Source organism: Catellatospora vulcania, from assembly GCF_009720385.1.
In the GTDB taxonomy this organism is placed as follows: Bacteria; Actinomycetota; Actinomycetes; order Mycobacteriales; family Micromonosporaceae; genus Catellatospora; species Catellatospora vulcania.
The window spans coordinates 1-57,671 of sequence record NZ_WARX01000035.1 but is presented as its reverse complement, the minus strand read 5'-3'; the positions used below and the strand labels follow the sequence as shown (position 1 = coordinate 57,671).

Sequence of the window (57,671 nt, the reverse complement as noted above, 5' to 3'; positions counted from 1 at the left end):
CCCGGCCGGGCCGTTCCCGCCGGTGCCGCCGCTGGCCAAGGAGAACAAGGTGCTCGGCCTGGGCCGCAACGACTCCGGCCAGCTCAGCCTCAACAACACCGCCAACGAGTGGCTGACTCCGATGAGGGCGCTCGGCCTGCCCGCCATCCGCAGGGTGTCCGCCGGCCCGCTTCACGTCGTCGGCCTGGACGGCGGCGGCAACCTGTGGGCCTGGGGCCACAACGTCGACGGCCGGCTCGGCGACGGCACCACCACCGACCGGCTGGCCTCGGTGCGCATTCACGGCCTAGGCAACGTCACCCAGGTCGCCACCGGCGACTATCACACCCTCGCCCTGCGCGCCGACGGCACCGTCTGGGCCTGGGGCAGCAACGCACAGGGCATGCTCGGCGACGGCACCCTCACCGGACGGTCCACGCCGGCCCAGATCGCCGGCATCACCGGCGCGACCGCCGTCGCGGCCGGCACCGGCCACAGCGTCGTGCTGCTGGCCGACGGCACCGTGCTGGCCTGGGGCGACAACACCTACGCGCAGCTCGGCGACGGCACCCTCACCAGCCGGCTCACCCCGGCTCCGGTGCCCGGCCTCACCGGCATCACCCAGCTCGCCGCGGGGGAGCGCAACAGCGCGGCCCTGCGCGCCGACGGCCGGATGCACCTGTGGGGCTTCAACGGATACGGCGCGCTGGCCATGGGCAGCACGCAGACCTACCTGGTGCCGGTCCTGCCCGGCGGGCTCACCGGTGTCACCGGGTTCGCCGTCGGACGCGGCCACATGCTCGCGCTCAAGGCCGACGGCACCCTGTGGGCCTGGGGGCTCAACAGCAGCCGGCAGGTCGGCGACGGCACCACCACCTGGCGGTACGCCCCCGTGCGGGTGGCCGGCGCACCGTCCGGCGTGACCCACCTCGCCGCGGGTGGCACCGGCAGCCTCGCCCTCACCAGCTCAGGCCAGGTGTGGCACTGGGGCCTGCTCGGCTGGTCGATATCGTCGAGCGTCCCCACGGTCGTGCCCGGGATCTCCGGCGCGCTCCACGCCTGCGTCGGCACGATGTTCCTGGAGGCCGTCGTCGAGGTCCCACTGGTGTTCGAACCGGCGTGACGACCCGCGGCCCGTGCTCAGCTCGCAGGCGAGGGTCAGCCGGCAGGCGAGGGTCAGATCGGCGGCCACGGGATGGCGTGGCGGTCCTCCGGCGGCCGGGGCAGCCGCCCCTCGGCGACCAACTGCTTGATCCGGGTGCCCACCGCGTCGACCTCCGCCGTGGTCAGCAGGTCGTCCAGCACACCCGGGTCGAACGCGCGCAGCGCCGCGGCGATCTCCGGCGGCACCGCGCGTCCCGCGAACCCCCACAGCACCGTGCGCAGCTTGTCCTCGGTGTGAAAGCAGATCCCGTGGTCGACGCCGTACAGCCGCTGATCCGGGGTGGCCAGCACGTGGCCGCCCTTGCGGTCCGCGTTGTTGATCACAGCGTCGAACGCGGCCAGCCGGGCCAGCCGGGGATCGTCGGCGTGCGCCAGCAGGTACGGCCGCCCGTCCTCGTCCTCGGCGGCGGCGATCGGCAGCCACCCCTGCGGCAGCTCGTCGGCGGGCACGAAGTCCACCGGCGGCTCCACCGTCTCGTCCAGCCACAGCTGGCACGATCCCGGCCCGAGCGGCCCGTCGCGCATGACCGTCGGCGGCACCAGGTCCCACCCCAGCGACTCGCTCACCGCGTACGCCGCGACCTCGCGGGCGGCCAGCGTGCCGTGCGGGAAGTCCCACAGCGGCCGCTCGCCGCGCACCGGCTTGTACACGGCCCGCACCGAGCGCCCGCCGCCGGACAGGATCACCCGCAGCGTCGTGTTGGAAGCCTCGACCAGCCGGCCCTCGATCTCCATCTCGGCCTCGCGCAGCAGCGGCCACAGCTCGGAGCGGCCCTGTTCGGGCACCCTGCCGGACCCGTCGCGGGCGCCGGAGGCGGGGCGCGTCAGCTCCGCGCCGCCCGGCAGGCGGGGGTCACCGGCGCTGCCGGTGTGCGTCTGGTCGCCGGTGGGAGGGATGGCGGACCTCACCTTCGGATCTGGCTGCGTGCTATCCGGGTGACGCTACTCCGCCACCGACGTTCTCACCTGCGGTGATAGCCGTTGTGCCGGGGGCACAGGTGCCCGGCCGGGTCCAGCGGCTGCCCGCACAGCGGGCACGGCGGCCGGCCCGCGTTCACGACACGCTTGGCGCGGTCGATGAATTGCCGCACCTCCGCCGGGGTCAGCCGCACCCGCAGCCGGTCGAGATCATCGGAGATCTCGGGCGTCGCGTCCTCGTCCTCGTCGTCGTCCTCAGCCGTCTCGGTCTCGGTCTCGGCGTCGAACTCGACCTCCTCGGCCGCGATCGCCTCGATGATGACCGTGCTGGTTTCGACGTCGAAGGCCAGGCCCAACGTACCGACGCGGAACTCCTCGTCCACGGGGGTGTCCAGCGGCTCGTTGTCGGCCGGCCCCTCGGCCGTCGCGGGCAGCTCCGCCCCGAACCGCTGATGCGCCTCGGCGAGCAGCTCCTCGAGCTTCTCCGCCAGCAGCGCGACCTGCATCTTCTCCAGCGCCACGCTGACCAGGCGGCCGCCGCCGCGAGCCTGCAGATAGAAAGTGCGCTCGCCCGGCGGACCCACCGTACCTGCGACGAACCGCTCCGGCGGCTCGAATGCGTACACCTGATGGGTCATGCCCTCGACCCTAGCGTCACGCCCGCGCAAGCGGGTAACCGCGCCAGGGGAGATCCGCTCTCGGCAGAAAGCTGGTTAGGCTGGCGCCATGGAAACGTGGTCCGGTCTTGACGTCCCGCGCCTGCCTGGCGCCGGCCAGCCGCTGGCTCTGTTCGACTCCGCACGCCAGGGCGCCTTCGCGAGCCGCCCGGTGGGCGGGCACGCGACGATGTACGTCTGCGGCATCACGCCGTACGACGCGACACATCTGGGCCACGCGGCGACCATGATCACATTTGACCTGGTGAACCGGATGTGGCGTGACGCCGGGCACGACGTCGTCTACGTCCAGAACGTCACCGACATCGACGACCCGCTGCTGGAGCGGGCCGCCCGCGACGGCGAGGACTGGAAGGTCCTGGCCATGCGCGAGACCGCCCTGTTCCGCGAGGACATGGAGGCACTGCGGATCATCCCGCCGAGCCACTACGTCGGCGCGGTCGAATCGATCCCCGTGATCGCCGAGCGGGTCGTCGACCTGCTCGACCGCGGTGCGGCGTACCGGCTCGAGGACGGCACCGGCGACGTCTACTTCGACATCGCCTCGGCGCCCCGGTTCGGGTACGAGTCGAACCTGTCCCGCGAGCAGATGCTGGCCTTCTTCGCCGAGCGCGGCGGCGACCCCGCGCGCGCCGGCAAACGCGACGCGCTCGACCCGCTGCTGTGGCGCGGCCGCCGCGACGGCGAGCCGTCCTGGCCCGGCGGCGCGCTCGGCGCGGGCCGCCCCGGCTGGCACATCGAGTGCGCCGTCATCGCCCTGGAACTGCTCGGCGAGACCATCGACGTGCAGGGCGGCGGCAACGACCTGCTGTTCCCGCACCACGAATGCTCCGCCGCACACGCCGAGGTGCTCACCGGCAAGGCCCCGTTCGCGGCGCACTACGTGCACGCCGGCATGATCGGCCTGGACGGCGAGAAGATGAGCAAGTCCCGCGGCAACCTGGTCTTCGTGTCCCGCCTGCGCTCGGACAGGGTCGACCCGATGGCCGTGCGCCTGGCCCTGCTCGGCGACCACTACCGTGCCGACCGCCAGTGGACCGATGAGGTCTTCGAGGCCGCCGCGCAGCGACTGGGCCGCTGGCGCCGGGCCGCCAGGTCCGCCGCCGGCCCGTCCGGAGCCGAACTGCTCGCCGGCGTACGCGCCAAACTCGCCGAGGACCTCGACACCCCCGGCGCCCTGGCCCTCATCGACGCCTGGGCCGACGACACCCTCGCCGGCGTGGGCACCGACCCGCAGGCCCCCACCCTGCTGACCGAGACCCTCGACGCGCTCCTGGGCATCAAGCTCTGACCGCTCGCCGCGGTGCGGTGACGGTCAGGCGCGCGGGCGGGGCTGGGGGCGGGGGCGTACGGCGGCCATGCGGGCCGGGCGCTGTGGCGGGGCCTGGCGGGGGCGGGCCGGGCGCGACGGTTCCGCGGCCTGGCGGCGCAGCGTCAGCGCCACGTGGCCCAGCCGTCCGGCCAGGGCGAACACGCCCAGGCACAGTGCGCCGAGCAGCAGCACTCCCGTGCTGGGGACGCCGTCGGCGATGCCGACGACCAGCACGCCGAGCAGGGCGAGTCCGATCACGAGCACGACGAGCGCGCCGAGCAGGGCCACGAGCGCCTGCGGGGAGTGGGCAACCGTGCCGTTGGGCCGGTTCTCGGCACCTCGCTGTGCTCCGTCGGAGGATCGGCGAAGGGTCATGGAACCATCCTTGCGGCGAACGCGCGGGTGCGCAGGCGAAAAGGTGTCGGGCACCCGACATTCCGCAGATTAGCCCAGGACAAGGCCAGGATCGGGATCTCCGTCCAGGTCGGCGTCCGGGCGTGGCGTGGGCACCCGGTACTCCTCCGTCAGTGTCGTCATCGGTCCCGGCCACGTCGCCTGCGCGACCTCGATCACCTTGTGCTCCCCGTCGTACGCGACGTGCAGCAGGTGCAGCACCGGCGTGTCCGGCCGGATCTGCAGCGTCTCGGCCTCCTCGCGGGTGGGCAGCCGGGCGGTGATGGTGTCGGTGGCGGTGACGTAGCGGCGGCCGGTGACCTCCTCGACCTCCTGGTACAGCGGGCGGCCGAAGGACTCCAGGCGCTCCAGCGAGGTGCCCGCGGTGTCCTGCGGCCGCAGCCAGGCCGCGCCCACCTCGACCACGGCGTCCTGGGTGCGCACCAGGTGCCGCCGCACCACCAGCAGGGCCGAGTCCGGCACCCCGAACGCGTCGGCCACCTCGGCCGGCGGGGTCGTTCGGGTGACCTCGGTGAGCTGTTGGCGATAGCGTTCGGCGAGGTCGGCGTGGTAGCCCCGGTGCGCGCCGTAGCGGCCGCGCGACAGCCGGTTGAGCCGCCGCCGGGTGCCGCGCACGTACGTGCCGGAGCCCGGCTTGGTGATCAGCAGCCCCTCGACCCGCAACTGGTCGATGGTGCGCTGCACGGTCTGCTTCGCCACGCCGAACAGCTGCGCCAGCGCCGGAATCGAGGGCAGTTGCTCCCCGGCGGCCCAGTCGCCTCTTCTGATCTTGGCGCGCAGCTGGGCGGCGATCTGCCGGTGCGGATGCTCCGCCGCGCCCGGATTGATCCCGCCGATGCCCGTCTCGGTCATGAGGCGATCATGCCGCACAAATGTCCGAATACCTAGCGACCTAGGACGCCTCTACGCGGCGTGTCGCCCGCCCCACGCCGCGGGCGCGTCCCACCCGCAGTCCGCAACTCTTGACACCTGCGGACTGCGGGCACACCGAAAGGCGCAACTCCTGAAGAGTTGCGCCTGGTGGCGGTCGGGGTCGGCGGTGGCGCGGCGGGTCGGTTACCAGGTGCCGTGGGTGGGGCCGGGGGAGCCGCCGCGGCGGCGGAGGTACTTCTCGAACTCGACGGCGATCTCGTCGCCGGACAGCGGCTTGGCGACGTCGCCGGCGCGCTCCTCCAGGTCGCGGAGATACTCGGCGAGCTCGGCGTCCTGGGCGGCGGCGGCGCGGACCCGGTCCTCCCACTCGGCCGACTCCTCGGCCAGATCCAGCATCGGCACCGGCAGGTCGAGGACCTCCTCGATCCGGTGCAGCAGGGCCAGCGTCGCCTTCGGGCACGGCGGGTTGTTCGCATAGTGCGGCACGTGCACCCAGAACGACATCGCGTCGATCTCGGCGCGGGACGCGCTGTCCTGGAGCACCCCGACGATGCCGGTCGGGCCCTCGTACCGGGTGGGGGTGAGCTGGATCTTCTCCTCACCCGCGTGCTTGCCGGTCACCGTGCCGCTGATCGGCAGCGGCCGGCTGTAGGGCACATCGGCCAGCAGGGCGCCCAGCAGCACGATCTTCTCGATGCCCAGGCTGTGGCAGATCTCCAGGATCTCGTTGCAGAACGTACGCCAGCGCAGGCTCGGCTCGATGCCGCGGATCAGGACCACGTCGTGCTGCGCCCCGGGCGGCGAGGCGACCATGAACTTGGTGCTCGGCCACTCGATCCGCCGCGTGTCGTCGACCAGGGTGATCAGCGGCCGGTTCACCTGGAAGTCGTAGAACTCCTCCGGGTCCACCGACGCCACCTCGCGCGCGTCCCACACCTGCTCCAGGTGCTCGACCACGGCAGTGGACGCGTCAGCGGCGTCGTTCCACCCCTCGAAGGCGGCGATGGCGACGGGGGAACGCAGGACAGGAAGGCCGTCGAACTCGGTCACGCCTGTCAGCCTACGGCGCTGCGCCGGATCGTCCAGGCGGGTCGGGTCCGCAAGCGTGTCGCAACAGGTGATACGCAGGGCGGTGATCGCGAGCTATGGCGGGGGACACGCATCATGCACGCCAGAAGCAGCCGACCCCCGCTAGCGACGGTCGACGGAGTGGGGAGGCACTGGATGCCTGAAGACCTGGTGATCGAGTATGGGCACTGGGAAGTGGCCCGGTGGGCCGCGGCACGACCGCCGCGACGGCGCTGATGTGGCTGATCCTGCCCGACTTGCTGCTGGTGCTGGCGGTGAGGGGCGCGCGTGACCTCGGTCCGGCCTGGCGGGCGCATCAGGGGCCCGGCACGTCAGGGGTGTTCAAGGGTGTCAGCTGCCCGGAGAAGGGCGGCTGCCCCGTCGGGACCTGGACCTCCGAGGACGGCCGCCGGAATTGTCCGACGTGCACCTGTACGACGGCACGGCGGAGAGATCTCGCACGGCGATGTGTTCCGGTGCCCCTGGACAGCGGCGACCAGCGCGTCCTGGCCAGCGGCCCGACGTCTCACCCGAGCCGTCCGCGAGGTCGTCGCCCTGGCCGCGTCATCTCAGCCCGCCGGAAGTTGAGGCTCCGGCGGATCACACACTCTCAGCCCGGACCAAGAGATCATTCGTTCGTGTGGTGGATACCGTCGTGGGGCTCGCCTCGAAACCATTCAGGGGTGAGTGCCCGACTGGTACGACTGCAACAGGTGCTTCGCTACGCCCAGGGCGCCAGCCAAACTGATCCTGAGCTGGACGGGTACCCTAACTACCACTTCCTAACCACCCCCACCGGCAATGCCGACCAGCGGAAGTTAATGCTCGAGAAGGGCATCAACGCGGCTGCGACTGTCGTGGCCGGCGGACAGGCCCGGCGGCCGGTCATAGGTATCCGGTCGAGCCCATGGAAGGCGGGGCACGAGACAAATCCATGGCACGACGAGTTCAACCTCGAGCGTGGCCATGTCCGCTACTACGGCGACCATAAATCGACGACGGGCGGCATGCCTGGTGCCACCGTAGGCAACCGTGCGCTGCTTGAGGCGTGGGTCATGCACCAGGCCACGACCGTTGAAGAGCGCAGACTAGCCCCACCGCTGCTTCTGTACTGCTCGGAAACCGTGAACCGCGGCGGAGAAACCGTCGTCAAGGGTCACATCTCGTTCTGCGGCGTCGCGGTGATCGAGCGGCTCGAACAGGTCACGCAGGAAGATGCCAAAACTGGCGTCAAATTCCCCAACCTTGCGCTTGACCTCGTCGTCCTCGACCTCGCCGACACCGGTGACGCCCTCGACATGCGGTGGATCGACGACCGCCGTGACGCCTCACTTCAGATCGAACTGACCGAACGGCATGCCCCCACAGCTTGGAAGACCTGGGTAAGGGAAGGCAGAGGCGCGATTCCGCGGCTGCGGCGTCACGTTGCGCCGTCAGAGGTCGGCATAGGTGTTCGAGAACCTTCGATGGGTTCTCTGCTGGAGCGCACACTTCAGGAGCGCCTGAATCCGGCAGGCCTTTTCGACGCGATCGAGCGGCTGCACGTGCAGGAGACCGCGGGCAATTCCACCAGCTACCAGCCGCTGACCTTGTTGTGGGCGATCGGCCGACTTGCTGCCGCGCAGCCCCGCATGGTCGGGTGGCGGGACTTTCAGGCTGCTGTCGCCCCACTCCTGCGGGAACACGGCAAACCAGAGTCGCAGGTCAGTCCGCAACACCCGTTCTGGAACCTACGCAGCGGCACGCTGTGGGAAGTCGCTGAAATGGGCGCTCCGGTCGCCGATCCTGCCCAGGCAGCCCGGCTCGATCGAGTGAATCCGGTCGCCGGCCTCACCGTGCAAACGGCGATGCTGCTCGAAGACCCATCGGTCCGTGGGCGTGTGGTGCGCACATTGCTGACTCGTCACCTGCCTGACGTCAACCACGCCCGCCTCTTAGTCGATGTCGGCCTAGAAGGTTACGACTCGGCTGCGGGGGCATCCTCCTTTGATCTCCAGGCGACGTTGGCGGAAGGATCCGCGGGAGTGACAGCCCGGCGGGCTGTCACTACGTACCAGCTCATTCGTGACTCGCAGGTTGCCAAGGACGTGAAGAAGCTGTACGACCATCACTGCCAGGTTTGTGGGCTGCGCCTACAGACCGGTCGCGGCGGCTACAGCGAGGCGGCGCACATCCGCGGCCTGGGAGCTCCGCACCATGGCCCTGATCACGTGTCGAACCTGCTGTGCCTGTGCCCCAACCACCACGTGCTGTTCGACACGTTCACTATCTACATCGACCGTGACGGCATGGTGCGGGCTGCCGCCGACCAGTCCGAGATCGGCAGGCTCCGCGACCACCCAAGCCACGAGATCAGCCTTGAACACATCAGCTATCACCGACAGCTATGCGGCCACGACGCGTGACGGTGACGGCACTCATGCGAAGTATCAGGGCGAGCCTGAGCGAGTCCGAGCACCCTTGTGAGAACCGCGGCGACACTTGAGCCTGACGCCAGGCCGCGGTTTTAGCACCCGGGCGACGCCATCGGGGAGCACCTGCCGGCATACGCCAGACCGGGGTGACCTGATCATCTCGGACTTTGCGGCGCTGTTTGGGGCACCTGGCCCGCGACATCGTGGCGTTCGCACGTTACCCACGACTTGGCTGGATGACCTGCCTGCACGGCGCGCCGGAAGTCGATGCGACTCGCGGCGCGCCCTGGTGTCGACTGGCCCGTGCTGGTCAGCCGGCTGCGTGTTGGCCTGCTACAAGTCGTCGGACTCGGGAACGATGCCCTCCGCCTGCTCGAACTCGATGGTGCCGCCCAGCGACTCGAACCGCCGGCGGGCGAGATGTTCGAGCCGACGCGTCTGTGTCAATAGCGTGCGTCGCAGCCCCTTGGAGACCTTCCGCTCACTGATGTTCTTCGCCAGGAGCGCGACTGTCTGCGCACGTCTCGCGATGCGAACGTCGGGGTGGCTGCGCTCTCTGAAGATTTCGTCGGGCACGATCGCGACAACAAGCGGTTCGAAAACGTCTACGGGCTGGCAGGGCAGGATCTCGCCCTCGTTCAGCACGGCTTTGAACGTGCTGTCGGCGAGGAGCCTCTGGTACACCGTGTACTCATACGGATCGAGGGCGGCTTTGCGCTGGTTAGCGGGCATGTCCCCGATATGCGGGAGGGACCAGAGCGCAACCTGATAAACCTCGAAGGGGTCCAGGACGTACTTGGCTACCGCATCCGACCGCTGCCCGGTCAGGTGACGACCAAGGCGCACGCCGAAGCCCTCGGCGGTCTGGCCGACATAGATGGGCTCGCCGTCGTAGTCATAGAACGCGTAGACGCCGGCCTTCGCGTTGCCGATCGTCTGCTCAGGGCGCTGGGGGTCGGGGTGCCGAAGGGCGCTGGAGATGGCGTCCCGGATTAATTGCACTTCTCGGGACAGTTGGGTGGTAGCCAGGTCGATGCCGGGCAGAGTCCGCACAAGGCCTCCGTAGAAATCGCCATGAAAGACCGGAGACTACCGTCGCGCCTACTTCAGCGGTGCCCATGGTCGCCACTCTCGGTGGTGAGTGACTATCCCGTGGTGATGAGCTGTTGATTCACTTCCGGGTTGCCGTGGGGCGTGTCACGATGACCAGGCACCGGCGACGGCCGCCCGGTCGACTAACATCATCCAAGCGAACGCCTGTACTATGAGAGTGGTCAGATGAGCCTGGTTGCCGAAAGTGTCGAGGAGCGCTCTGCGCCTGTACCGGCAGCGCAGGACCCGACCCCGAGCGGCACTGGCCTCAAGCCCACCGTCGCCGAATTCTTCGCCGGCATCGGCCTTGTACGGATGGGCCTCGAGCGGGCTGACCTACGTGTGGTCTGGGCAAACGACATCGAGCCGTTCAAGAAGCAGATGTACGCAGCCCACTTTCAGGACACCGAGGACAAGGCGTTTAAGCTGGGCGATGTCGCGGACGTGCGCGGTGAGGCAATGCCAGCAGACCTCTCGCTCGCTTGGGCCTCCTTTCCTTGCACCGACCTGTCTCTCGCCGGTGGCCGTAGCGGCCTAGCGGGGAAGCACTCTGGCACGTTCTGGCATTTCACGCGGATCCTCAAGGAAATGGGCGACGCGGCGCCGTCGGTCGTTGCGCTGGAGAACGTCACCGGCCTGATCACCAGCCACGGCGGTGCCGACCTGATAGCCGCAATTCAAAGCCTCAACGACCTTGGCTATTCGGTCGACGTGTTGACGATCGACGCGCGGCGTTTCGTCGCGCAGTCTCGTCCGCGCCTGTTCATCGTCGGCTTGCAAAAGCCACCAGCCGAGAAGCAGGAAGACAATGTCGAGCTTCGACCAGCGCAGCTCGACCGCTTCTTCAACAACCCGGACCTCGAAATGCATCGGGCGGCGCTTCCCAAGCCGCCTGCCCTCCGCGACTCGGGCCTGACTGAAGAAGTCGCAGAAGATCTGCCCGATTCCGATGAGCGTTGGTGGGACGACGCGCGGACCGCCAAATTTTTCGCCGAGTTGTCCGATCTTAATCAAAAACGGCTAGAGCAGCGCAAACGGGCCAGTTCCGTCGCCTATCGCACTGCCTATCGGCGGACTCGTAACGGAAAGCCGGCTTGGGAGATCCGCGCCGACGACATCGCCGGTTGTCTACGCACAGCCCGCGGCGGCTCCTCGAAGCAGGCCATGGTGCGTGCTGGAGCGGGCGAATTCAAAGTCCGCTGGATGACGTCGCTGGAGTACGCCCGGCTGATGGGGGCTGGCGACTACACCATGAGCGTCGATCTCCCTACCAGCCAGGCGGTCGGCGGGTTTGGTGACGCGGTGTGCGTTCCTGTGGTCGAATGGCTCGCTCGACACTACCTAGCGCGAATGATCAAGGATGCTACTGAAAAGTGAAGGTCTGTCGGTGCCGTGACTGGGTGCCGTACGTGTGCGATCGGGCCTCCGTAAGCTGTGGGTGTGTCCAGCAGCAAGCCGTCTTGGGCTACGAGTGAGGCGACTCGCGCCAGTATGCGTGCCAATCGCAGCCGCGATACCAAGCCAGAACTCGCCCTGCGCCGGGCGACACACGCCCTCGGGCTGCGATATCGAGTAGCGGCACGGCCCATACCGGCGGTCCGTCGCACCGCTGATATGGTCTTCCCTCGCCAGAAGGTGGCTGTGTTTCTTGACGGCTGCTTCTGGCACGGCTGCCCGAGCCACCATCGTGCCCCGACAGCTAACAGCGACTACTGGTCAGCGAAAGTGCTCCGCAACCGAACTCGTGATCAGAGCACAGACGCCCTCCTGGCCGATGCCGGATGGCTGACCATACGGGTGTGGGAACACGAGGATCCAGCTGAAGCTTCAACACGGATCGCGTCCACGGTGCGCGAAAGATCAGCTTTTAAGCGCCCTGCGGCCTAGCGATTTCGACATGGCGGGAATCGCCAGAGACGCAGGGCTACGCCAAGGCATGAGGTCCGATGAGCGATGTCGTGCGCGCAGCGTGTCCGCTTCGGTGTCGCCATCTAAGCACCATGCGCTGTTCGTGACGGCAACGAGGAAATCGAAAGTGGTTAGGGGTGTCAACGCGACCGAATGCCTATTGACAGGGCAACAGATGGCTTACGCAAGGTGCGGGAACCTGCGGGTGGTCCTCCGATGGGACGGCTCGCCTCGGCCGTTCGTGTCTGATCAACAGCAAGGGTGCGTGCGGGCCCGGCAGTTATGGCACGATGACCCGGCGTTGCCAGGTGGGTGGCGTTGAAATTCCTTGGATAGGGAGTGACGCATGTCGGTATGGGCAGATCAGGTGCCGACGGCAGGCGTGATTGAACTTCCGCCAGACGTGCGTTCGCTAGATTCAATCGGGCGCAATCACTCTTTGGAGTCGGCGCTGGCGGATATCGTCGACAACTCCATCGACGCAGGCGCGACTGAAGTGCTGGTCCGACTGGTCACCTCTGCGGGGGCTCTACGTGCCCTCTGCGTGGTCGACAACGGCAAAGGCATGTCTCCTGAGATCATCGATACGGCGATGACGCTAGGCGGGCGGCGCGATTATGGTCATCAAGACCTCGGTCGCTTCGGGCTGGGCCTGAAAGCGGCGTCATTCAGCCAGGCGGGTTGTCTGACCGTTCTATCCAAGGCTGAAGGCGCGTCGGCCGTCGGCCGTAGGTGGCATCAATCTGCCGACCGGCACACGTTCGCCTGCGACATCGTTGACGAGTCGTTTGCCGATCGACAGCTGAGGCGGGACTGGCGGATTTCAGAGTCGGCTGGCACGGGGACGGTTGTCAGATGGGATGACGTCCATGCCTTCCCCACAAATCCCGATCTTGCTGATGAGGTCATCTCGCGTACTGTCTCCTCGCTGCAAGCCCACCTAGGACTGATGTTTCATCGTCTGTTGACCGATGGCCGCGCCAAGGTCATGATCGATGTTGAGGACGGGGACACCGGCATGGCCGGTCCACGTACCGTCCTACAGCCAATCGATCCCTTCGCCTATCCTGTCTCGGGTCGTCCAGAGTGGCCTAAAGACTTGATCGCCGAGATCAATGGCACCAAGGTGACCTTGCAGTGTCACATCTGGCCCGGCCGTTCGACGGACCGGCGGTTCCGGCTACCTGGCGGCGCAGAGTCGTGGCAAGGGCTGTACTTCTACCGCAACGGCAGGCTGTTACACGCCGGAGGATGGGAAGGTGTCCATGCCCCCGATCGCAGGTTACAGCTGGCCCGTGTCGCCATAGATATCACCGGTGACGTCGCCGGTCTTTTCACCATGAACGCGGAAAAGACGCGGGTCGGCGTCGGTCCCGACTTCGCCCATGCCGTAGCTGCCGCCAGATCTGCCGACGGCGTAGCCATCGCTGACTACTTGCAGGCCGCGCAGGATGCTTACACGCGCTCGCAGCAGCGGACACGTTCGCGGGCGAAGGTCATGCCCCCTGGTCGTGGCATCGATCCGAAAGTTCGCCGTGAGATCGAAGAAGAACTCCCGCTACTACATGAGGATGAGCTCCAGATCCGCTGGATGCAGTTCGCCGGCGATGACTTCTTCGACATCGACCGAGATGCGGGCACTATCTGGCTCAACCAGGCATACCGCAAAGCGGTAAACGGCGGCCGACGCGGTGGTCTAAACGACGCGCCGCTGATCAAGTCTTTACTGTTCCTGCTCGCTGAGCAGATTTTCCACGGTGCGCACCTCGGGCCGCGCGACAAGGACAACCTCGAGATGTGGCAGGCCATCCTTACCGCGGCAGCCCAGGTGGAGAAGAGCAACCGCGAGGAACGCTCGTGAACGGTTCAGGCCGGCATCTGGGTCTGGACGGGTTCACCGATTACCTCACAGCCGGTGTGCCGATCGAGCACCTCGTGCCAGGCGAGCCGCGTATCACGCTGTTCGTCGACCCAGCTACGCCATCGATCGGATTGCGTATACCCGCACGTCCTCACGAGACGTTCACCGCGTTAGGGCTTGATCAAGTCAAGGTTCGATCGGTCACTCGTGCGGCGGGACAGATGGTCGAAGTGATCATTACGTCTGAGAACCTGTTTCAGTTGGGCTACTCGCTGCTGTGCGCCATCGCCGACAGGGTGCAGTTGCAGTCGATGCGAACAGACGAGGCGATCGTCGACGCCGTCAGAGTGCTCGGCCACCTAATCCGGCAGGACGGCGCAATGTCGCCCCAACAGGAAGCCGGACTCATCGGCGAGTTGTTGATACTCGAAGGTTTGACGAAGGTCGCCGGTCCCGTCGCTGCTCTGACGATGTGGCGTCCTGGATACGCTGAGCACGACTTCGATGTCACCGGAGTTGATGTCGAAGTCAAGACGTCGACCGCTGAGCGCCGTTCGCACTGGGTTTCCTCATTGACGCAGCTCATGCCGACGGGGTCACGTGACCTTTGGCTAATATCGCTGCAACTGACGGAGGCTGGTGGCGACGGCATCCTGCTCCCGGAGTTGATTGGCCAGATCGAAGCCGCGTTGCCGGCCTCTGGTCGAGAGGGCTACCGACGACGACTGGCCGCCGCGGGCTGGAGGGACAGCCGAGCCAGGCCAACCGGTCGGTGGCGGCTGCGCACCGTGCCGTCGGCATATCTCGTGGCGGACAACTTCCCGCGCATCACCCCGAACACCGTTCACCAGGCGCATCTCGACATTGCGGCCCTCAGGGCGGTTCGTTACCAGATCGATCTAACCGAGCGGGCCTCGTCGACGCCGCCAACCCTGCTGGCTGACGCGCTCGCTGCTATCACCCTGGAGATGCCATGACAGACGCAGTCGCAGCCGACTACCTGGCTGCGCTCAAGGGGATGAAAGAGCGGGGCGTTCCGCGGCCGCTGCACGTTGCCGCAGCGGCGCTCAGCGACGATCCGGCGCACATGTCCGACGGCGCGGCCTTGCTCGATCATCTAAATGGGGCTTCGTCTGACGACCGTCTCAAGCGCAACCTGCAAATTAGCCTGAGCGGGTGGGACGCGCAACCAGATGCCTCGTGGGCAGAGGGTACTCAACCTCACACCCGCGAGCGCAGAGCGGTGGTGTATCGAAGGCTCAGCCTCGATGATGCCGCGGTGAAGGTCTTCGACGACATGTTCGTCATGTTCGATGGCAAGGAGATCATTGTTATCGACGACCCAAGCCGCCAGCAGGCATGGCGCCGCCGGAAGCGTCAGGTCGGCAACGAGTTCTACTGGGACCACTACAGCGAGTATTTGCTGCGGAAGCCTGGTTGGGCAGACGGCGCTGTGCACCTTCTTGACGCCGCGACAGAGCAGGTGCTTGAACGCCTTAGTGACCCGACGGATCCGAGCGCCACGCCGACAAAGGGCTTGGTGGTCGGGTATGTGCAGAGTGGGAAGACCGCCAACTTCACGGGCGTTATCACGAAGGCCATCGATGCCGGATATCGCCTGGTGATCGTGCTCGCCGGCACGACCAACCTCCTGCGCAACCAGACGCAGCGTCGACTTGATATGGAGTTGGTCGGCAGGGAGAACCTCGAACGTGAGATCTCTGCCGACGATCCCACCGAAGCCGACTACTTTGACGACCCTGACTGGATCTCGCATCGGTTCATTGAGCACGGTGGCCGTCCGTCGGATGTGCCGAGGCTCGACATGGCCCAGGTGCGTCATCCCGATATCGACCGGTTGACTACCTATCGGTGGGACTACAAGCGCTTGCGCAACTACCTCACCGCACTCGACTATCGGCGTGATGTAAAAGATCGGCAGCGGCCGTTCTATGATCCGCAGAATTTGTTCAACAGTGACACGCGACTGTTGGTCGTCAAGAAGAATGCTCTCGTTCTCAAAGATCTGGTGAAGGATCTCAAGCGGCACACTGGGCTCGAAGAAGTCCCGGTTTTGATGATCGATGATGAATCTGACCAAGCGTCTGTGAACACGGTCAATCCTCGACGTCTGGCGGAAGACGGCAAGGATCGGACGGCCATCAACAAGCTGATCGGTGACCTGCTGCGCCTGTTTCCAAGGGCTCAATACGTGGGCTACACAGCGACACCGTTCGCCAACGTGTTCGTGAACCCTGACGATGATGAAGACATCTTTCCCCGAGATTTCCTGATATCTCTGCCGCCGCCTGCCGACTACATGGGCGCTGCCGCCTTCACTGACCGACACAGCGACATTCCGCTGACGGAACGGTCATATGCGGAGTCCAACGAGCGTAAGCATGTTCGCCTGCTTCCCGAGGCTGACAATGAGGAGGACCTGAGGCAGGCGATCGACATGTACGTCCTCACCGGGGCGATCAAGATCTATCGCGAGCGCCGAGGGCTTCCTCGTTATCGGCACCACACGATGCTGGTGCACGAAGACCGCCGCACCGCCGTTCAGAAGGACCAAGCCGATCTGATCAAGTCGTTGTGGAAGAGTGGCGGCTACCGCTCGCCTGGCAGTCTGGCCCGCTTGCGCCGTCTGTTTGAGGATGACATCGAGCTCGTTTCGCGCGCCTCTGGCCTCAACCTTCCGGTGCCGTCGACCTTTGAGGAGCTGGTTGAATGCCTGGGCGAGGCGCTTGACCTCATGGATCCACCAGATCCCGATGCCCACCCGGTCCTCCTGATCAACAGTGACAAGGACGCAGTGATAGGTCAGGAAGAGCTGCAGTTCGACAAGCGCCGTGTCTGGCGCATTCTCGTCGGCGGCAACAAGCTCGCCAGAGGATTTACGGTCGAAGGCCTGACAATCTCCTTTTACCGGCGCGACACCACACAGACGGACACATTGCTCCAGATGGGGCGATGGTTCGGGTTTAGGCCGGGCTACCGTGACTTAGTCAGGCTCTACACCACTCCGGAGCTTCACGAGAAGTTCGGAGCGGCTTGTTTGGACGAGGAGCAGTTCCGCTTCGAGCTTGAGCGTTACGCCGAACTCGATGTGGACGGCAAACCTCAAGTCACTCCCCGCCAGATTCCACCGCTCGTCTACCAGCATCTGCCGCAGCTCAAGCCCACGGCTTCCAACAAGATGTTCAATGCGCAGCTCGCGGAACGCAGATCTCCGGGCCTGCTGCGTGAGCCAAAGGCATATGCATTGGAGGAAGCCCAGATACGTGCCAACACACAGGCGTTCGAGCCTTTGTTGGCCCTTCCCCTTCGATCGGCGCAATTCCTTGCGTCGGATCCGACGAAGAAGTTTAATGCGCTTGTGGGACACGCCACTCACGCACAGGTGATCGCCGCGTTAGCTCCACAGGTCGCCCTGAGTAAGGCAGGTATGCCGGATGGCCATCCGCTTCAGGCGGATTTCGCTTGGTTGCGGTCGCTGTCCGCGGCCGATGTCACCCAATGGGTGATTATGTTCCCCAAACAAGGGGCGATGGAGCGAGCTCGGCGAATTATGGGACACGGCCCGTTCGTTGTCGTCACCCGTACCAGAAACGGGGACAGATTGATCACTCGATCGGCGTCTGGTCGGCATGTGGACGCTGCGATGCGTATTGCGGGAGTCGACGGGCTGGGTCCCGACCCGCAGGTCAATCAACTTCGTGCGGGACGGACAGGAGCACTTTTGCTGTACCCCAGTGTTCTTGACCCCGTTCCTCCCGGTTCATTCGACGATTCGATCGACCCCGGCAAGGTGACCATGTGTTTCAGCGTCATTGCGCCTGCGTCGGCGCGGCCGAACGATGGCCGGGCTGTCACATTTAGCGTCCGAGATGGCCGGGACGAGAAAGCCGTGGTTGTAGATGCGCGAGTCGATGTGTGACAGATCCACGGTTCCGTCGGCGTGGTAGTTGTCGGTTCGCGGTGGCTATACCGCGAACCGAGCGCGGTCGGGGGTGGGATGTACGGCGTCAGGCAGTCGTAGAGGCGGGCGCCGTTCGGTAAACGTGTTGATGATGCCAGGATAGGTAGGCAGTGCCAGGCTGTTTCGCGCCTGCGGGCAGTAGGAGCCGATCAAGCAGGGGCGGTCGCCCGAAGACTGCAGCTGCCGCAGGATCTTTCCTGGCGGCTCGTTCCTGCTCAGGCTTGACATGGATATGCATGCCGCCATTGACGGTGATCAGCCCAGTGTCGAAAGCGACGTCATGCGTAGGGCAGGCCGTCAAGCCATTCGCGGTGTCGAGTCTCTCCCTTGAGGTGCTGTCCCGCCACGGCTTGATGTGGCTTGCCACGAGCATTCGGCGGGCTCGCACTCCCTCGGCGGTCACCGAGAGCCCGCAGAACACGCAACGATGTTGGTGGTTGCGTATGACTGAGTCGGCGAACACGTGCTGGCCCACCCGCGCCTTAGCGACCAGCAGCCGTTCGGTGAACAGCGCCTCAAGCTCCGATGGCTGCGTCAGCATGTGGTGCGACTCGGCCTGGACAACAGTCTCCACCTCGGTCTCGCCGAGTTCCTCCTGGCCGAGAAGATCACCCGCAGTGGCCTCCAGCCCTAGGAAGTCGGGCAGCGCGTCTCGGTCGATCCCCACCTCGCGCGCGGCGCCAAGCAGCACGCAGTAGACGTGGGTCAGCAGACCGGGCGTGCCGAGCAGGTGCCGCGTGACGTCGAGGTCGTACCGTCCGCCGTGCGCGAGGCTGCCGTCTAGGTTGCCCATTTTCGCGACGATGCTGCGCTCGCCTCGGTGGAAGAGTGCGGCGAGCAGCGGAACCGGATTGGCTTCTCGCGGCGGCGGGCTACCGCGGTACGTCCTGTGCTCGACGAGCATGCTCGCGGCCAAGCACATGATCGTTTCGACCGATGTGAATACCACCTGCCGCTCGCCAGGGGCCAGGGCGGTACGGGCGGCGATGGCGCGCCATTGGTCCCGGGCAGCTTGTGGAGTCGGTTCGCAGTACTCGGCTGCCGTTGGCACAGATTGCCTCGCGTTGGGTGGTGGCCTCTAGGGGAACAAGGATCGTAGCCGGCCCGACGGCTACGATCCAGGTCGTGGCATGGCGGCTCACGAACGCTGCCTGGCCGCACCGGCGCAGCTTTTCGTGAGCGAGTGACGTCTAGACAGCAGTGCCAGTGGCCGGGTCAGGCCGGGTTGTCTGGCTCCACGGGCGGTTCCGGGTCCGGCGACGAGGCTTCCGGCGACGGCGAGGTCTCCGGCTCGCTCGGCGACGGGCTCGGCTCGGCGCTCGTCTCCTCCGGCGTCGGCGACGGCGGGTCGACCGGGGACGGCGGGCCCTGGGTCGGCGACGGCGGAGCCGGGGACGGCGAGGGGGGCGGCGGCGGGGACGCGGTCATCGCGGTGATCTGGTTGCTCGGGCCGGACTGCAGCCCGGCCGCATTGGACGCAATGATCACGAACGTGTACGAGGTCCCCGGCGCGAGCCCGGTGACGGTCGCGCTGGTGTTGGGGGTCCAGCCGATGAACTGGCCGTTCTGCAGGATGCGGTAGTACGAGACGCCACCCGAGCCGCCGTTGGCCGGGGGAGACCAGGCGAGCCAGACGTTGTGCTCGTCGGCGGCGACCGCGACCAGGTGGGTGGGCGCCGACGGGGCCACCGGCTTGGGCGGTGGCGGCGGCGCGCCGGGTCCGGTGGTGGCCGGGGCCGGCGGGGTCCAGCTGGGGGCGGGCGTGGGCAGGTTGGTGATCATCGGCGAGGGCAGCGGGCTGGCCGTCGGTGGCGCGGTCGGCAGCGTTACCGGCTGGCCGCTCTCGTCGGCCATCATCCCGGCGGACAGCATCGGGGACGGCAGCCCGTCGTTCATCGAGACAGGCTGGTCGTTGCCGGCCGGGCGGATGATAAGCACCAGCATGACGGTGATGGTGGCCAGCACGGCGACCGCGATCGCGACCAGCACCCGCCGGTCCGGGCCGGTCCGCGGCCGGTCGGCTTCGACTGCCTGCGGCGTGGCGACCGGGACGGGGTCTGCGGTCGGGGGGCGCACCTGCGCGGCGGGCCGGGACGCGAGCGCGGTCCGCTCGGTGGGGCCGGTGGCCGGGGTTTCGGCGGTGGCCAGTGCAGCGACGGCGGCGGGGTAGTCGGGCACGGCGTCGACGGCGGCTCGGGCGGCGAGCCAGTAGGAGGTCGCCAGCTCCAGGTGGATTTTGAGCTTCTGGGTGTTGCTGAATCCGACGACGGTGGGCAGGACGACCTGCTCCCAGGCGGACGCGGGCAGGGCCAGGCCTTGCCGCAGCGCGTCCCAGGTGGCGGCGAACTCCGTCCGGCCGACTTCCATCGCGTCGATGCGGTAGTCGTGGACGGCGGCGTCGAACTTGTCCAGCAGGTGCTGGTGGACCGCGGCCGTGGGTCGGCCTGCGGTGATGTCGGCCAGCAACTGACCTAACTGGACGACCAGGTCTCGAGCGCGCTGTGCCTGCGCGGGATGCGGCTGGGCCACCCGTGTTCTCTCCCCTGATCGGTGCCACGGCACGGTGAGGCCCGGCCGGAAACAGCGCAGAGCCGGTCAGGGGCCCGCGGGACCAAGATAAGCGACAGTTCGCCGGAAAGGAAACGCGTGTCGCGAACGAGACCTCATGACCCACGCTGCAGCGCTGGACGGCGGGGCAGTTAGCGGCGAACGGTTTGTAGGACAGTACAAACGGTTTAGGGGCGGGGTGGACTGATGTCGGACCTTGCGCCAATTCCTTCGCTGCCGCCGTGCCGGTTGACTCCAGACATGCCGACCTCGTCGTCCGCATCCGGCGCCGTGCGACGGGCCTGGTGGTGAGGAGCCCGTCGGCTCCGGCGGATCAGGCCGCGGGCGGGCGTCTCGCCGAGCCGAACCGCTAGCAGGACGGAGACCGCACCATGTCAGACATCATCCGTGCCGCGCTGGTCCAGACGACCTGGACCGGTGACAAGGAATCGATGATCAAGGCGCATGAGGAGTATGCGCGTCAGGCCGCCGCGCAGGGTGCGAAGGTGATCTGTTTCCAGGAGCTTTTCTACGGCCCGTATTTCTGCCAGGTCCAGGATGCGCAGTACTACTCCTACGCGGAGTCGATCCCGGGTTCGACGACGGAGCGGTTCCAGGCCCTGGCGCGGGAACTCGGGATGGTGATGGTCCTGCCGATGTACGAGCAGGAGCAGCCCGGCGTGCTCTACAACACCGCGGCGGTGGTCGACGCCGACGGCAGTTACCTGGGTAAGTACCGCAAGACCCATATTCCGCAGGTGAAGGGGTTCTGGGAGAAGTTCTACTTCCGTCCGGGCAATCTGGGTTATCCGGTGTTCGACACGGCGGTGGGCCGGGTCGGGGTGTACATCTGCTATGACCGGCACTTCCCGGAGGGCTGGCGGGCGCTGGGGCTCAACGGCGCGCAGATGGTGTTCAACCCGTCGGCGACCAGCCGCGGACTCTCCTCGTATCTCTGGAAGCTCGAACAGCCCGCGTCGGCGGTGGCCAACGAGTACTTCATCGGGGCGATCAACCGGGTCGGCATCGAGGACCTGGGCGACGACGACTTCTACGGCACCTCCTACTTCGTCGATCCCGAGGGCAAGTTCGTCGGTGAGCCAGCCGATGCGCACCAGCCGGAACTGGTGGTGCGTGACCTGGACATGGCGCTGCTGGCCGAGGTGCGGGACCGGTGGGCGTTCTACCGCGACCGCCGCCCGGACGCCTACGGCCCGCTGACCCAGGCCTGAGAGCGGAGACCCCTATGGCCATCCTCATCACCGGCGGCACCGTCGTCACCCCCACCGGCCGCCACGCCGCCGACGTGCTCGTCGACGGCGAGACGATCGCCGCCCTGTTCGCGCCGGGCCTCGCGCCCGTCGTGGCGGACGCGGAGGTCATCGACGCGACCGGCAAGTACGTCATCCCGGGTGGCGTGGACGCGCACACCCACATGGAGCTGCCGTTCGGCGGCACGTTCGCCTCGGACACCTTCGAGACCGGCACCCGGGCCGCGGCGTTCGGCGGCACCACCACGATCATCGACTTCGCGGTACAGCGTTCCGGCGAGAACGTGCACGAGGGCCTCGCCGCCTGGCACGCCAAGGCTGAGGGCAACTGCCATATCGACTACGGCTTCCACATGATCATTGGTGGGGTCGACGACGAGTCGCTGAAAGCCATGGACTCCCTGGTCGACACCGAAGGCATCAGCAGCTTCAAACTGTTCATGGCCTACCCCGGCGTCTTCTACAGCGACGACGGCCAGATCCTGCGCGCCATGCAGAAAGCCCGCGACAACGGCTCCATGATCATGATGCACGCCGAGAACGGCATCGCCATCGACGTCCTCATCGGCCAAGCCCTCACCCGCGGCGAAACCGACCCGATCAACCACGGCCTGACCAGACCCGCCGAACTCGAAGCCGAAGCCACCCGCCGCGCCATCTCCCTGGCCCAGGTCGCCGGAGACACCCCCCTCTACATCGTGCACCTGTCCGCCTCACAAGCCCTGCAAGCCGTCGCCGCCGCCCGCGACACCGGCCGCAACGTCTTCGCCGAAACCTGCCCCCAATACCTCTACCTCACCCTCGAAGACCAACTCGGCGCACCAGGCTTCGAAGGCGCCAAATGGGTCTGCTCAACGCCGCTGCGCTCCAAGCACGAGAGCCACCAGCGGGATCTGTGGCGCGGGCTGCGCAGCAACGACCTCGCGATCGTGTCGACGGACCACTGCCCGTTCTGCTTCAAGGACCAGAAGGAACTCGGCCTGGGCGACTTCTCGAAGATCCCCAACGGCATCGGCGGTGTCGAACACCGTGTAGACCTGCTCTACCAGGGCGTAGTCGACGGCAAACTGTCGCTGGAACGCTGGGTGGAGACGATCGCGGCCACCCCGGCGCGCATGTTCGGCCTCTACCCGCGCAAGGGCGCGATCGCGCCGGGCTCGGATGCCGACATCGTCGTCTACGACCCCAACGGCCGTACCCGGATCAGCGTCGACACCCACCACATGAACATGGACCACTCGGCCTACGAGGGCTACGAGATCGCGGGCAAGGTCGACACCGTCATCTCCCGGGGCAGCGTGCTGGTGTCCGGCGGGCAGTACCACGGCCGCAAGGGCCACGGCCGCTACCTGCCGCGCGGCCTGTCGAGCTACCTCGTCTAGGAGGGTTTCATGGACATCGGAGTCGTGTTCCAGCTCGATCCGCCGGCCCGACGCGTCGTCGAACTCGCCCGGCAGGCCGAGGCGGCCGGGTTCAGCCACGTGTGGTCGTTCGACTCGCACCTGCTGTGGCAGGAGCCGTACGTCATCTACAGCGCCATCCTGGCCGCGACCGAGAAGGTCATCGTCGGGCCGATGGTGACCAACCCGGGCACCCGCGACGTCACCGTCACCGCCAGCACCTTCGCCACCCTCAACGAGCTGTACGGCAACCGCACCGTCTGCGGCATCGGCCGCGGCGACTCCGCCCGGCGCACCCTCGGCCTGCCACCGATGAACCTGGCCGAGCTGCGCGAATCGGTGCACGTGATCCGCGAACTCGGCAACGGGCGGGAGATCGAGCACCGCGGGTCGTCGCTGCGCTTCCCGTGGGTGACGGACTCGCAGCTGGAGGTGTGGGTCGCGGCGTACGGGCCGAAGGCGCTGAAGCTGACCGGCGAGGTCGCCGACGGCTTCATCCTGCAACTGGCCGACCTCGACATCGCCGCCTGGATGATCAAGGCGGTGCGGGACGCGGCGGAGCGGGCCGGGCGGGACCCGATGGCGGTGAAGTTCTGCGTGGCCGCCCCGGCGTACGTCGGGGACGACCTGCCCTACCAGCGGGCGCAGACGCGCTGGTTCGGCGGCATGGTCGGCAACCACATCGCCGACATCGTGGCCCGCTACGGCGACACCGGGGCGGTTCCGCAGGCGCTCACTGACTACATCAAGGGCCGCAAGGGCTACGACTACGCCGAGCACGGGCGGGCCGGCAACAGCCACGCCGACTTCGTGCCCGACGAGATCGTGGACCGGTTCTGCGTGCTCGGTCCCGTTGAGGCGCACGTCGAGAAACTCGCCCGCCTCAAGGAGCTGGGCGTCGACCAGTTCGCGGTCTACCTGCAACACGACGCCAAGGAGGAGACCCTGCGCGCCTACGGCGAACAGGTCATCCCCGCACTCAGCGCTCTCTGAGCGGAGCTCCCCCTCCGCCCTAGGCGTTGGCCTGTCCGATCGAGTTTTAGTAGATCGAACTCGATCGGACAGGCCGACGTTCATGTAAAGCGGAGCGGTGGATGCGGTGCGCTCCGGGCGGTCAGCGGGTTCGGGGGGTGCGGCGGGAGAGGGCGACGCCGGCCAGGCACAGCGCGCCGCCCGCGAGCGCGAGCACCGGCGGCACCTCGCCGAGCAGCACCCACGCCATCACGATCGCGACCGCGGGCACCAGGTACGTCGTCGCGCCCAGCTTGCCCGCGGTGGTCCGGGCCAGCGCGTACGCCCAGGTGGTGAAGCCCAGCGCGGTCGGGAACACGCCCAGGTAGACCAGCCAGCCCACCGTCGACGGCTGCGCCGCGCCCAGTTCGCGGACCAGGGCCGGCGCGTACGGCAGGCAGCACACCGCCCCGATCACGCAGGCCAGCCAGGTGACCCGCAGCCCGGACAGCTCGGCGAGCAGCGGCTTCTGCGCGACCACGCCGACCGCGTACGACACCGCGGCGACCAGGCACAGCACTACGCCCCACATGTCCACGCCCGCGGTGGTGGACGTGGCGGTGCCGATCAGCACGACCCCGGCGAACGCGATGAGGCTGCCGGTGATCAGCGACCGCGGGAAGCCCTCGCCGAGCAGCAGCCCGGCCAGGATGGCGATCAGCAGCGGCCCGACGTTGACCAGCATCGCCGCGGTGCCCGCGTCGACCAGTCGCTCGGCCTGGTTGAGCGCGATGTTGTAGAGGCCGAACCAGATCACGCCGACGGTCAGCAGCCGCGGCCAGTGCCGACGGCTCGGCCACGGGGTGGGGGCGGCGGCGCGGCGGTCGTCGAGCAGCATCATCAGGCCCAGCACGACCGCGGCCACGATCAGCCGGCCCAGGGACAGGGCGCCGGCGGACAGCTCGCGTCCGACGTAGCGGATCGCCACGAACGCCGAGGCCCACAGCAGCACCGTCACCAGTGCGGCGGCGAGCGGCAGCAGCCGGTTGTCGGTACCCGGGGCAGTCTTGATCGTCATGGCTAGACCGTATGTCCACGACGGTTCGGCGTACGCCGAACGGTCACCGTCCCCGGCGTGTGGAGTTGGTAACTCGGGGTGGGCATCGATGCTCGCCGCACGGGGTGCCCGTCAAGTGTGGCTTCGATTACTCGGCGCGTTCATTGACGGCCGCAGCGTCGTGGCCACACGATGTCTGTCATCTCGATTGATCTAGTCAATGCCGACAGGAGTCGTGGTGGGACAGCATGACCTGCCGGAGCCGAACGGGCTCACGGGCACGAGAGAAGGTCCGGCCACGGCGCAACGGCTGGGCGTCGCCGCCGAGTCGGCCGCGGCGGAGACCCGGGTGGCGGTGACGCCGGCGGTGGTGCGGCAGCTCGTCGAACTCGGCTACGAGGTCGAGGTCGAGTCCGGCGCGGGCCGGCGTTCGAGCTTCTCCGACGACGCGTACGAGCAGGCGGGCGCGAAGATCTGCAGCCGCGACGACTGCTGGCAGGCCGACGTCCTGCTGAAGGTCAACCCGCCGTCGCCGGCGGAGGTCGACGCGCTGCGTCCGGGCACGACGCTGATCAGCCTGATCGGACCGGCCGTCAACCCGGAGCTGGTCGCGTCGCTGGCCCGCCGCGAGGTGAGCGTGCTGGCGATGGACGCGGTGCCGCGCATCTCCCGCGCCCAGTCGATGGACGTGCTCAGCTCGATGGCGAACATCGCCGGCTACCGGGCGGTGGTCGAGGCGGCGCACACCTTCGGCCGTTTCTTCGCCGGGCAGGTCACCGCCGCGGGCAAGGTCCCCCCGGCGAAGGTGCTGGTCGCCGGGGCCGGTGTCGCCGGGCTGGCGGCGATCGGCGCGGCCAAGAGCCTGGGCGCGATCGTGCGGGCCACCGACCCGCGGCCGGAGGTCGCCGAGCAGGTGCGCTCGATGGGCGGGGAGTTCCTGGCCGTGGCCGTCGAGCAGCAGGGCGGCGGCGACGGGTACGCCAAGCAGACCTCGGCCGACTACGACCGCCGCGCCTCGGAGCTGTACGCCGAGCAGGCCGCCGAGGTCGACATCATCATCACCACGGCGCTCATCCCGGGCCGTCCGGCCCCGCGGCTGCTGACCGCCGAGCACGTCGCGGGCATGCGTTCCGGCAGCGTCATCGTCGACATGGGCGCGGCCCAGGGCGGCAACGTCGAGGGCACGGTACCCGGCGAGCTGGTCGTCACCGACAACGGCGTGTCCATCATCGGGTACACCGACCTGCCGGCGCGGCTGCCCGCCCAGGCGTCGCAGCTGTACGCGACGAACGTGCTCAACCTGATGAAGCTGCTCACCCCGGGCCGCGACGGCCGGTTGACGCTCGACTTCGACGACGTCGTGCAGCGTTCCATGACGGTGGCCCGTGACGGCGAGGTGACCTGGCCCCCGCCGCCGGTGCAGGTGTCGGCGGCCCCGGCTGCCGCCGCGCCCGCGCCCGTCGCGGTCCCGGTCAAGAAGCCGCTGTCGTCGGGACGCGCCTTCGCCTACGTGGGGTTGGGCGCGGCGGCGCTGTTCGGGCTGACCGCGTTCGCGCCGAAGGAGTTCGTCGGCAACTTCACCGTGTTCGCGCTGGCCGTCGTCATCGGCTACTACGTCGTCGGCAAGGTGCACCACGCGCTGCACACGCCGCTGATGTCGGTCACCAACGCGATCTCCGGGATCATCGTGGTCGGCGCGCTGCTGCAGCTCGGGCAGGGCGGCAACCTCGCCGTCACCGTGCTCGCCGCCGCGGCGATCCTGCTGGCCACCGTCAACATCATCGGCGGGTTCGCCGTCACCCGGCGCATGCTCGGCATGTTCTCGAAGGGCTGATCCATGACCGCCATCACCGCCGTGCAGGCCGCGTACATCGTCGCCGCGCTGCTGTTCGTCCTGAGCCTGGCCGGGCTGTCCAAGCACGAGACGGCCCGGTCCGGGGTCGTCTACGGCATCTGCGGCATGACCGTCGCGCTCGCCGCCACCATCGCGCTGGCCACCCGCGACATCACCGCCGCGGGCGGGGCGCTGCTGGTCACCGCCATGCTGATCGGCGGCGGGATCGGGCTGTGGCGGGCCCGGGTCGTGCAGATGACCGGCATGCCCGAGCTCATCGCGATCCTGCACAGCCTCGTCGGGCTGGCCGCCGTGCTCGTCGGCTGGAACGGCTACCTGGAGGTCGCGCACGCGGCCCCGGCCGGGCTGACCGGTTCGCTGCTGCACATCCACCACGCCGAGGTGTTCGTCGGCGTCTTCATCGGCGCGGTCACCTTCACCGGCTCGATCGTGGCGTACCTGAAGCTGTCGGCGAGGATCGCGTCCCGGCCGCTCATGCTGCCCGGACGGCACGTGCTGAACCTCGGCGCGCTGGTCGCGTTCGTGGCACTGACCGTGTGGTTCGTCATCGCGCCGCAGCTGGGGCTGCTGATCGCGGTCACCGTGCTGGCGCTCGCGCTCGGCTGGCACCTGGTCGCCTCCATCGGCGGCGGCGACATGCCGGTCGTGGTGTCGATGCTGAACAGCTACTCCGGCTGGGCGGCCGCGGCGTCGGGCTTCCTGCTCGACAACGACCTGCTCATCGTGACCGGTGCGCTGGTCGGCTCGTCGGGCGCGTACCTGTCGTACATCATGTGCCAGGCGATGAACCGCTCGTTCGTGTCGGTGATCGCGGGCGGGTTCGGCACCGAGCAGGCCGCCGGGGCTGACGTCGACCTCGGCGAGCACCGGGAGACCTCGGCCGCCGAGGTCGCCACGCTGCTGCGCGACGCCACCTCGGTGATCATCACGCCGGGATACGGCATGGCCGTGGCACAGGCGCAGGCTCCGGTGGCGGAACTGACCCGGCTGCTGCGGGCGCGCGGAGTGCAGGTGCGGTTCGGCATCCACCCGGTCGCCGGGCGGCTGCCCGGACACATGAACGTGCTGCTGGCCGAGGCGGACGTGCCGTACGACATCGTGCTGGAGATGGACGAGATCAACGACGACTTCGCGGGCACGTCCGTGGTCCTGGTGATCGGGGCCAACGACACCGTCAACCCGGCGGCCGCCGACCCGGGCAGCCCGATCGCGGGCATGCCGGTGCTGCACGTCTGGGAGGCCGAACACGTGATCGTGTTCAAGCGGTCCATGGCGGCGGGCTACGCCGGGGTGCAGAACCCGCTGTTCTTCCGCGACAACACCCGGATGCTGTTCGGCGACGCCAAGGCGCGGGTCGAGGACATCGTCGGCGCGCTCGCCCCGGCGGTCGCCGCGCAGCGCGAGGGCGGCGACGCCCGCCGGGTGCCGGTGGCGGCGGGGCGGTAGGACCTTCCCGCTTCACGGTCTGCGTCCGCCACCTTCGCGATACTGTGCGAAGGTGGCGGACCGGACTTCGCGGACAGTCCGCGCTGCGGTTGTCCGATCGGCGGCCGCGGGCGTCAGGAAGGGCTGACTCGGGTGAATGTGGACGGCCTGCTCGTCGAGCTGTACGACCGGATCCCCGAGATGGTCCACGAGGCGGTCGACGGCCTGACCGCCGACCAGCTGCACTGGGCTCCGGCGCCGGGCGCGAACACCATCGGCTGGCTCGTCTGGCACCTCACCCGGATCCAGGACGACCACGTCGCGGACCTGCTCGGCGAGGATCAGCTGTGGGCCACGGGCCCGTGGGCGCAGCGGTTCGGGCTGCGGGCCAATCCCGGCGACACCGGCTACGGGCACACCGCCAAACAGGTCGCCGCGGTACGCCCGGACGGGCCGGACGTGCTGGTCGAGTACTTCGACGCGGTCGCCGCCCGCACCCGGGAGCTGCTGGGCGGGCTGAAGCCCAAGGACCTCGACCGGATCGTCGACGAGCGCTGGGACCCGCCGGTGAGCATGGGCGCGCGGCTGGTCAGCGTCGCCAACGACGACGTCGCGCACGCGGGCCAGGCGGCCTACATCCGCGGCCTGATGCGGACCGCCAAGCGCTGACCTGCCGCCGTCCTGGTGCACGGGGCCGGTCGGCGCTGAACGCCCGGCATAGCTCCGGTACGCCTGACGGCGAGGTCAGGCGGCCGACAGGGCCTCGGCGACCCGGTCCAGGGCGGTCCGGAAGTCCGCTGCAGGCAGGTGGCCGAAGCCGAGGCGGAAGACGCGGTCCGGCTCGCCGAACCAGCCGCCCAGCCCGACCCGGGTCTCCCGCTCGGCGAGGGCTTCGTAGAAGCGGCCGACCGCCTGGTCGTCGAAGCGGTCGGCGCGCAGCCGCAGGCAGCACAGCGCGCCGCCGTCGGGGCGCACGAACTCCACCGCGTCCCGGTGCTCGGCCGCCCACCGGTCGAGGGTGTCCAGCGCGGCGGCCAGCGCCCCGCGGCGCTCGCCGAGGATCTGCTCCTCCCGCCGCAGCACCTCGGCGGCCAGCAGCTCGTCCACCCCGGAGCCGGTGATCAGCGTGTTGAACTTCGCGATCCGCAGCGACTCGTACAGCGCGGGATCGGTGACGGTGAGCCAGCCGACCCGGATGCCGGGAGCACCGTGCGCCTTGGACACCGAGGAGCAGGTCACCACCCGCGGCGACAGGCTCGCGGTCGAGCGCGGCGCCGCCGCCGCACCGTAGCCGGCCTGCCGGTAGGTCTCGTCGACCAGCAGGACCGCCTGCGGGGCCCGCGCCTCGACCCGGTCGAGCAGAGCAAGCAGCTCCCGCTCGGTGAAGCGCACGCCGGACGGGTTCTGCGGCGAGGCCAGCGACACCAGCCGGGTCTCGGGCGTCAGCGCGGCCGCCACCGCGTCCACGTCGAGCCGGTATCCGTCGTCGAAGCTCAGCGCGACCGGTGTCACCCGGCAGCCGAGCGCGTCGAGGGCGGCCCGCGCGGGCGGGAAGCACGGCGTCAGCACGACCGCGTGATCCTCGGGCCGACAGAGCGTGAACGCCAGCAGGAACATGCCCGAGCTGCCACCGGCGGTCACCAGCACCTCGGCCGGCGACACGCCCGCTCCCGCGGCGATGAGCGCGCGCAGTTCCGTGTCGCCCTGGCTGGTGCCGTAGCCGATCTCGAGCGCGCCGAGCCGGTCGGCGGCGTCACCGTCGAGCAGCTCGCGCAGCCGCAGCGGGGGACACGTGCTCTCCGCCAGGTCGTACCGGACGGGCCGGTCCACCAGGTCCGACATCGACGCCGCGGGGAACCTCGCCGGGCCGTGGGAAGCGTTCATGAACATGATGATCCAGGCCGGCGGGCGCGGCTGACAGGACCAATACGCGACCGGTGGCTCGTGTCCTCGGGCAGCGGGCGTCGCCTGACGGCCGGTTACCGCAGGTGGACCCGCGCCGGTAGCCTCTGCCGGGTGAACCAGTCCTTCCAGGTCGACCTGCGCGGCATCGTCGATCTGCTCAGCCACCACCTCTACAGCAGCCCGCGGGTGTACGTGCGCGAGCTGATGCAGAACGCCGTGGACGCCATCACCGCCCGCCGGGCGCTGGCCCCGACCGCGCCCGCCTCGGTCTGGCTGGAGTCGCCGAAGACCACCGGCGACGGCACCCTGCGCGTGCACGACACCGGACTGGGCCTGACCGAGCAGCAGGTGCACGAGCTGCTGGCCACCATCGGCCGCAGCGGCAAGCGCGACGAGCTGGGCTTCTCCCGGCACGAGTTCCTCGGCCAGTTCGGCATCGGCCTGCTGTCGTGCTTCCTGGTCGCCGACGAGATCCGGGTGCAGACCCGGCACGAGGGCCACCCCACGGTGTACTGGACCGGTTTCGCCGACGGCCGCTACGAGACCAGGCCCGGCCCGGACCGGCAGGAGGTCGGCACGACCGTCACCCTGGTCCCGCGCCGCGACGCCACCGACTGGCTCGACGCGGCCCGGGTGCGCGACCTGGCGGCGCTGTTCGGCGAGATGCTGCCCTACCCGGTGCGCGTGGACGGCGACCTGGTCACCGCGGAGACGCTGCCCTGGCAGGCCGGGCGCGCCGAACTGCTCCGGACGGCCGAGCAGACGTTCGGCTTCACCCCGTTCGACACGATCGCGCTGAACGTGCCCGAGGCGGGCCTGACCGGCGTCGCGCTGGTGCTGCCCACTCCCGCGAACCCGGCCGCGAAGTCGGGCCACCGCGTCTACCTCAAACGCATGCTGCTGGCCGAGGGCGCCGAGGACCTGCTGCCCGAGTGGGCGTTCTTCGCCCGCTGCATCGTCGACGCGTCCGAACTGCGCCCCACCGCCAGCCGCGAGGCCCTCTACGAGGACGGCCTGCTGGAGTCGGTGCGCGAACAGCTCGGCGCGCAGCTGCGCGGCTGGCTGGTGAACCTGGCCAACTCCGACGCCGACCGGATGCACCGCTTCCTGGCCGTGCACCACCTGGGCGTCAAGGCCCTGGCCATGCACGACGAGGAGATGCTGCGCGTCGTCGACCAGTGGTGGCCGATGGAGACCAACATGGGCCGGATGCCGCTGGAGGAGTTCCGCCGCCGCCACGGCACCGTCCGCTACAGCGCGAACAACGACGAGTTCCGCCAGCTCGCGGCGGTCGCCGCGGCACAGGGCCTGGCGGTGGTCAACGGCGGCTACACCTTCGACGCGGAGCTGATCGAACGCCTGCCGCTGCTCGACAACACGATCATGGTGGACCGGCTCGACCCGAGCGACCTGTCCACCCGCTTCGACACCCTCGACCCGGCGGCCGAGCTGGCGCTGCGCCCGTTCACGGCCGCCGCCCAGCGGGCCATGGACCCGCTGGGCTGCGAGGTGGTGGTCCGCGCGTTCGACCCGCCGAGCATGCCGGCGCTGTACCTGACCGACCGCCACGCCACGTTCCAGCGGCGGCTGCGCGAGACCGCCCAGGTCTCCGACGACCTGTGGGCGGGTGTGCTGTCGACGTTCGAGAAGGCCGAGGCGCAGGTGCGCCCGCAGCTGGTGCTCAACCACCGCAACCCGCTGGTACGCCGGATGAGCGCGCTGCCGAGCCCGGCACTGGTCGCCGTCACCGTGTCCTCGCTGTACGGGCAGGCGCTGCTGTACGGCCACCACCCGCTGCGCCCCGCGGACATGGCGCTGCTGAACCGCTCGTTCCTCGACCTGATCGACCTGGCCCTGCCCAACGCCGCCCCCGGGAGCACTGATGACGACGTATGACGAGGTCCACGACCTGATCCACCGCTCCTGGGACACCCCGGACGGCCCGGCCCGGGTCGCGGTCGTGGAGCAGGTGCTGGCCAAGGCCGAGGCGCTCGGCGACCCGGACCTGCTCTACGCGGCGCACGCGGCGGCGACCAGCGGCTACCACCAGAGCGGCGAGCCGATGAAGGCGATGATGACGTTCGCCCGCTGCGTGGCCGACTACGACGCCGACCCGGGGCGGCGCAGCCACCACGACGAGCACCTGCTGCTGTGGCACTTCAAGCACATCGTGTCGTCGATGACACTGTTCCCGCAGCTGTCCCTCGACCGCACGATGGCGGTGCTGGACGACATGCAGCGCCGCTACCAGGCGGGCGGGCACAGCATGCAGGCGGTGTACGCGTACCGCCACGACGTCGCGGCGCACCTGGGCGACACCGAGCAGGCCGACCACTGGTACCGGCTGTGGGACACCGCGCCGCGTGACGCGCTGTCGGACTGCGCGGGCTGCGACCCGTCGTCCAAGGCGCACCACCTGGCGTGGCGCGGCCGTGACGAGGACGCGATCGCGCTCGCGCAGGACGCGCTCACCGGCCGGCTGACCTGCTCCGAGCAGCCGCACGGCATCCTGACCACGCTGCTGTTCCCGTACCTGCGCACCGGCCGGCTCGACGAGGCCCGCGACGCGCACCGGCGCGCCTACCGCGCGCTCGACGACAACAAGGCCGAGCTGGGCCGGGTCGCCCGGCACGTCGAGTTCTGCGCCGCGACCGGCAACGAGCTGCGCGGCCTGGAGCTGATCGAGCGGCACCTGCCGTGGCTGGAGCAGGCCCCGACGCCGAAGACGGAGATGGAGTTCGCGGCCGCCGCGGCGCTGGTGCTGCGCCGGCTGACCGACGACGGGCAGGGCGACCTGGTGGTGCGCCGCGCGGCGGGGGAGATCTCCGCCGCCGCGCTGGGGCGGCAGCTGCGCGAGCGGGCGACCGCCCTGTCGCTGCGGTTCGACGAGCGCAACGGCAACACGTACCAGAGCACCCGCATCGCCGCGCTGATCGACGCGAAGCCGCTGGTGGCATACCTGCCGCTGTCGGTCACCGCCGCCCGCGCCGCGTCGTCGGCCCCCGCCGCGCAGACCGAGCCCGCCGCCGCGGCGCCGTCCGGCGACGACCTGATCGAGTTGCCGGTGGACCTGTCGCTGGACGGCGCGCTGGACCTTGTCGACGACCTGTTCCACGCCGAGGAGCAGGCCAAGGCCCGCGCCCTGACCGAGCTGCTGCTCACCGCGTACGACGGCGGGGCGCTGACCGACGTGCAGCGCGGGCGGCTGGCCCGGCTGCGCGCGGTGGCGCTGCCCGACGATGAGCTGCAGGCGACCGCGGACGCGTTCGCCGAGGCCGTGGCGGCGTTCGAGCGGGCCGGCGACCAGGCCCGCGAGTACGCGGCCCGGCTGCAGTGGCAGATCGCGATGCTGCAGCTGACCGGCGACGGCTCGCTCGTGCCGGCCGTGTTCGAGGCCGCGGAGCTGGCCGTGGCCGCCAACACCGAGCCGAAGCAGCGCCGCGCCGCGCTGGTGCGGGCGGCGTGGGTGGCCGCCGCGTCCGGTGAACTCGACCGGGCCACGTCCCTGCTGGACCGGGCCGAGGCCGAGCCCGGCCCGCTGCCGCCGGCCCGCCACGCCAGCATCCTGCACCTGCGCGCCGGTGTGCTGCAGGCCCAGGAACGCATCGAGGAGGCCGCCCAGCAGGTCCGCGCGGCGGCGACGCTGCTGCGCGGCACCGCCCACCGCGACCAGCTCGCGAACCTGCTGCGGGCGCTGGCCGACCTGCTCGGCCGCCTCGGCGACCACAGCGGCGCGATCGCCGCGTTCGAGGAGGCCGCCGCCGTGGCGCAGGACCCGGAGCTGCGCCGCAGCGCCCGCGCGAACGCGGGGTTCATGCTCGTCACGACCGACCGCGCGGGCGAGTTCGTCGACGACATCGTCGAGCACGTGTGCGTGATGGAGGCGCAGGGCGCGCCCGGCGCCGCCGCGTACACCCGGCACCGGCTGGCGCTGGCACTGGGCACCACGGGCCGGTTCACCGAGGCGGCTGAGGTCGCCGAGGAGGCGTTGTCGTGGTTCCTCGCCCAGCGCGACCCCGAGCACGCCGACATGATCGTGGAACTGCGTGACATCCTGTCGCGCACGTACGGGCAGCTCGGCGAGGTCCACGTCGCGGTCGGGCAGCTGGACGCGCTGCTGGAGCTGGTCGGCGGCGTGGACCGGCTGCAGTACCGGGCCGACGTGCTGGAGCGCGCCGGGGAGCTGCTGTGGCAGGTCGACCGCGACGCCGAGGCCGCCGACCGGTTCGACGCGGCCGCCCAGGCGTACGGGCAGGCCGATCTCGCCCTGGCCACCGTGCACGCCCGCCGCCGCCAGGTGATGGCGCTGTTCCACGCCGGGCGCAAGGACGAGGCGGCCACCCTGGCCGGGCAGCTCGCCGAGCTGATGGCGGTCACCGAGGTGTCTGCCGACGAGCAGCCCGGGTTCACCTGGGAGCGGGCCATGGCCGGGTACGAGGCGGCGCAGGTGCTGTCCGACAGCGACGAGCCGGACCACGACGCGGCGGTGGCCCGGGTCGCGCCGTCGGCCGGGCTGTTCCGGTCCATCGGCGCGTTCGGGGAGGCCGCGCTGGCCGAGCTGCGCCACGGGCAGGTGCTGGTCGTGTCCGGCCGGGCCGCGGCGGGGGAGGCCGAACTGCGCCGGGCGCTCGACGCGCTGCCGGCCGAGCACGGCGCCCGCCGCGAGGCCGCCGCCTGGCTGGCCCGCGCACTCGACGACCAGGGCGATTCCCGCCAGGCCCGGAAGGTGCGCGAGGAGCACGGCCTGCCCGAACCCGAGTGACCTCCGCGGCGCTCAGGAGGGCTGGTGCGAGACGTGCGCGTGCACGATGCGCCAGCCCTCGGGCAGCCGTGCCCAGGTCTGCGACTGCCGCCCGGTGACCTCGCTGCCGGCGTACCCGAAACAGGTGGTGACCACCGCGTAGCCGTCGCCGAACGTGCTGATCAGGGTGTCGTGCAGGGTGCGGCCGGGCGGCAGCGGCGGCTGGGCCGCGCGCCACGCGTGCTGCCGCGCCCAGCCGGTCTGCCGGTCGGCGATGCCGAACCGCACCGTGCCGGGGCTGTCGTGGAAGAACGACATGATCTCGTCCGGGTCGTTGACGCCCAGCGCCTTCTCGTAGGCGGCGAACACGGCGGCCACCTCGGCGATCACGTCGGGCCGGTCCAGCTCCATGGGTACTCCTGACTGGTGGTGCCGCCTTCCGGCACGGGTGCGGCTCCCGTGCCGGAAGGCGGCGGGTGAGCCGGATCAGGCCGCGGCCGCGGCCCGGTCCGGCTCCGCCGCAACGGCCGGCGCCGGCGAGACCGGCGCGGGTGCGTCCGCGCCGCCGTGCAGCCGGTCGAGGGCGAGTTCCTCGGGGTCGGGTTCGCGCGGGGAGTGCCTGCCGAAGTAGAAGATCGCGCAGACCACCGCGACGAACAGGTAGCCCAGCGACACCGGCCCGTTGGCGTTCCACTCGACCTTCTCGCCGTGGATCAGCCCGACGAACGTGAGCAGCGTGCCGACCAGGGCGAAGATCCCGGCGTGCAGGAACTTCTTGTCGATGATGAACACCACGATCGCGCCGAGCACCAGGCCCGCCAGGATCGCGCCCTGCCCGAGCACCAGCAGGCCGTGGTAGACCACGCCCGCCCCGGCCAGGGCCTGGTCGCCGACGGTGGCGGCCGAGGTGCCCGCCGCGGCGAGCGCGTTGTCGATCTGCCCGGTGGCCCAGGACGCCAGGTTGGGGATGAGTGCCGCGACCACGGCGGCGGCGTGGGCGCGCGGGGTGGCCTGGAACGCCTGCGCGCCGATGAGCAGGCCGATGTAGAGCAGGATCGGCACGATCGCCGCGGTCGGGAAGATCGCCGCGAGCAGCCCGAACATGCCCAGGAAGCACAGCAGCGCGATGACGATGCCGGTGGCCATGGAGTAGCCGGTGCGGCCGCCCGCGGCCTTCCAGCCGGGATGCCCGACGTACACGGCGGGAGGGAACGGCGAGCCGAGCATCGAGCCGATGACCGCCCCGGTGCCGTCGGCGAGCAGCACGCTGCGCAGGTTGTAGTTGTCGCCGGCGGTGGCGGCGCTCTCCACGTTGGTCATCGCCTCGGTGAAGTTGTAGACGCCCAGCGGGATCGCGGTGGCCAGCAGCGGGGCCATCTCCTTGAGCCCGGCGAAGAGCAGGTCGAACTTCAGGTCGGGCACGGCGAACGCGATGGTCTTCGCGGCGGCGGTGACGTCGGGCACCGACATGACCCCGCCGATCCAGCCGATCGCGGTGCCCAGCAGCAGCGCGGCCAGGCCGATGGGGAAGTTGAACGGCAGCTTGACGTCGGTCATCAGTCCGATCAGCAGCAGCGCGAACACCGGCAGCGCGACCCAGGCCAGGTCCCACATGCGCCCGGCGGGGTTCATCGAGATGAACGTGATGGAGATGCCCGCCAGGGTGCCGAGCAGCGCGGCGCGCGGGGTGTACTTGCGGATGTACGGGCCGACGAACGCGCCGATCAGCACGATGACGCCGATGATGAACGCCCAGGCCACCCCGGCCTGCCAGGCCAGCAGCGGGTCCTTGGTCTTCAGGTAGATCGGCAGCATGATCACGAAGATGACGATGAACATGTGCGGCACGCTGGGCCCGTACGGCAGCGCGGTGACGTCGGTGCGGCCCTCCTTGGCGGCCAGGCGGCGGGCCAGGATCGTGTAGTACACGTTGCCGAAGACCAGGGCGATGCCCAGCGCGGGCAGGATCGTGCCGAACACCGCGCCCTCGGACAGGTTGATCACGAACAGGCACAGCGTGGTCAGCGTCAGCACGTTGACGAGCACGTTCACGCCGAAGCCGAAGAAGGCGTTGGTGTCGCCGCGGACCCAGTGCGGCAGTTTCGCGGCCGGTGCCGCGGGGGCGGATGTGGTCATGGGCGTCCTGCTTTCGAGGCGGGGGAGTTCGAGGCGGGGGAGAGGGTCAGGCGGCTTGCGGCAGTGCGGCGCTGCGCTGCAGCGCCCCGATGAAGGCCGGTGACTTCGCCACCCAGCCGAAGATCCCGCCCTGGGCGGCGATCATCTGGAGCCCGACCCGCTGGAACTCCGGGAAGTACGAGCCCACGCAGTCCGACAGCACCAGGCACTCGTAGCCGCGGTCGTTGGCCTCCCGCACGGTGGTGTGCACGCACACCTCGGTGGTGACCCCGGTGACGATGAGGCTGCGGACGCCCCCGCTCTCCAGCAGCTGGCCCAGCTCGGTGGCGTAGAACGCGCCCTTGCCCGGCTTGTCGATCACCGGTTCGCCGGGCAGCGGGGCGAGCTCGTCGACGATGTCGTGGCCGTACTCGCCGCGGATCAGGATGCGGCCCTTGGGTCCCGGGTCGCCGATGCGCATCGACGGCGCGCCGCGGTGCAGTTTCGCGGGCGGGCAGTCCGACAGGTCGGGCAGGTGCCCCTCGCGGGTGTGGATGATCGTCAGGCCGACCGCGCGGCATGCGCCGAGCAGGGCCTCGGTCGGCGCGATCGCCGAACGCAGCTGGTTGACGTCGTTGCCCAGCGTCTCCCCGAACCCGCCGGGTTCCAGGAAGTCCCGCTGCATGTCGATGACCAGCAGGGCGGTGGTCGCAGGGTCGAAGGTGTACGGCGACGGCATCGCGTCGACGGTGGCGTGGGTGCTCAAAGGGGTGCTCGCCTTCTGTGAGGCGGAACGGTGCGTCAGGAGGTGGTGGTGGCCGCGATGACGTCGTCGGACGTCGCGACGCAGCCGAAGACGCCGCCCTGCATGGTGACCATGTGCAGGGCCGCGGCGTGGTTGCCGGGGTCGGTGGCGCCGGTGCAGTCCGACAGGATCAGGCACTCGTAGCCGCGGTCGTTGGCCTCGCGCATGGTGGTGTGCACGCAGACGTCGGTGGTGATGCCGGTCAGGATCAGGTGCGTGATGCCGCGGGTACGCAGCACCAGGTCCAGGTTGGTGGCGTAGAACGCGCCCTTGCCGGGCTTGTCGACGATGACCTCGCCCGGGGCCGGGGCGACCTCGGGCACGATCTCCCAGCCGGGCTCGCCCTTGATCAGGATGCGGCCGCACGGGCCGGGCCCGCCGATCTCCGCGCCGATCTGCGCCGAGCGCCAGCGCTTGTTGGCGGGCAGGTCGGACAGGTCCGGGTCGTGGCCCTCGCGGGTGTGCACGACCAGCATGCCCAGCGAGCGCACGTGGTCGAGCAGCTTGGCGGTGGCGGGCAGCCCGGCCCGGGTCAGCGCGATGTCGTAGCCCATCGCGTCGACGTAGCCGCCCGGCCCGCAGAAGTCGGTCTGCCAGTCGATGCACAGCAGTGCCGTCCGCGCGACGGGCACCGACCCGTCGTACGGCCACCGGTACGGCTCGGCCTGCACCGGCCCGATGCGTACGCCGGTCGGCGGATCAGGTTGGGGCACCAGGGTTTGCATACTGTCGATTGTCGACCGAACTGTTTCGCGGTCTGGTCGGCTCGGTAACGTGTGCATTGCCTGGTGCCCCGATGGGGCGCGGGGCTAGAGATAGGACCTTGCGCCGTGGCCCGCGAGTGCGGTGAGGACCGCGGCCGGGTCGCCGGTCGCGACCGCCTCCAGCAGGCGTTCGTGCCGGTGCACCCCGTCGTCGGCGTGCGCCAGCTCCGCCTCGCGGCGCAGGTTGATCGCCATGTACAGCTGGAGCTTCACCAGGATCGACTCGTAGATCGCGGTGAGCTGCCCGTTGCCCGACAGCGCGACCAGGCTCACGTGGAAGGCCCGGTGCGCGTTGGCGACCTCCAGCTGGTCCCCGGTCGCGGCGGCCTCCCGCATCCGGTCCACGGCCGCCCGCAGCCCGTCGAGCTTGACCGGGGTGCGCAGCGCCTGCTCGACGGCGTGGCGTTCCAGCATGTCGCGCACCGCGTACAGCTCCTGCACGTCCCGGTCGGACAGGGTGGCCACCCGCGCCCCGCGCCGCGGCACGTGCTCGACCAGTCCCTGCTGCCCCAGCAGCCGCAACGCCTCGCGCAGCGGGGCCCGGCTGATGCCGAGGCGGCGGGTCAGCTGCTCCTCGACCAGGCGCTCGCCCGGCTCGGAGCGCCCGCTGAGGATCTCGCGGCGCAGCCGGGTCACCGCGAGCTCGACCAGGCTGTAGCTCTCGATCTCACCGTTCGCCGGGGCCGTGTCCGTCACGGCACCGAGTGTGCCAGCACCCCGCCGCCGGGCGATCACGCGGCCGGGATCGGGTGCGTGGCCGAGTGCCGTCACGGCGCGACCGGGTTGTTGGCCGCCCGCCACCCGCCGAAACGGGTGATGTCGGCCGCGCTGCCCAGCCGCAGGGCCTCGGCGATGAAGCCGGTCACCTCGCTGCCGTCGTCGAGCACGACCCGGCCCAGCCCCAGCGGCGCGGGCACGCTGCCCAGCAGCGCACCCAGGCCCTGTTCGGGCAGGTCGTACACCTCGACCGCGATGCCGCCCGCGGGCCCGTCACCGGTGTGCACGAGCGCCGGGCGGTGCACGCCGGGGCCGGACAGGTGGTAGAGCCGGTAGCCGCCGGCCGTGCGGGCCCGGTAGGCCAGCCGCGCACCCAGGCCGAGCAGTTGCGGGTGCAGCGGCATCCCGGTCAGATGGGCGCCCACCACCGCGACCCGCGCCCCTGCCGGAGCCTGCTCCGCAGGCTGCCCACCGGTCCAGCGTTCCGCCAGGTCCAGCAAGGGCTCGTCGGCGAACGCGGGCGCGATCAGCTGCACCCCGAACGGCAGGCCGTCGTCGCGGTCCCCGGCGGGCACCGCGACCGCGCACAGGTCGAGCAGGTTCACGAAGTTGGTGTACGTGCCCAGCCGCGAGTTCACCGCCACCGGCGCGGCCGCCACCTCGTCGAACGTCGGATGCCCCGGGGTGACCGGCAGCAACAGCGCGTCAATGTCGTGCCAGACGTGCTCGGTGGCCCGGCGCAGCGCCGCGAGGCGGTCCGCGGCGGCGAACGCGTCCGCGGCGCGCAGGTCGCGTCCGGGCAGCACGATGCCGCGCACGGTCGGGTCCAGGTGCGGCCCGTCGGGGTCGAGCAGGTCACCGAACGCCGCCCAGCGCTCGGCGACCCACGGGCCCTCGTAGAGCAGCCGCGCGGCGGCCAGGAACGCCGACACGTCCACCGGCACCAGGTGCGCCGCGACGCCGCGAGCATGGTCGAGGGCCCGCTGCCAGGCCGCGGCGTGCGGCGGGTCGAGGTCGAGATCCCCGGCGGGCACGCCGATGACGCGCATCCGCGCGGCGACCCCCGGCGGTGGCAGCGGCGGGCGTGGCCGCGACCACGGATCGTCGAGGTCGTAGGCGGCCAGCGCGTCCAGGGCCGTCCTGGCCTCGGCGACGGTCCGGGTGAACGTGGTCACGCAGTCCAGCGAGCGGCAGGCGGGCAGCAGGCCGGTGGTGGAGACCAGTCCCCGGGTCGGTTTGAGCCCGACGAGGCCGTTGAACGCCGCGGGCACCCGCCCGGACCCGGCCGTGTCGGTGCCCAGGGCGAGATCGGCCTCACCGGTCGCGACGGCGATCGCGCTGCCGGAACTGCTGCCGCCGCTGATGTGCGCCGGATCGGCGACGCTGTGGCAGGCCCCGTACGGCGTGCGCGTGCCGACCAGGCCGGTGGCGAACTGGTCCATGTTGGTCTTGCCGACCGGGATCGCGCCCGCGTCGACCAGCCGGGTCACCGCGACCGCGGACGACGCGGCCGGGGTGTCCAGCGCGGGGCAGGCGGCCGTGGTCGGCACCCCGGCCAGGTCGAGGTTGTCCTTGATGGCCAGCCGCGCGCCGGCCAGCGGGCCGCCGGGGCTGGCCCGCCGGTACGCGTCGACGGCGGCGTCGGGGAGTCTGGTGATCCAGAGGGGTTGTCCCATGGCGTGGCTCCGATCGGAGTCGGGCGGCCGCGCCTGCCACCTCGACGGGTGGCCGTGCGCCGGTCCACGCCGCGCCGTGGGAGGGCTGCGGTCCGCGGGTCCAAGAAGCACACGATCGGGTTGTGACAGCGGCAGGACGGCCGCGTTGCGCACCGGTTAAGAACCGCTCACGGCCGGCGCGTCAGTCGCGGGTGAAGTAGCAGATGCCACCGGAGTCCGTGTCGCCGAACAGGTAGACGATCTCACCGTCCTGCGCGCCCCAGTTCTGCAGGCTCTCGCCGTAGGGGGCGTACGCCAGAGTCAGCTGCTGGTAGGGGTCCAGGAACTCGGGCTCGCCCAGCGACCAGGTGCCGCTGCCGTCCCCGCCGGGCGCGTAGTCGCCGTCGGCGTCCACGCAGTCGCCCAGGGACTCGGTGGTGAACCGGTGATCGGCGTGCAGCACGAGCCGCGCGCCCTCGCTGCTGACCCAGACACCGACGACGTCGGCGTCGTCGAGATCGGGCGCGAACCCCACCGGACCCGTGTTTCCGCAGCAGCAGGCGCAGCCGCCGAGCAGCAGGAGCACCGCGAGCCATCGCCCGAACGATCGCCAAGTCAAGGTCACCGCGTCAGGGTAGGGGAGACGTCCCAGCCGCGGGGGCCCGCCGATCGCGGATCTCGGGACGGCGTCGGGATCGGACGGCGCGTACCGTAGGGGTGGCCGCCAGGGAGGAGCACGGATGGACGTGCGCGACGCGCCCCGCCGCTACGCCGACGCCCTGCTGTTCGTCACGGAGGTGACCCGGGCCGCGACCCGGTCCCCGGGCGGCTGGCTGTACGAGGAGGGCCTGACCGATCCGCTGTACACGAGCCTGCTCGACGGCCAGTCCAAGTGGGAGTGGTCGGACGACCGGCAGGACGTGAACCTGATCGCGGGCGGGCCGCTGCGGGCCGTCGTCGACTTCACGGCCCGCCGCCACGCCACGACGGTGCCGTGCACCGGCCCGCCGCCGCTGGAACTCTGGCCCGACTGCGCGGAGCGGCTGCGCCAGCTCCGCGAGGCCCTGGCGTTCGCCGCCGGGGCGGCCACCGACGCCTGGCGCTTCGTGCTGCACGAGGTGCTGGCCGAGTGGCTGTCCGCGCGGCTGGACGAGCTGCTGGCCGCGCCGCCGCCCGAGGAGACGCTGGGACAGTTGGAGCAGCGGCTGCGCGAGGCGGTCACGGTCTGCCACCGGTACCGGCTGGCGGTGCACGGGCTGTTCGGCGACCACCACTGGACGGGCCGCGAACCCCAGCCGTGGTGGTGCATCGCCGACGACCTGGCCGCCCACGCGACCTACGCCAGCCCGGTGACCGCGCCCGCGTACGTGTTCCGCCTCGACGAGGGCACCGCGCAGGACGGCCGGGCCACCCTGTTCGTGGCCACCACCCTGCTCCACCCGGTGCTCCGGCACGAGGTCACGGTCACGGCAGGCCTGCCCAAACTGCCCGGCGACGCCGGACCCGAGACCGTCCAGGCGGCCCGCGGGGCGGTCGCCGTGCTCGCCCGCCACCGCGCCGCCCCCTGACCGCCCGGCACCGGCCGCTCCACGGCCCGCCACCGCGCCCCTGACCGCCCGGCACCGTCCGGCATCGCGCCGCCGGAGCGCTCCGGCGCCGGGCCGCTCGACCGGCTCGCGTTCCGGCTGCCTACCTTCGCCACGGCCGGGCGGGATGGCATGATCTGCGGACCGTCGCGCGCTCCCCGGGCGCGGCGGACAGCCGACGCACCCTGCGAGGACCCGATGAGCGACACCGGCCAGCCGCCGCCCGCCGACGACACCGATCCGGCCGTGCGCGCCGCGGGCGGCTGGGGCAGGCTGCGGCAGGGCGTGATCTACCGCGACGGTGTCAGCGGCGGCCGCCCGGCCGTGCCGACCGCGTTCGGCGAGCTGGAGCGCCGCGCCGCCCGGGTGCTGTCGCCCAAGGCGTACGCCTACGTCGCCGGCAGCGCGGGCCTGGAGGCCACGGCCGACGCCAACCGCCGCGCCCTGGACCGGCACCGCATCGTGCCCCGGATGCTGCGCGACGTGTCGGCGCGCGACACCTCCGTCGAGCTGTTCGGCCGGCGCCTCAGCTCACCGCTGCTGCTGGCCCCGATCGGGGTGCTCGAACTGGCCCACCCCGACGCCGACGTGGCCGTGGCGCGGGCCGCGGCTGCCGAGGGCGTGCCGTACATCCTGTCCACGCAGGCGTCCCGGCCGATGGAGCAGTGCGCGGCCGCGATGGGCGACGCCCCGCGCTGGTTCCAGCTGTACTGGAGCAAGTCCGAGGACCTCGTGGCGAGCTTCCTGGCCCGTGCGGAGGCGTCGGGCTGCGAGGCGCTCGTGGTCACCCTCGACACGACCGTGCTCGGCTGGCGGGCCCGCGACCTGGACCTGGGGTCGCTGCCGTTCAGCCAGGGCCAGGGCATCGCGCAGTACACCAGCGACCCGGTGTTCCTGCGGCTGGCGGCCGAACGGGCGGCACAGCCGAAGACCGGACCCAAGCCGAAGATCACCCCGGCGGCGGTGCGTTCGCTGTTCTCGATCGCGCGCACCCATCCCGGGCCGATGCTGCGCAACCTGCGCTCGCCGCTGCCGCGCGCCGCGGTCGAGACGTTCCTGGACATCTTCTCGCGGCAGGACCTGACCTGGGGCGACCTGGCCCGGCTGCGCACCATGACCCGGCTGCCGATCCTGCTCAAGGGACTGCAGCACCCCGACGACGCGCGGCAGGCGCTGGACGCGGGCGTCGACGGGGTGATCGTGTCCAACCACGGCGGCCGCCAGGTCGACGGGGCGACCGGTTCGCTGGACGCGCTGCCGGGCATCGTCGAGGCGGTCGGCGGCCGGGTGCCGGTGCTGTTCGACAGCGGCGTGCGCGGTGGCGCCGATGTCTTCAAGGCCCTGGCCCTGGGCGCCCGTGCGGTCTGCGTCGGCCGCCCCTACTTCTACGGCCTGGCCCTGGCGGGCGCGGACGGCGTACGCCAGGTGATCCAGAACCTGCGCGCCGAGCTGGACCTGACCATGGCCCTGACCGGCTGCGCGAGCCTCGCCGACCTCACCCCGGACCTGCTCGCCCCGGCCTGACCGGCAGATCACCCGACTTGCCTGGCACACGGGTGCATGCCGCGCCAAGATACGCACACCTGCCGGGCGAGTCGGGCGATCAAAGAGGCACGGTGGCGGCGCGGACCTGGTCGCGGCCGTTGCGCTTGGCGCGGTAGAGCTCGACGTCGGCCAGGCCGACCAGGTCGTCGGGGTCGCGGTCGGGGCGCGGCGTCATCGCGGCCACGCCGATGCTGACCGTGACGATGCCCGAGCGCGCCAGCAGGTGCGGCTCGGCCAGGTCGGAGACCGCGGTGCGCAGCCGCTCGGCGGCGCCGCTCGCGGCCTCGGTGTCCAGGCCGGGCATGACCACCGCGAACTCCTCGCCGCCGTAGCGGGCGACCAGGTCCCCGGCGCGCAGGTTGCGGGTCAGCTCCGCGGCGACCCGCTGCAGGCACTCGTCGCCGGCGGGGTGGCCGTAGTGGTCGTTGTAGAGCTTGAAGTGGTCGATGTCGACCATCGCCAGGGCCAGCGGCCGGCCGCTGTGCAGCGCGCTGTCCCACTCGGCGTGCAGGATGTCCTCCAGCCGGCGCCGGTTGGCCAGCGCGGTGAGCGCGTCGGTGGTGCTGAGCAGTTCGAGGCGCTGGTTGGCCGCGGTCAGCTCCTCGGTGCGCTGGGCGACCTTGCGTTCCAGCGACGCGTACACCGAGGCGTTGTCCAGCGACACCGCGAGCTGCCCGGCGACCAGCCGGACCGCGTCGAGGCGCTCGGCGGAGAACGCCTCCCGGATGAGGTGGTTCTCCAGCACCAGCAGCGCCTGCCGGACGCCCCGGTTGGCGATCGGCACGACCAGCAGCGAGCAGCAGTCGAGTTCGGCGAAGTAGGGGTCGCGGGAGAAGCGGTCGTCGCGGGTGGCGTCGCCGACGACGAGCGGTTCGCGGGTGCGCTCGACGTAGCGGATCACCGAGGCGGGCACGGCGGGGGTGCCGTCCGGCGGCGGCGCGGGCAGCGACCAGCGCTGCCGGTCGTCGTCCCAGAGCAGCAGGTGCACGGCGGTCGCGCCGGTCATCTCGCTGAGCACGTCGACGACGCGGGCGCGTACGCCGTCGAAGGTGGTCTGCGAGCTCAGCGCCTGGGAGGCGGCGAGGATGGCGAGCAGGTCGATGGTGCCCGACAGCAGCGGGGGCTGCGGGCCGGCGTCGGAGGTGGTGTGCCCGCTCGTCGGCGGCCGCAGGCCGGGCAGCCACGGGGCGGTCGGGTGGGTGCGGTCGAGCTGGGCGACCTTCGCGTCGGCGCCCCAGGCGTGGTAGGCGTGCCGGGCCGAGTTGAGGATGCTGGTCCCGGCGACCACCATCCCGTGGGCCAGGTAGAACCGCGCGGACCGCTCCAGGGCCAGGGCCCGGTGCCACGGCCGCGTCCGGCCGCCGACCTCGTGCTGCGCGGCGTCGTAGGACTGCGCGGCGGCCTGGAAGTCGCCGCCGGCCCAGGCGCGTTCGGCCTGCAGCAGCAGCAGGGTGTGGGCGTAGTTCACCGGGGCGTCGGCGGCTCGGGCGGCGAACCAGGCCAGCGTCGCGTCGAGTTCGGACAGCCGGGCGGCCCGTTCCTGTGGCGACCCGGTCCTGGCCCGTTCGGCGAGGTCGATGCCGCGCAGCAGGCGGGCCTGGGCCACGGGGTAGGTCGACGGGTTCACCGGCAGCAGCTCGGTCGCGGCCTCGATGTGGTGGTGCAGGGCGGGCATGTCGTCGAGCAGCGCCGCGGCCAGCGCCTTCGTGACGTGCACGTTCGACACGGCGACCGGGTTGCCCGCGAGCGCTTCGGGCGGCGCTTCCGTGCTGCTGTCCGCGTCGGCGGGCTCGCCGCGCAGCATGCCGGCCAGCCGGCGGTAGGGCAGGTACACGTCGGTGGACTGGTCGTTGCCGGTGCGGGTGGCGAAGGCCAGCGCGGCGTCGACCTCGGTGAGGTAGTCGTCCAGGGTCGGGGCGTAGTCGAGCAGCTCGTACACGGAGACGTAGTAGGTGTGGCAGGCCTTCTGCAGGTCGCCGCCGTGCAGCAGGCCTTCGCGGGCCAGCTGCGCCAGCCTTACGTTGTCCTCCAGCGGCTCGTACCAGTGGCCGGTGCTCAGCGCGTACAGGAAACGGGCCTGGGAGGTGTCGGGCTCGTACCCGCGTGCCTCGCCGACGGCTACCGCCCGTAGCAGGGCCCGGTGCCCGGTGCGGTAGTCGCCGCACCGGCCGACCGTGACGAACGTGAGGTGGGCCAGTGGCCCGACCAGGTTGGCGATCGGGCCGTGCCGCACCCATATCCGCAGCGCCTGCAGGGTGAGCCAGGACAGGGTGGCCTGGTTGCTGAAGAAGGCCGGCGCCATCATGCGGTTCATCAGCGCGGCGGTGGCCAGCAGGTCCGGGTCGGTCACCTCGGGGCGGTTCAGGTCGTCGGCGGTGTCGCCGCCGTCGAGCCAGCGGTGCAGCAGGTCGAGACCTTCGTCGATCTCGATCTCGACCCGTTCGGGCGGCGGTGCGGCGAGGCCGAGGTGGCCCAGCATCTCCAGGCCCAGCGCGACGGCCTCGGCGGCCCGGCCCTGGTTGGTCAGGCCGGACACCTGCACCAGCGTCGCCTCGGCGTGCTGGGCGTGCCGGTCGCAGAGCCCGTCGATGGCCGCGTACACCGCGTCGGCCTCGTCGAGGCGGCCCAGGCTGTAGAGCGAGGCGTGCCGCCGGGTCTGCAGCGTGATCAGGTTGCGCACGTCGGCCGGGTCGGCGAAGTCGACGGCGACGGCCAGGTAGCGCTCCGCCATGGCGTGGTTGCTCACCACCAGTGACTGCTCGGCGGCGTGGGCGAGCAGGTCGCTGACGCGCCGGCGCTCGACCGGGTCGTGCACGTGCTCGGCGACGGCGAAATACTGGTGCGCGGCGGCCTCGGCGTACTCCGGGCGCGGGGACAGCCGGCGGGCCAGGCCGAGGTGCAGGGCGGACCTCGCGGACGGGCTGAGACCGTCGAGGATCGCCTGGTGTACGCGGTCGTGCCGGAACCGGACCGCGTCGGCCGGCTCGCCGGGCTCCAGCACCAGCAGGCCCTCGTCCAGGGCGGGTGCGAGCAGGTCCTCCGTGTCGGTCGCGGGGTGCCCGTCGGCCACGGACAGCAGGTCCATGTCCGCGCGCCCGCCGAGGCAGGCCATGATCTCGACGAGCAGCCGGGTACGGGTCGGCAGGCCGCGCAGCCGGGTGGTCCACGGGTCGACCACGTTGGCCTGCCGCAGGTGGCGCGACAGGTTGCCGGCGTCCCAGGTCCAGCCCTCGTCGTCGAGCACCAGCACGCCGCTGCGGCGCAGCGAGTTGATCAGCTCGACCGTGTCGTACGGGTTGCCCCGGGTGCGTTGCGCGACGGGCTCGGCCAGCGCCTCCGCGTCGGCGGAATCGAGCTGGAGCAGGTCGCCGACGAGTTCGGCGGTGCTCGCCGGGGGCAGGTTGCCCAGCTCGATCCGCTGTGGTTCGACGCCGTGCAGCCGCCAGCGGGCGGTCATGGCGGCGAGCGGGTGGGTGGCGTCGACCTCGTCGTCGCGATACGCCAGGACCAGCAGCAGCCCGTCCGGCGGGCCCTCGGAGATCAGCATGTCGAGGAAGCCGAGCGTGGTGCGGGTGGCCCACTGCACGTCGTCGACGAGCATGACGATCGGGCGTTTCGGCGACGCGACGGTGGTGAGCAGGTCGACGCCGATGCGCTGCATGCGGGCCTGGGCGAAGAGCGCGTCGCCGATGGTGGGGTCGGGTTCGACGCCCATCAGCATCCCGAACTCCGGTTGCACCGCGGCCAGCAGCCCGGCGTTGCGGCCCAGCACCTGGCGCAGCCGCTGCCGCAGGTCGGCCAGCTCCTCCTCGGGCTCGGCCAGCAGCAGCCGCCCCAGCGCGCGGATGGCCTGGCGTGCTCCGTCGAACTCGAGGTCGCGCCGGTGCTGGTCGAACTTGCCGGACACGAACCAGCCGCTGCTGCCGGAGGCGATCGGCCGTAGCTCGTCGACCAGCGAGGTCTTGCCGACCCCGGCCGGGCCGCTGACCAGCAGGCCGTGGCTGAGCCCGGTCATCGCGTCGGCGAACGCGGCCCCCAGCGCCCGGATCTCCGGGTCACGGCCGATGATGCGGGACTGGGGCAGCAGCCGCAGCGGCACGTCGCCCGCGCCGATGCGCAGCGTCACCGGCTCGCCCGGCGCGGTGGCGCGCAGCACCCCGAGGTCGTGGGCGAGCCCTTCGGCGGTCTGGTAGCGGTTGTCGGGTTCCTTCTCCAGCAGGTGCATGATCACGTCGGACAGGGCGGCGGGCACCTCAGGATCGACCTCGGCCGGCGGCACGGGCACCCGGGCCAGGTGGGCGTGGCTGAGCCGGAGCGGGTCACCGGTGCCGAACGGCGGCTGGCCGGTGACCATTTCGTACATGGTCGCGCCGAGGGCGTAGAGGTCTGCTCGCTGGTCGACGGGCCGGCCGGTGCGGCCGGTCTGCTCGGGCGCGAGGTAGGGCAGCGTGCCCACGATCTCGTTGTGGTGCGCGAACTCGGGCCTGATCTCGGCGAAGGTGGAGGCCAGCTCGAAGTCGATCAGGAGCACCCCGCCGGCCGCGGTCAACACGATCTTGCCGGGGCAGATGTCGCGGTGCACCACATGCCGGCGGTGCACGGCGGCCAGGGCGTCGGCCAGGCCTGCTGCGACGCTGAGCACCTCGCCCAGCGGCAGCGGCATCGGCCGGCGGTCGAGCGTCACGCCGCCCGCGTCCTGGAGCGTCAGCGCGCCCTCGACCACGGGGGTGTCCGCGAGCTGCACGACCCCTTCCGTGCCACGCAGCCGGCGCAGCATCGACGCCTCGTGTTTGAGGCGTTTGGGCGCGTCAGGACCGAGCGGCTGCTTGACGACGACGGTGCGGTTGCCGGGCAGGCGCATCCGGTACGCCCGCAAGCGGTCGCTGTCGTACAGCACCTCGACCTGGTCGGCAGCAGGCGGGCCCCCTGCCGGATGCTCGCCCGGATGCTCGCCGATGATGCCCATCATCCGTCCCGGAATCCGTCAAACGCCCCAGCTCCGCCGATAAGTAACCGCATAACTTGAATTGTCTTCGAGTACCAGAATAGAGCTTTTGTCGTGATCGCGCGGCCACGCCGTCCTACGGCATGCGGCGTAACGGTGGCCGCCGCCCCGCCGTCACGGCGCGGGCCGGGCGTCTACCGCGGCGTCCGCGCGCGCCGGCAGGGTGGCCCGCAGGTGCGCCAGGACCTGCTCGGCGACGTCGTGGTACGGCCGCAGGTCGCGCTCGGCGCGTGCCAGCAGCAGCGCTCCCTCGGCCGACGCGATGACCAGCGCGGCGAGCGCCCGCGCGGTGGGCTGTGGGCAGTCCTCGGCGAGGAAGGCGCTTTCGAGCACCCCGCGCCAGTCCGCGAACGCCTCGGCGACGACGGCGTGCAAGGGGTCGTCGTGGCCGACGTCGAGGGCCACCCCGGCCACCGGACAGCCCGCCTGGAACTCGTTCTTGCGCAGCCAGTTCGCCGTCGCGGTGAAGTAGCCGGCGACCGCGTCGAGGGCGGGCGCGCCGCCGATGCCGGTGCGCGTGCGTCCGGCGTACCAGCGCAGCGCCTCGGCCGCGAGCTGCTCCTTGCCGCCCGGGAAGTGGTGGTAGATGGAGCCGCGGGGCGCGCCCGACCGGGCGATCACGTCCTGAAAGGACGTCGCCGCGTACCCGCGCTCGGCCAGCAGCAGCGCGGCCGCCCGCACCATCTTCTCGCGACTGTCGTTCGTCATGCGCACCCCTTGACTATGACAGCCATCATAACGCAGCATCGATCTATGATGCTCGACATAGAACGTCAGGTCGCGGCGGTCGAGATCGTCTACCGCGCGGCGGGGGAGAGTGATCTGGCCCGGCTCGTCGAGCTCCATAGGCGCTGCTCGCCGGAGACCCTGGCCCGGCGGTACGCCAGCGCGGCCGGTGCGCCGCCGAGGGCCCGGATCGCGCACATGCTGACGCCGGAGGCGGGGCACACGCTGCTGGCCGTGGTGTCCGGCGGGACCGACGACGGCGCGGCGGTCGCGGTCGCCCACCTGCTGACCGGTGGCACGCATGGGGACGGCAACGGCGGCGTGGACAGCCCCCGCAGCGGGCCGGACGTGGCACCCGGCGGCACGGCCGTGGCGGAAGCCGCCCTGCTCGTGGCCGACGCGTGGCAGCGCCGGGGGATCGGAGCCGTGCTGGCTCGGCGACTGGCCGTGCTGGCCGCCGTCGCGGGCTACACCCACGTGCAGGCGCACGTGCTGGCAGGCAACCAGCCGGCCCTGCGTACGATCCGCCGCCTGGTCGGTGGCGGGGGGCTGGGCGGCGCGCCGGTCTGGGCGTACGACGGCCCGATGCTCACCATGACCGTCCCCGTGGCACGCCCGGCCTGACCTGAAAGCCGGCACCGCCTCCGGCCCGCAGTTTCGGGGAATTCGCGGGCAGGACCCCGGTGGTGGCCGCACTTTCCCTGGAAGTGCAGCCCGGCCGCGCGGCCGCGGGAGACTTCGGCCTTTGGCGAGTCGGGCGGGTCAGGGGCGGGGGGAGTGGAGGAGTAGCTCGGCGAGTTGTCGGACTCGGGCCGCGGTGATGCCGGTGCGCTGTTCCACGGCCAGGGGGTGGTCGGTGGGCTCGACCTCGATGTAGGGCTTCTGGCCGACGGGCCGCGTGTGCACGTGTGTCTTCAGGTTCAGCGTGCTCACGGGGTATCCGGCCAGCTCGGTCGACAGCCAGCCGAAGTGCGGCGGCTCGGCCTCGCGACCCGGCTCGTCCCACAGGTCGGTGGTGCGGGCGAAGTTGGCCGGGCTCAGCGACACCCAGACGCCCCAGGCGAACACCTCGTCGCGGCCGAGGACGGGGATCTCGAGGTTGCCCTGGACGAAGAAGTGCTCGCCCGCGATGACGCACAGGTCTGAGGTGAGTTCGCTGTTCGGGTCGTCGTCCAGGGCGTCGCTCCAGTGCGCCGGCGCCGCAGTGCGGTACGACAGCGGCAGCTCCTGATGCTGCCCGCCGCACGATCCGCAGGTGTAGCCCGTGATGTTCCGCATCCGGCGACTCTAGGCGGTGCCGCGCCCCGATGCCTTCTGCGGCACTCGGACCGGCCGCGTATTTTCCGTCCGGACCGCGAAAGGGCTGCCGCAGAGGGAATTGTCGTGATCTAGGTCAACCGGTTCAGTCCAGCCCAATGCGCATGCCATCCATTTCAGCGCTGACCTGCGCAGAATTTGCAAACGACCTTGGAGAGAGCGCTCCCTGGAATTCCTGCTATAAATGACGTCATGACGAGCAGTCGACCTGACGGCCAGCGGTCCCCGACGCTGGAAGAGGTCGCCGAATGGGCGGGGGTCTCGCGATCCACGGTCTCGCGGGTGATCAATGGCGTGTCCACCGTCGATCCCGAGTTGCGTGAACTGGTTCAGCGCGCCATCGACGCCACCGGCTACGTGCCGAACCTGGCGGCGCGCTCGCTGGTCACCCGGCGCACCGACTCGGTCGCCCTGGTGGTGTCCGAACCGGACGATCGCACCCAGCAGACCGAGCCCTTCCTCAACCGGATCTTCACCGACCCGTTCCTGGGCCGGATCACCGCCGGGGCGCTGGAGGTGCTGCGGCCCGAGGGCATCCACCTGGTGATCATGCCCGCGGAGTCGCCCGCCCACCACCACGTGCTGCGCTACCTGCGCCAGGGCCACGTCGACGGGGTGCTGCTCATCTCCAGCAGCGACGAGGACCCGCTGCCGCAGCAGCTGTGCGACCTGGGCATCCCGGCCGTGCTCTCGGCCCGGCCGGGCAAGCCGCTGCCGATGAGCTACGTCGACGTGGAGCAGCAGGTCGGGGCGAAGCTCGCGGCCGAGCATCTGCTGGCCATCGGCCGGCACCACCTGGCCACCATCTCCGGCCCGCTGGACATGCCGTCTAGCCAGGACCGCCTGGCCGGGTTCCGGGCGGCACTGGCCGTGCACGGGCATGCGTACGTGCCGTCGGCGGCCGGCAACTTCACCCGCGCCAGCGGCGAGCAGGCGGCGCGCGAACTGTTCGCGGCACACCCGGAGATCGACGGGCTGTTCGTGGCCAACGACCTGATGGCCGAGGGCGCCCTGCAGGCACTGCGCGACCTGGGCCGGCGGGTGCCTGAGGAGGTGGCGGTGGTCGGCTTCGACAACAGCATCGCCGCGCTGCAGTGCCGGCCGCAGTTGACCACGATCCACCAGCCGCTGGAGGAGATGGCGGCCGAGATGGCCCGGCTGCTGCTGTCCCGCATCGGCAAGGCCGACCCCAAGCCGCGCTCGGTGATCTTCCACCCCCGCCTGGTCAAGCGCGAGTCCGCCTGATCGACCCGCCGCGACGGTCGCCGCTCGCGGGGGTCGGGGTCCGGATCGGGGGAGAGACCACTGTCTCCGGTCCGCATCCGGCGTCGGTCGGCAGATCATGACCGAGAACAGCGATCCCTGCGCGGGGCTGGGTTCACCGGGGGCCGGTCAGGGTTGCCAGGCGGTCCAGGTCGGCCTGGCGGGTGGTCTCGACGGAGGCGGCGAGCGCCTTGACGGCCGGGTCGGCCCCGGCGGACTGCTCGGAGCCGGCCAGCATGCGGCACTGCTCGAAGTGCGTGCGCAGGCTGTCGGCCAGCATCGTGTCGAACGCGGTGCCGGACTTCGTGGCCAGCAGCGCCAGGTTCTCCTTGGTGATCATGCCGGGCATGTCGTGGCCCTCGTGCGGGTTGGTCTCCGGAGCGCCGGTCGCCTGCAGCAGCTCGCGCAGCCGGACCACCTCCGCTTCGTGCCGCCGGGCCACGTCGGTGGCGAACGCGCTCAGGTCCTTGTCCGCGGTGCGCTGCGGGGCCAGTTCCAGCGCCGCCAGCATGCGCTGATCCAGCGCGATCATCAGCTGCGACCAGGCGACGTCGGTGCTGATCGCACCCGCCTCGGCGACGGCCGGTGGGCTGACCGGTGCGACCGGAGCCGGCGACGTGCCCCCACAACCCGCGAGCACCAGCACCAGCAGGCACCCGTACACCCGTGATTTCATCGTGGACCTCCTGGCCGCCGGTGGCGATCTTGCGCGAACGGTTGGTGTGCTGACCGTTTGGAGTGTGTCGTACCCGCAGCCCGCGCAAGATCGTCGCCTGGCAGGGGTGGCGCCGGCCGGGGCGGGAGAGGGGGGCCGCCCCGGCCGGCGCCGTTCATTCGGGTGCGGTCAGGTCAGGGGCGACCGTTGGCGCCGCACTTGATGATGGGGCGGATGCAGTCGCGGACACGGCGGTCCATCTCTGCGGCGGGCCAGGCGTTGAAGAAGTCGCCGTGCATGGTGTAGCCGCGGCCCGAGGACAGGCGGATCCGGGCGGGATCGCCGGTCACCGGGTAGCGGAGCACCTGGCGCAGCTTCGGCACCGGGACGGGGTGGGAGGACGGGCAGGCGCCCGCCACCGGGTACGCCATGTGGCTCTTATGGTTGGCGGAGTCGAGGTTGACGCCGTCCCAGCACTGCGGGAAGTCGAGGTACGACTCCAGCATCGAGCCGGCCGGGCAGTTCACGAAGTCCTTGCCCGGTGGGATCTCGTTGTGGTGCAGGCACGACCAGCGCGCGATGCTCTGGTCGCCGCTGGTCGCCTGGGCGTTGCCGGCCACGATGCGCAGGCCGACGGGCAGGGACTGGATCTGCGCGATGATGTCGTCGCGCACGCCCTCACCCAGGTAGTAGAAGGTCGTGCCGGTCGGCGCGACCGCCACGTTGTCGACGTACATGGTGGGCACCCAGTACGACGACAGGTCCTCGATCGGGTTGCAGTTCGTGCCCGCGTTGGCCAGGCTCGTGTACGTCGAGAACGCGTTGGTGGACGTGTTGCCCATGAAGTCGTGCATGTGCGACCCGCCGGGCAGGTTCGGGAAGACGATCGGGTCGTCCGGCAGGCGGTGCGTGAACGGGCAGTCGGCGAGGAACTCCGACACCCGGACGATCGGGCCGCCGCCGCCGCCACCGCCGCTGGACTGCCCGAACACCTGGAACTCCCACAGCGAGACCCCGTACTGGGTGGCTCGCGCGGTCGCGTACAGGCGGACGTAGCGGGTGGTCACGTTGACGGTGAGGGACTGGTCCGCCCCGTTGTGGTTGGTGGTGGTGTGGAACGTGCTCCAGTTGTTGCCGTCGGCGGAGCTCTGCAGCTGGAAGTTGCGCGCGTACGCGCCCTCCCAGTCCAGGAAGATCCGGGTGACCGCCTGGCTGCTGCCGAGATCGATGCGTATCCATTGCGGGTCGGAGAATGCGCTGGACCAGCGGGTGCCGGCGTTGCCGTCGACCGCTGCCGAGCCGGGCGTGCCGCCGTTCTCGGTCGAGGAGACCGTGACCGGCTTGCCCTGTGAGAGCGAGATCTCGGCAGCGGCCGCACCACCGGTGGTTGCCACCAGGTAAGTTGCGAGGACGGCCGTGACGGTGGCGAATAGCCCAGCGGCACGTAGCCGCCGGCGGCCAGGAATCGGTGCGAGACGATTCATGGTGAGCTCCCTACGGGAATGGGACGGACGGGTTTCCGTTGGGGGCAGGGGGCCCTGCGGGGCTGCGGGGCCCCCTGCCGGCGGTCTGCTTACTTGTAGACGCGGACGTAGTCGACCAGCATCTGAGCCGGGAACGGCGTGCTGGCGTCGGGCGAGCCGGGCCAGTCACCGCCCACGGCGAGGTTCAGGATCATGTAGTGCGGGTGGTCGTAGACCCACGGTCCGCGGGTCGCCTCCACGGTCGCCTTGCTCGCGTAGAACACCTCCGTGCTGTCGACGAAGAACCGGATGCCGTTGCTGTCCCACTGCGCGGCGTAGACGTGGTAGTCGGCCGACAGGTCGATGCCCCACACCTTCTCGAAGCCGTAGCCGCCGCCGCCGTTGTAGGCGGGTGCGTGCAGCGTGGTGTAGCTGCGGGTGGTGTCCCGGCCGAGGATCTCCATGATGTCGATCTCGCCGTTGTAGGGCCACGGGCGGCTGGTGGGCGGGAGGAAGTCGGCACCCATCATCCAGAACGCCGGCCAGAAGCCGTTGCCCTTGGGCACCTTCACCCGGGCCTCGACCCGGCCGTACTGGAACGTGAACTTGCCGCCGGTGTTCATCCGGTGCGAGGTGTACTGCATCCCGCCGACTGCCTCGCGGCGGGCCTCCATCACCAGCGAGCCGGTGCCGTTCATGTTCGCGTTGTTGTTGTTCGTGTAGTACTGCAGCTCGGCGTTCTGGCCGGTGCCGGTGTCGATGGTCCACTTGCCGGCGTCCGGCTTGCTGCCGGCCGGGCCGTTGAACTCGTCCGAGAAGACCAGGTTGGTGGCCGGGAACGTCGGGTTCGGCGGCTGCGCCGGGGGCGTGGTCGGGGCGCCGCCGGTGCCGTAGACCTGGAACTCCCAGAGCGAGTAGCCGTAGCCGTTGGACCGGGCCGTGCCGTACATGCGCACGTAGCGGCCGGTGCCGTTGACGACGATGTTCTGCTTGAACCCGGTGCTGGTCGTGGTGCTGTAGATGGGTGTCCAGTTCACCGCGTCAGCCGAGGTCTGCAGCTGGTAGGAGGTGGCGTACGCCGGGTCCCACTGCAGCACGACCCGCTTGATCTGCGCGGTCGCGCCCAGGTCGACGTAGATCCAGCCCGGGTCGGTCCAGGCCGAGGTGGCCCAGCGCGAGGCCGGGTCCAGGTCGAAGGCCCGCAGCGGGAAGCACTGCCAGCACGCGCCGTCGTCCTGCGAGGTCGAGGCGAAACCAGGCTTGTTGTACGACAGCAGCACCTCCCCGCCCGGGTTGGGCGACGGCGAGGTGGACGGGCTGGCCGACGGCGACGCAGACGGCGATGCCGGGGGCGGCGACGACGGCGGGTTGCTCGGCGTGCCGCCGGTGCGCACGGAGAACTCCCAGAGCGAGTAGCCCCACGCGGTGGCCCGCACGGTGCCGTTCATCCGCACGTAGCGGCCGGTGCCGGAGACGGTCAGCGGCTGTGTGCCGCCGGTGCCGGTGGTGGTGGCGTAGATGTTCGTCCACGGGCCGGTCGCGGAGTTCGAGACCTGGATCTGGAACGAGCGCGCGTACGCGCCTTCCCAGTTCAGGGTCACGCCGCAGATGTTCTGGCTGCTGCCCAGGTCGACCTGGATCCACTGCGGGTCGCTGAACGCGCTCGACCAGCGGGTGCCGGTGCTGCCGTCGAAGGCGTTGGCCGGGGCGAACGCGCCCTCCTGCGAGGAGGCGCTGGCCGGGCGGCCCTGGGCGGCATTGGCCGTGCCACAGCCCCCGCCGCCGCCGATCACGCCGTACACCTGGAACTCCCAGAGCGAGTAGCCGTGGATGGTGGCGCGGGCGGTGCCGTTCATGCGCACGTAGCGGCCGGAGCCGCTGACCGCGAGGGTCTGCACGCCACCGGTGCCGGTGGTGGTGCTGTAGATGTTGGTCCAGCCGCCCGTGCCGGTGGCCGAGACCTGGATCTGGAACCCGGTGGCGTACGCCGCCTCCCAGCGCAGGACGACCTGGCTGATGGTGGCGGTGGCGCCCAGGTCGACCTGGATCCACTGCGGGTCGGACGACGCGCTGGACCAGCGGGTGCCGTTGTCGCCGTCCACCGCGTTGGCGGCCGGGAACACAGCGTTCTCGACCGACGAGGCGGTGACCGGCTTGGCCTGGGAGATCAGCGGATCGGCCGCGCTGGCCGAGCCGGCGACCACGGCCAGGTAGGACGAGGCGAGCACCGCGCCGAGAGTGGCGAGAACGGCGTACCAGCGCCTGCGTGAGGTGGGGACGGAGCGCGGCGGGGCTGCCGCGTTCGGGACGGATCTCATGTCATCTCCTGTGGGATGGCTCGAGACCGCGAGGGCCGTGCTCCTCGCGGAAGGCCCGGAGGCGCTCCCGCCGATCGCGGATCGAGCTGATCCACGGCAGCGCTTCCGGTACGCACGCGACGGCCGCCCGCCGACGGGACCGGTGTGTCGGGGCTGAGCCCGGTCCCGGCGACATGGCGACGCCGTGTTGAGCGGCGGGTCGCCGCGTGCAACGACCTGCTGCCCGAATGGGCGTCAAGTCGGACAAACAATGTGGGGGAGCGCTCTCTGAGCAGAATCGTCCAGGACCGCCCGGATGTCAATGGCGGTCACTGGACGGCTCGCGGCGGCGCTGGCCGTTAACGTCCCCGAAATCATGTGGTGACGTCTGGACGGGCAGCTAGGGGACCTTGTCCTGGTCTCGACCACCGATGAGAAATCGGCACAACCGGTGGCCGCCAACGGTTGCGCCAGCATGCCGGCCTGGTCACGACACTATTGCGAGGATCGGCCGCGAAGCCCGTCCGCAGGCGGGGCGGCCCGTCGGGATCGGAATCGCGGTGGCGCTTTGTAACGAGACGGCAACGGCATCTTGACAGCCGCCCTGCATGGGACGAAATTCAGAGGCCATACCAGGGAGCGCTCTCTGGATGATCAACAGTGTGTGACCAGCGAATCTGCTCGTGCTCGTGCCCGAATACCTGTTCCTGGAGGAGCTCCGATGCGTTCAGCACTATCCGGCGCCAGCCCACGGCGCCGTCTCGCGGCCGTGGCCGCTCCGCTGCTCGCCGCCGCGCTGGTGCTGGGCACCGCCGCTTGTGGTGGCAGCGATGACCCGGCGAAGCCGGGTGAGAAGGTCAAGCTCACCATCGCGACGTTCGGTGAGTTCGGGTACAAGGACCTGTACAAGGAGTACCAGCAGCTCAACCCGAACGTGGAGATCG

General features: G+C 70.4%; 43 protein-coding genes and 1 pseudogene (1 of these 44 running past the window's edge). 21 read left to right on the top strand and 23 right to left on the bottom strand.

Going from position 1 to position 57,671, the window contains the following annotated elements:
• Window positions 1–1,102 carry the 3' portion of an RCC1 domain-containing protein gene (locus tag F6W97_RS41475; RefSeq protein ID WP_155375430.1) on the top strand. Its footprint begins 110 nt before the window's first position, so 1,102 of the gene's 1,212 nt are visible here — the last part of the coding sequence; its start codon lies beyond the left edge, outside the window; its stop codon occupies window positions 1,100–1,102.
• A 53-nt stretch (window positions 1,103–1,155) separates the two neighbouring features.
• Here the strand turns inward: F6W97_RS41475 and F6W97_RS37965 are convergent, their stop codons facing one another.
• Window positions 1,156–1,878, bottom strand: coding sequence for an SCO1664 family protein (locus F6W97_RS37965; RefSeq protein ID WP_155375484.1), 723 nt, complete (start codon window positions 1,876–1,878; stop codon window positions 1,156–1,158).
• A gap of 227 nt (window positions 1,879–2,105) precedes the next feature.
• Complete coding sequence (locus F6W97_RS37960) at window positions 2,106–2,699, bottom strand: DUF3090 family protein (protein WP_155375429.1); 594 nt, start codon at window positions 2,697–2,699, stop codon at window positions 2,106–2,108.
• An 88-nt stretch (window positions 2,700–2,787) separates the two neighbouring features.
• Between F6W97_RS37960 and mshC the strand changes: the two genes are divergently transcribed.
• On the top strand, window positions 2,788–4,029 hold the full coding sequence (gene mshC, locus F6W97_RS37955) for a cysteine--1-D-myo-inosityl 2-amino-2-deoxy-alpha-D-glucopyranoside ligase (RefSeq protein WP_155375428.1): 1,242 nt from the start codon (window positions 2,788–2,790) through the stop codon (window positions 4,027–4,029).
• 24 nt (window positions 4,030–4,053) lie between these two features.
• On the opposite strand, the gene F6W97_RS37950 is transcribed toward mshC, so the two are convergent.
• The 3 genes from F6W97_RS37950 to F6W97_RS37940 form a co-directional block, all read right to left on the bottom strand.
• The gene (locus tag F6W97_RS37950) at window positions 4,054–4,425 is read right to left on the bottom strand and encodes a hypothetical protein (protein WP_155375427.1); all 372 of its coding nucleotides are present in this window, start codon (window positions 4,423–4,425) and stop codon (window positions 4,054–4,056) included.
• 69 nt (window positions 4,426–4,494) lie between these two features.
• Complete coding sequence (locus tag F6W97_RS37945) at window positions 4,495–5,316, bottom strand: GntR family transcriptional regulator (protein ID WP_155375426.1); 822 nt, start codon at window positions 5,314–5,316, stop codon at window positions 4,495–4,497.
• A 204-nt stretch (window positions 5,317–5,520) separates the two neighbouring features.
• Window positions 5,521–6,387, bottom strand: coding sequence for a PAC2 family protein (locus F6W97_RS37940; protein ID WP_155375425.1), 867 nt, complete (start codon window positions 6,385–6,387; stop codon window positions 5,521–5,523).
• A 701-nt stretch (window positions 6,388–7,088) separates the two neighbouring features.
• Here F6W97_RS37940 and F6W97_RS41110 point away from each other — a divergent pair.
• A complete protein-coding gene (locus F6W97_RS41110; protein ID WP_230687315.1) occupies window positions 7,089–8,810 on the top strand; it encodes an HNH endonuclease in 1,722 nt (573 codons plus the stop codon).
• A gap of 342 nt (window positions 8,811–9,152) precedes the next feature.
• On the opposite strand, the gene F6W97_RS37930 is transcribed toward F6W97_RS41110, so the two are convergent.
• Complete coding sequence (locus F6W97_RS37930) at window positions 9,153–9,872, bottom strand: GIY-YIG nuclease family protein (RefSeq protein WP_196279516.1); 720 nt, start codon at window positions 9,870–9,872, stop codon at window positions 9,153–9,155.
• Between the two features lie 225 nt (window positions 9,873–10,097).
• Here F6W97_RS37930 and F6W97_RS37925 point away from each other — a divergent pair, with 225 nt between their 5' ends.
• The 5 genes from F6W97_RS37925 (at window position 10,098) to F6W97_RS37905 (ending at window position 17,620) form a co-directional block, all read left to right on the top strand.
• Window positions 10,098–11,288 (top strand): DNA cytosine methyltransferase, encoded by a 1,191-nt coding sequence (locus F6W97_RS37925; protein WP_155375424.1) that lies wholly within the window; start codon window positions 10,098–10,100, stop codon window positions 11,286–11,288.
• 57 nt (window positions 11,289–11,345) lie between these two features.
• The gene (locus tag F6W97_RS37920; RefSeq protein WP_330165005.1) at window positions 11,346–11,798 is read left to right on the top strand and encodes a very short patch repair endonuclease; all 453 of its coding nucleotides are present in this window, start codon (window positions 11,346–11,348) and stop codon (window positions 11,796–11,798) included.
• A gap of 367 nt (window positions 11,799–12,165) precedes the next feature.
• Window positions 12,166–13,680 (top strand): ATP-binding protein, encoded by a 1,515-nt coding sequence (locus tag F6W97_RS37915; RefSeq protein WP_155375422.1) that lies wholly within the window; start codon window positions 12,166–12,168, stop codon window positions 13,678–13,680.
• A complete protein-coding gene (locus F6W97_RS37910; RefSeq protein WP_196279515.1) occupies window positions 13,677–14,657 on the top strand; it encodes a PD-(D/E)XK motif protein in 981 nt (326 codons plus the stop codon). Before F6W97_RS37915 ends, F6W97_RS37910 begins: the two co-directional genes overlap by 4 nt.
• On the top strand, window positions 14,654–17,620 hold the full coding sequence (locus tag F6W97_RS37905) for a Z1 domain-containing protein (protein WP_155375420.1): 2,967 nt from the start codon (window positions 14,654–14,656) through the stop codon (window positions 17,618–17,620). Before F6W97_RS37910 ends, F6W97_RS37905 begins: the two co-directional genes overlap by 4 nt.
• Before the next feature lie 88 nt (window positions 17,621–17,708).
• Here the strand turns inward: F6W97_RS37905 and F6W97_RS37900 are convergent, their stop codons facing one another.
• Both F6W97_RS37900 and F6W97_RS37895 read right to left on the bottom strand, forming a co-directional pair.
• Window positions 17,709–18,584 carry an HNH endonuclease gene (locus F6W97_RS37900; protein ID WP_155375482.1) on the bottom strand — a complete coding sequence of 292 codons (876 nt, stop codon included), beginning with the start codon at window positions 18,582–18,584 and terminating at the stop codon, window positions 17,709–17,711.
• Window positions 18,585–18,877: 293 nt separating this feature from the next.
• A complete protein-coding gene (locus F6W97_RS37895; RefSeq protein ID WP_155375419.1) occupies window positions 18,878–20,191 on the bottom strand; it encodes a fibronectin type III domain-containing protein in 1,314 nt (437 codons plus the stop codon).
• A 410-nt stretch (window positions 20,192–20,601) separates the two neighbouring features.
• Here F6W97_RS37895 and F6W97_RS37890 point away from each other — a divergent pair, with 410 nt between their 5' ends.
• From F6W97_RS37890 to F6W97_RS37880, 3 genes are read left to right on the top strand one after another with little or no spacing between them, the layout of a single operon-like run.
• A complete protein-coding gene (locus F6W97_RS37890) occupies window positions 20,602–21,441 on the top strand; it encodes a nitrilase-related carbon-nitrogen hydrolase (protein ID WP_155375418.1) in 840 nt (279 codons plus the stop codon).
• Window positions 21,442–21,455: 14 nt separating this feature from the next.
• Window positions 21,456–22,862, top strand: a complete 1,407-nt coding sequence (gene hydA / locus F6W97_RS37885; protein ID WP_155375417.1) for a dihydropyrimidinase — start codon at window positions 21,456–21,458, stop codon at window positions 22,860–22,862.
• A 9-nt stretch (window positions 22,863–22,871) separates the two neighbouring features.
• Window positions 22,872–23,873 (top strand): TIGR03842 family LLM class F420-dependent oxidoreductase, encoded by a 1,002-nt coding sequence (locus F6W97_RS37880; protein WP_155375416.1) that lies wholly within the window; start codon window positions 22,872–22,874, stop codon window positions 23,871–23,873.
• A 121-nt stretch (window positions 23,874–23,994) separates the two neighbouring features.
• On the opposite strand, the gene F6W97_RS37875 is transcribed toward F6W97_RS37880, so the two are convergent.
• Window positions 23,995–24,909, bottom strand: coding sequence for a DMT family transporter (locus F6W97_RS37875; protein WP_155375415.1), 915 nt, complete (start codon window positions 24,907–24,909; stop codon window positions 23,995–23,997).
• A gap of 217 nt (window positions 24,910–25,126) precedes the next feature.
• Between F6W97_RS37875 and F6W97_RS37870 the strand changes: the two genes are divergently transcribed.
• The 3 genes from F6W97_RS37870 (at window position 25,127) to F6W97_RS37860 (ending at window position 28,837) form a co-directional block, all read left to right on the top strand.
• Window positions 25,127–26,722, top strand: coding sequence for a Re/Si-specific NAD(P)(+) transhydrogenase subunit alpha (locus F6W97_RS37870; protein ID WP_230687314.1), 1,596 nt, complete (start codon window positions 25,127–25,129; stop codon window positions 26,720–26,722).
• A 3-nt stretch (window positions 26,723–26,725) separates the two neighbouring features.
• Window positions 26,726–28,189: a Re/Si-specific NAD(P)(+) transhydrogenase subunit beta gene (gene pntB, locus F6W97_RS37865; RefSeq protein WP_196279514.1), complete on the top strand. Its 1,464-nt coding sequence runs from the start codon at window positions 26,726–26,728 to the stop codon at window positions 28,187–28,189.
• Window positions 28,190–28,321: 132 nt separating this feature from the next.
• Window positions 28,322–28,837 carry a mycothiol transferase gene (locus tag F6W97_RS37860; RefSeq protein WP_155375413.1) on the top strand — a complete coding sequence of 172 codons (516 nt, stop codon included), beginning with the start codon at window positions 28,322–28,324 and terminating at the stop codon, window positions 28,835–28,837.
• Window positions 28,838–28,912: 75 nt separating this feature from the next.
• Here the strand turns inward: F6W97_RS37860 and F6W97_RS37855 are convergent, their stop codons facing one another.
• Window positions 28,913–30,052, bottom strand: coding sequence for a pyridoxal phosphate-dependent aminotransferase (locus tag F6W97_RS37855; protein ID WP_155375412.1), 1,140 nt, complete (start codon window positions 30,050–30,052; stop codon window positions 28,913–28,915).
• A gap of 132 nt (window positions 30,053–30,184) precedes the next feature.
• On the opposite strand from F6W97_RS37855, the gene F6W97_RS37850 reads away from it, so the two are divergent.
• Together F6W97_RS37850 and F6W97_RS37845 are read left to right on the top strand one after the other, a co-directional pair.
• Entirely contained in the window at window positions 30,185–31,969 is a 1,785-nt protein-coding gene (locus tag F6W97_RS37850; protein WP_155375411.1) for an HSP90 family protein, read from the top strand.
• On the top strand, window positions 31,956–34,835 hold the full coding sequence (locus tag F6W97_RS37845) for a hypothetical protein (protein ID WP_155375410.1): 2,880 nt from the start codon (window positions 31,956–31,958) through the stop codon (window positions 34,833–34,835). Before F6W97_RS37850 ends, F6W97_RS37845 begins: the two co-directional genes overlap by 14 nt.
• A gap of 12 nt (window positions 34,836–34,847) precedes the next feature.
• Here F6W97_RS37845 and F6W97_RS37840 read toward each other — a convergent pair whose 3' ends face one another.
• From F6W97_RS37840 to F6W97_RS37810, 7 genes are all read right to left on the bottom strand, one after another.
• Window positions 34,848–35,225 carry an AtzH-like domain-containing protein gene (locus F6W97_RS37840; RefSeq protein ID WP_155375409.1) on the bottom strand — a complete coding sequence of 126 codons (378 nt, stop codon included), beginning with the start codon at window positions 35,223–35,225 and terminating at the stop codon, window positions 34,848–34,850.
• Between the two features lie 75 nt (window positions 35,226–35,300).
• Complete coding sequence (locus F6W97_RS37835; protein WP_230687313.1) at window positions 35,301–36,950, bottom strand: regulator; 1,650 nt, start codon at window positions 36,948–36,950, stop codon at window positions 35,301–35,303.
• 46 nt (window positions 36,951–36,996) lie between these two features.
• Window positions 36,997–37,695: a cysteine hydrolase family protein gene (locus F6W97_RS37830; protein WP_230687312.1), complete on the bottom strand. Its 699-nt coding sequence runs from the start codon at window positions 37,693–37,695 to the stop codon at window positions 36,997–36,999.
• 35 nt (window positions 37,696–37,730) lie between these two features.
• The gene (gene biuH / locus F6W97_RS37825) at window positions 37,731–38,459 is read right to left on the bottom strand and encodes a biuret amidohydrolase (protein WP_155375408.1); all 729 of its coding nucleotides are present in this window, start codon (window positions 38,457–38,459) and stop codon (window positions 37,731–37,733) included.
• A gap of 84 nt (window positions 38,460–38,543) precedes the next feature.
• A complete protein-coding gene (locus tag F6W97_RS37820; RefSeq protein WP_155375407.1) occupies window positions 38,544–39,194 on the bottom strand; it encodes a GntR family transcriptional regulator in 651 nt (216 codons plus the stop codon).
• A gap of 71 nt (window positions 39,195–39,265) precedes the next feature.
• The gene (atzF, locus tag F6W97_RS37815; protein ID WP_155375406.1) at window positions 39,266–40,891 is read right to left on the bottom strand and encodes an allophanate hydrolase; all 1,626 of its coding nucleotides are present in this window, start codon (window positions 40,889–40,891) and stop codon (window positions 39,266–39,268) included.
• A 181-nt stretch (window positions 40,892–41,072) separates the two neighbouring features.
• A complete protein-coding gene (locus F6W97_RS37810; RefSeq protein WP_155375405.1) occupies window positions 41,073–41,495 on the bottom strand; it encodes a hypothetical protein in 423 nt (140 codons plus the stop codon).
• A gap of 115 nt (window positions 41,496–41,610) precedes the next feature.
• Here F6W97_RS37810 and F6W97_RS37805 point away from each other — a divergent pair, with 115 nt between their 5' ends.
• On the top strand, window positions 41,611–42,438 hold the full coding sequence (locus F6W97_RS37805; protein WP_155375404.1) for a hypothetical protein: 828 nt from the start codon (window positions 41,611–41,613) through the stop codon (window positions 42,436–42,438).
• Between the two features lie 216 nt (window positions 42,439–42,654).
• The gene (locus tag F6W97_RS37800; protein ID WP_155375403.1) at window positions 42,655–43,980 is read left to right on the top strand and encodes a lactate 2-monooxygenase; all 1,326 of its coding nucleotides are present in this window, start codon (window positions 42,655–42,657) and stop codon (window positions 43,978–43,980) included.
• Window positions 43,981–44,059: 79 nt separating this feature from the next.
• Here F6W97_RS37800 and F6W97_RS37795 read toward each other — a convergent pair whose 3' ends face one another.
• Together F6W97_RS37795 and F6W97_RS37790 are read right to left on the bottom strand one after the other, a co-directional pair.
• A complete protein-coding gene (locus F6W97_RS37795) occupies window positions 44,060–48,970 on the bottom strand; it encodes a diguanylate cyclase domain-containing protein (protein ID WP_230687311.1) in 4,911 nt (1,636 codons plus the stop codon).
• 150 nt (window positions 48,971–49,120) lie between these two features.
• A complete protein-coding gene (locus F6W97_RS37790; RefSeq protein ID WP_155375402.1) occupies window positions 49,121–49,714 on the bottom strand; it encodes a TetR/AcrR family transcriptional regulator in 594 nt (197 codons plus the stop codon).
• 45 nt (window positions 49,715–49,759) lie between these two features.
• On the opposite strand from F6W97_RS37790, the gene F6W97_RS37785 reads away from it, so the two are divergent.
• Window positions 49,760–50,356 carry a GNAT family N-acetyltransferase gene (locus F6W97_RS37785; RefSeq protein WP_155375401.1) on the top strand — a complete coding sequence of 199 codons (597 nt, stop codon included), beginning with the start codon at window positions 49,760–49,762 and terminating at the stop codon, window positions 50,354–50,356.
• Window positions 50,357–50,494: 138 nt separating this feature from the next.
• Here F6W97_RS37785 and F6W97_RS37780 read toward each other — a convergent pair whose 3' ends face one another.
• Window positions 50,495–51,010, bottom strand: a complete 516-nt coding sequence (locus F6W97_RS37780; RefSeq protein ID WP_155375400.1) for a DUF2199 domain-containing protein — start codon at window positions 51,008–51,010, stop codon at window positions 50,495–50,497.
• A gap of 231 nt (window positions 51,011–51,241) precedes the next feature.
• Between F6W97_RS37780 and F6W97_RS37775 the strand changes: the two genes are divergently transcribed.
• A complete protein-coding gene (locus tag F6W97_RS37775; RefSeq protein WP_155375399.1) occupies window positions 51,242–52,294 on the top strand; it encodes a LacI family DNA-binding transcriptional regulator in 1,053 nt (350 codons plus the stop codon).
• Window positions 52,295–52,427: 133 nt separating this feature from the next.
• Here the strand turns inward: F6W97_RS37775 and F6W97_RS37770 are convergent, their stop codons facing one another.
• From F6W97_RS37770 to F6W97_RS37760, 3 genes are all read right to left on the bottom strand, one after another.
• The gene (locus F6W97_RS37770; RefSeq protein WP_155375398.1) at window positions 52,428–52,988 is read right to left on the bottom strand and encodes a DUF305 domain-containing protein; all 561 of its coding nucleotides are present in this window, start codon (window positions 52,986–52,988) and stop codon (window positions 52,428–52,430) included.
• Between the two features lie 173 nt (window positions 52,989–53,161).
• Window positions 53,162–54,361 (bottom strand): DUF1996 domain-containing protein, encoded by a 1,200-nt coding sequence (locus tag F6W97_RS37765; protein WP_230687310.1) that lies wholly within the window; start codon window positions 54,359–54,361, stop codon window positions 53,162–53,164.
• Window positions 54,362–54,540: 179 nt separating this feature from the next.
• Window positions 54,541–56,748 (bottom strand): discoidin domain-containing protein, encoded by a 2,208-nt coding sequence (locus tag F6W97_RS37760; protein ID WP_155375396.1) that lies wholly within the window; start codon window positions 56,746–56,748, stop codon window positions 54,541–54,543.
• Between the two features lie 700 nt (window positions 56,749–57,448).
• On the opposite strand from F6W97_RS37760, the pseudogene F6W97_RS37755 reads away from it, so the two are divergent.
• Window positions 57,449–57,671 (top strand): annotated as a pseudogene (locus tag F6W97_RS37755) (hypothetical protein); the annotation flags it as partial.

Excerpts from the sequence above, each read along its gene's own strand:
- F6W97_RS37965 (WP_155375484.1), bottom strand. The coding sequence starts at position 1,878 with ATGGAGATCGAGGGCCGGCTGGTCGAGGCTTCCAACACGACGCTGCGG.
- F6W97_RS37960 (WP_155375429.1), bottom strand. The coding sequence starts at position 2,699 with ATGACCCATCAGGTGTACGCATTCGAGCCGCCGGAGCGGTTCGTCGCA.
- mshC (WP_155375428.1), top strand. The coding sequence starts at position 2,788 with ATGGAAACGTGGTCCGGTCTTGACGTCCCGCGCCTGCCTGGCGCCGGC.
- F6W97_RS37950 (WP_155375427.1), bottom strand. The coding sequence starts at position 4,425 with ATGACCCTTCGCCGATCCTCCGACGGAGCACAGCGAGGTGCCGAGAAC.
- F6W97_RS37945 (WP_155375426.1), bottom strand. The coding sequence starts at position 5,316 with ATGACCGAGACGGGCATCGGCGGGATCAATCCGGGCGCGGCGGAGCAT.
- F6W97_RS37925 (WP_155375424.1), top strand. The coding sequence starts at position 10,098 with ATGAGCCTGGTTGCCGAAAGTGTCGAGGAGCGCTCTGCGCCTGTACCG.
- F6W97_RS37915 (WP_155375422.1), top strand. The coding sequence starts at position 12,166 with ATGTCGGTATGGGCAGATCAGGTGCCGACGGCAGGCGTGATTGAACTT.
- F6W97_RS37905 (WP_155375420.1), top strand. The coding sequence starts at position 14,654 with ATGACAGACGCAGTCGCAGCCGACTACCTGGCTGCGCTCAAGGGGATG.
- F6W97_RS37900 (WP_155375482.1), bottom strand. The coding sequence starts at position 18,584 with ATGTGCTTGGCCGCGAGCATGCTCGTCGAGCACAGGACGTACCGCGGT.
- F6W97_RS37890 (WP_155375418.1), top strand. The coding sequence starts at position 20,602 with ATGTCAGACATCATCCGTGCCGCGCTGGTCCAGACGACCTGGACCGGT.
- hydA (WP_155375417.1), top strand. The coding sequence starts at position 21,456 with ATGGCCATCCTCATCACCGGCGGCACCGTCGTCACCCCCACCGGCCGC.
- F6W97_RS37880 (WP_155375416.1), top strand. The coding sequence starts at position 22,872 with ATGGACATCGGAGTCGTGTTCCAGCTCGATCCGCCGGCCCGACGCGTC.
- F6W97_RS37875 (WP_155375415.1), bottom strand. The coding sequence starts at position 24,909 with ATGACGATCAAGACTGCCCCGGGTACCGACAACCGGCTGCTGCCGCTC.
- pntB (WP_196279514.1), top strand. The coding sequence starts at position 26,726 with ATGACCGCCATCACCGCCGTGCAGGCCGCGTACATCGTCGCCGCGCTG.
- F6W97_RS37855 (WP_155375412.1), bottom strand. The coding sequence starts at position 30,052 with ATGAACGCTTCCCACGGCCCGGCGAGGTTCCCCGCGGCGTCGATGTCG.
- F6W97_RS37845 (WP_155375410.1), top strand. The coding sequence starts at position 31,956 with ATGACGACGTATGACGAGGTCCACGACCTGATCCACCGCTCCTGGGAC.
- F6W97_RS37840 (WP_155375409.1), bottom strand. The coding sequence starts at position 35,225 with ATGGAGCTGGACCGGCCCGACGTGATCGCCGAGGTGGCCGCCGTGTTC.
- F6W97_RS37835 (WP_230687313.1), bottom strand. The coding sequence starts at position 36,950 with ATGACCACATCCGCCCCCGCGGCACCGGCCGCGAAACTGCCGCACTGG.
- biuH (WP_155375408.1), bottom strand. The coding sequence starts at position 38,459 with ATGCAAACCCTGGTGCCCCAACCTGATCCGCCGACCGGCGTACGCATC.
- atzF (WP_155375406.1), bottom strand. The coding sequence starts at position 40,891 with ATGGGACAACCCCTCTGGATCACCAGACTCCCCGACGCCGCCGTCGAC.
- F6W97_RS37805 (WP_155375404.1), top strand. The coding sequence starts at position 41,611 with ATGGACGTGCGCGACGCGCCCCGCCGCTACGCCGACGCCCTGCTGTTC.
- F6W97_RS37800 (WP_155375403.1), top strand. The coding sequence starts at position 42,655 with ATGAGCGACACCGGCCAGCCGCCGCCCGCCGACGACACCGATCCGGCC.
- F6W97_RS37795 (WP_230687311.1), bottom strand. The coding sequence starts at position 48,970 with ATGATGGGCATCATCGGCGAGCATCCGGGCGAGCATCCGGCAGGGGGC.
- F6W97_RS37790 (WP_155375402.1), bottom strand. The coding sequence starts at position 49,714 with ATGACGAACGACAGTCGCGAGAAGATGGTGCGGGCGGCCGCGCTGCTG.
- F6W97_RS37785 (WP_155375401.1), top strand. The coding sequence starts at position 49,760 with ATGATGCTCGACATAGAACGTCAGGTCGCGGCGGTCGAGATCGTCTAC.
- F6W97_RS37780 (WP_155375400.1), bottom strand. The coding sequence starts at position 51,010 with ATGCGGAACATCACGGGCTACACCTGCGGATCGTGCGGCGGGCAGCAT.
- F6W97_RS37775 (WP_155375399.1), top strand. The coding sequence starts at position 51,242 with ATGACGAGCAGTCGACCTGACGGCCAGCGGTCCCCGACGCTGGAAGAG.
- F6W97_RS37770 (WP_155375398.1), bottom strand. The coding sequence starts at position 52,988 with ATGAAATCACGGGTGTACGGGTGCCTGCTGGTGCTGGTGCTCGCGGGT.
- F6W97_RS37760 (WP_155375396.1), bottom strand. The coding sequence starts at position 56,748 with ATGAGATCCGTCCCGAACGCGGCAGCCCCGCCGCGCTCCGTCCCCACC.